Origin of the sequence: Pseudomonas sp. NMI760_13 (assembly GCF_021283245.1) — a bacterium.
GTDB lineage: Bacteria > Pseudomonadota > Gammaproteobacteria > Pseudomonadales > Pseudomonadaceae > Aquipseudomonas > Aquipseudomonas peradeniyensis.
In genome coordinates, this window is the sequence record NZ_JAJSRC010000017.1 from 1 (window position 1) to 54716 (window position 54716).

A 54716-nucleotide genomic window follows, 5' to 3' on the forward strand; every position below is an offset into this window, starting at 1 on the left:
GAAACTGGAGCGGGAAACGAGACTCGAACTCGCGACCCCGACCTTGGCAAGGTCGTGCTCTACCAACTGAGCTATTCCCGCAAATATGGCGTCCCCTAGGGGACTCGAACCCCTGTTACCGCCGTGAAAGGGCGGTGTCCTAGGCCACTAGACGAAGGGGACACGCTGCTCGCATTACCTATTAAAGTACTGCTTGCTTTCACTCCCTGTCGCGTTTCGCTGTGTGCTTTACGCTGCAAGTGGCGCGCATTCTATGGATGCCTTGGAAGGTCGTCAACCCCTTTGTAGAAATTTATTTAAATCAATGACTTCCCGTCGTCATGGGCGGTGGTGCAGGATGCGTCCGGGGATTGGCGTTGCTTTTCTGACGTTGGCTCGGCAAGCTCGTAGCGATGTGCCACTATCTGTAGGTTTTGGATGATGGGCCGATACATATAAGCAAGGCTTGAGGGCCTCATCGCGGGGCTAGCCCGCTCCCACGAATGCTTCACGGATTCAAGGGCGCGCAGGACTGTCCGCCAGGCTGCACTGTTCGCTTTCGGGCGGACTCACTACACTCTCGATAGATGCAAAACTTCTTCATGAGGCGTTAACGGTGACACCACTTCTGATCACCCTGCTTATCGTTGCGGGTATCGCGCTGCTGATCGTGATCGGCTACCTCAACAATGTGGTCGAGAACGGCAAGCTCGAGCGTGCACGGCTCAAGGTCGAGCTGGCCGACCGCCTGCGCCGCTGCGGCGAAATCACCGAGACCTTCCCCGGGCAGTTCATGACGCCTGCGCTCAAGCTGCTGTTGACCCGCCTCGAACTGAACCTCAACCAGCGCCAGCTGGCGCTGGACAAGCACAGTGGTGACCTCAAGGCACGTATCGCCGAGCTGGAGGGGCTGATCGGCCAGGGTGAGAGAATCCCGGTCAGCAACCCGCCCTCGCCGATCCAAACCGAGGTCAAGGCCAAGGATGTGCGCTTTTTGCTGGAGCTGCTGCACAACCAGATCGTGCGCGCCACCCAGGAAGGGTTCCTCGCGACCAACGAGGGCAAGTACTGGGTCAAGGAGATCCGCCATATCCTGGTGTTGCTGCATATCGAGTTCTTCAACAACCTCGGCCAGCAGGCCCTGCAGCAAAACCAGCCGGGGCAGGCGCGCCTGGCGTTCGAGCGTGGCGTGCAGTACCTGCGCAAGCAGCCTGAGCCCAAGCAGTATGAAGAGCAGCTGACTTACCTTGAGAAACTGCTGAACCGGGCCAACGCCCAGGTGCTGGACCAGATGGAGCCGGCGGAGAACGAACAGAATGCGCTGACCCAGGGGCTCAAGACTGATGAGGATGAGACCTGGAAGAAGAAGGTTATTTACGACTGACCGGGATTCTGGGGGGCGCTTTGCGCCCCTATCGCGGCACAAGGCCGCTCCTACAGAGGGTTGCGATTGCCTGTAGGAGCGGCCTTGTGCCGCGAAAGGGCTGCGAAGCAGCCCCCAGCGATCTTGATAAAGAAAGGGGCCTTCGCAGGCCCCTTCTTCATTTCAGCAATCGGTCAACTCGAGGAACACCTCGACCAACCGCTCCAGCCCCACCTGGTCGGCCTCGCTGAAGCGCGCCAGCTTCGGGCTGTCCAGGTCGAGCACGCCGATCAGCCTGCCGGCCTTGACCAACGGGATCACCAACTCGCTGTTGGACGCGCTGTCACAGGCGATATGCCCGGGGAACGCATGCACATCCTCGACCCGCTGGGTCGTGCGGGTAGCCGCCGCGGCACCGCACACGCCCCGGCCGAAGGGGATGCGCACGCAGGCCACCTGGCCCTGGAACGGGCCGAGCACCAGTTCTTCGTTGCGGTTGATATAGAAGCCCGCCCAGTTCAGGTCCTCTACCTGGTTGTACAAAAAGGCCGAGAACTGCGCGGCGTTGGCGATGAAGTCGCGCTCGTCGGCGAACAGCGCCTGCACTTGCGCGGCCAGCAGGTCGTAGCCATCGAGGCCTTGGCCACTGGCGTTGAGGTCGATCATTTATTTCTGCTCCAGCAATTGCAGCCCGACCCAGTAGCGGGCGAACTGATAGGCACAACGGCCATTACGGTTGCCGCGGCCGGTGGCCCAGCGTACGGCGAGGATGTCGAGCGCTTCGCTGCGCTGCCACTGCAGCCCGGCCGGGCGCGCCAGCTGGCCGATCCAGTGCTCGACCACGTTGAGGAAATGCTCCTGGCTGAACGGGTAGAACGACAGCCACAGGCCGAAACGGTCGGACAGGGCGATCTTGTCCTCCACCGCCTCGTTGGGGTGCAGCTCGCCGTCGACCATCTTCCAGTTCTCGTTGTCGCTCTGCTTCTCCGGCACCAGGTGGCGGCGGTTGGAGGTGGCGTACAGCAGCACGTTGTCCGGGGCTTGCTCCAGCGAGCCGTCGAGCACGCTCTTGAGCACCCGGTAGTCACCCTCCCCGGCTTCGAACGACAGGTCGTCGCAGAACAGGATGAAGCGTTGTTCAAGTTTTTGCAGTTGCTCGACCACCCGCGGCAGGTCGGCCAGGTGGTCGCGCTCGATTTCGATCAGGCGCAGGCCGGCGCCGGCATGCTCGGCCAACAGCGCACGCACCAGCGACGACTTGCCGGTGCCGCGCGAACCCCACAGCAGGGCGTGGTTGGCCGGCATGCCGTTGATGAACTGGTGGGTGTTGCGGCCCAGCTGCTCACGCTGCTGGTCAACGCCGATCAGGTCGGACAGGCGGATGTCGAGGCTGACTTCGAGGGGCATCAGGTAGCCGCTGCGGCCGTCGCGCTGCCAGCGGGCGGCCAGGGTGCGGGTCCAGTCGATGTCCGGGCGCGGGGCCGGCAGCAGGGGTTCGAGGCGGGCGAGGACGGATTCTGCGCGGTCAAGGAAAGCGGTAAGGCGGGGGTCCATGAGGGCTCCTGCAAATCAGGTTTCGGTACCGTGCCGGCCCCTTCGCGGGTAAACCCGCTCCCACAGCAGGCAGTGGACCCTGTGGGAGCGGGTTTACCCGCGAAGGGGCCGGCACGGACAAAAGCTGAATGTTCGACAGACCCGCCAGCAGCCAGGGCTGATCGGCTATGCTTGCGCAGCGCACGGAGCAAGTAACCGGCTTGGGACCCATGGATATCAAGTTCACCAATCGCCTGTCATACAAGCAAGCCCGGTTGACAGTCCTGGTCGGCTTCATCCTGGGAACATTGCTCAGTCTCATCCAGATCGGCATCGATTATGCCAGCGAAGACGCGTCCATCAACCGTGAAATTCAGGCACTGTTGAAGATCAGCCACGACACGGCCTCGCGCATCGCCTACAACATCGACACGGAGCTGGCCCAGGAGCTGACCGGCGGCCTGCTGAAATCGCCGGCGCTGATCCGCGCGCGGCTGATCGACAACAACGACACCGTGCTGGCCGACGTGCAGCGCCCCAGCACGGAGAGCCGCTACCGACCGCTGTCGGACTTCCTGTTCGGCGAGCAGCGCCAGTTCCAGGACCGACTGTTCCTCGCCCACATGCCCGACGAATACCTCGGCACCCTTTACCTGGATGTCGACACCTACACCTTCGGCGGGCGCTTCCTCGACCGCGCCGGGGTCACCCTGGTCAACGGCTTTGCCCGCAGCCTGGTGCTCACCGGCATTCTCCTGGGGCTGTTCTACCTGATGCTGACCAAGCCGCTGGTGACGGTGATCGGCGCGCTCAGCGGCAACGATGCGCGCACGCCCAGGCAGAACCGCGTGGACTGCCCCAAGGGCCACGAGAACGACGAGATCGGCGTGCTGGTGCGGGTCGCCAACCAGCAGTTCGTCAGCATGGCCACCGAGATCCAGCAGCGGCGCACCGCCGAGAACCGTCTGACCCAGTACCTCAACGAGCTGGAGGACATCGTCTCGGCGCGTACCACCGAGCTCAAGGCCAGCAACAGCCGCCTGAGCCTGTCCAACCAGGAGCTGGACGAGGCGCGCCAGCGCGCCCTGGACATGGCCCAGGCCCGCGCCGCCTTCCTGGCCAACATGAGCCACGAGATCCGCACCCCGCTCAACGGCATGCTGGGCATGATCGCCCTGGCCCTGGACAGTGGCCTGGCGCCCGAGCAGCGCCAGCAGCTGTCGATCGCCCACGACTCGGGCAAGGTACTGGTGGAGTTGCTCAACGATATCCTCGACCTGTCGAAGTTCGACGCTGGCCAGCTGGAGCTCGAGCGCATTCCGTTCGACCTCGGCGCCATGGTCGAGGACACCGCCAACCTGCTGTCGCAAAACGCCGCGCCCAGCGTCGAGCTGACCTGCCTGGTCGCCCCTGACTTCCCCAGCACGGTGCTGGGCGACCCGACCCGGGTGCGGCAGATCGTCAGCAACCTGTTGTCCAACGCCCTCAAGTTCACCCGCTTCGGCCGCGTCGACGTGCGCCTTGGCAGCATCGTCGGCGGTATCCGCCTCGAGGTGAGCGACACCGGCATCGGCATCCCCGAGGAGGCCCAGGCGCGGATCTTCCAGCCGTTCACCCAGGCCGGCGCCGGCATCACTCGCCAGTACGGCGGCACTGGCCTGGGCCTGGCCCTGACCCGCAACCTGTGCAAGGCCATGCAGGGGCATCTGCATATCCAGTCCGAAACCGGCTTCGGCAGCCGCTTCAGCGCCGACCTGCCGCTACCGGCGCACACCGAGGCGATCCCGCCGGCGCCATTGAACGGGCGGGTGGTGGCCCTGGGCAACCCCGGCAGTGGCCTGGCCGAGCTGCTGGAGGGGCTGTTGCCGCGCTGGGGGCTGGAATACGTGCGTTATGAGGATGCCAAGGACCTGGCCGGCACGGCTGTCGACCTGCTGATTACCGACGACCTGGACCACGTGCTCGACCTGCGCCCGGCCATCGAGGCACCGATCCTGCTGGTGACCGCCTACGGTAACTTCCTGCCCACCGAGCAGGCCGAGCAACTGGCGCCCTTGCAGCAACTGGCCCGCCCCCTGGCACGCAATGCCTTGTACCAGACCCTGCGCCGCACCTTGCAGGGCGAGCCCAACGCGCCACTGCCCCACGAGGTACCGGCCTCCAGGGAGCTGAGGGCGCGCATCCTGCTGGTGGAGGACAACCCGGTGAACCAGCTGGTGGCCAAGGGCATGCTGGGCAAGCTCGGCTGCCAGGTGCAGGTGGCTGCCCACGGCCAGGAGGCCCTGGACTGCCTGGAGCGGGACAGCTTCGACCTGGTGCTGATGGACTGCAACATGCCGGTGATGGATGGCTACGAGGCCAGCCGACGGATCCGCCAGAGCAGCCGCTGGCCGGAGCTGCCGATCGTCGCGCTGACCGCCAACGCCATGCCCGAGGAGCGCGAGCGCTGCCGCGCCGCAGGCATGAACGACTACCTGGCCAAGCCGTTCCGCCGCGAGGAACTGCTGGCGCTGATCGAGCACTGGGTGCCGGTCAGCGGTTGAGCAGCGGCTCGATCGCCGACTTCAGCGCCTCGGGCTTGGTGGTCGGGGCAAAGCGGCTGACCTTGCCGGTGCGCGGGTCGACCAGGAACTTGGTGAAGTTCCACTTGATCTTCTGCGTGCCCAGCACGCCCGGCGCCCGGCGCTTGAGCTCGGCGAACAGCGGGTGGGCACCGGGGCCGTTGACCTCGATCTTGCGAAACAGCGGGAAACTCACGCCGAAGTTGAGCTCGCAGAACTGCGCGATCTCCCGGGCGTCGCCCGGCTCCTGCTTGCCGAACTGGTTGCAGGGGAAGCCCAGCACCACCAGGCCCTGGTCGCGGTACTCCTGCCACAGGCGTTCGAGGCCCTTGTATTGCGGGGTGAAACCGCACTGGCTGGCGGTGTTGACCACCAGCAGCGCCTTGCCGGCGAAGTCGCCCAGCACTTTCTGTTCGCCACCGAGGGTGACGCAGGGGATGTCCAGCAGCGCATCGGCCATGTTCGCTCTCCGTCAATCGCGTGGCTTGAGGTCCAGGCACACCGAGTTGATGCAGTAGCGTAGCCCGGTCGGCGGCGGGCCGTCGGGAAATACATGGCCCAGGTGGGCATCACACTGCGCGCAGGTGACTTCGGTGCGGATCATGCCGTGGGAGGTGTCGCGGATCTCGATCATCGCGGCTTCTTCGATCGGCTCGTAGAAGCTCGGCCAGCCGCAGCCGGAATCGAACTTGGCCTTGGCGTCGAACAGCGCCAGGTCGCAGCAGATGCAGTGGTAGATACCGTCGCGGCGCTCGCTGTTGTACTTGCCGCTGAACGGCCGCTCGGTGCCCTTGAGCCGGCACACCTGGTACTGGGCCGGATCGAGCATGGCGCGCCATTCGTCCAGGGTTTTGTCGATCTTTTGCATGATGGGACCTCGGCAGGCTGAATTTCACCTCGCACCGGCTTTTCCCTGGCGCGGGTGGCACGTATATTAGTTGGCTTCGTGTGCAAGGCAGCCAGTCTGGCACCCGCTTCCCGCCCTTTCAAACCTTTCGAGCAAGGGCGGCGCGTATTCTCACTCGGGATCTCATCATGCAGTTCAGCAAATCGAACAAGCTCGCCAATGTCTGCTACGACATTCGCGGCCCAGTGCTCAAGCACGCCAAACGCCTGGAAGAGGAAGGCCACCGCATCCTCAAGCTGAACATCGGCAACCCGGCGCCGTTTGGTTTCGAGGCGCCGGACGAGATCCTCCAGGACGTGATCCGCAACCTGCCCACCGCCCAGGGCTACAGCGACTCCAAGGGTCTGTTCAGCGCGCGCAAGGCGGTGATGCAGTACTGCCAGCAGAAGGAAATCGAAGGCGTCACCATCGAGGACATCTACCTCGGCAACGGTGTGTCCGAGCTGATCGTGATGTCGATGCAGGCGCTGCTCAACAACGGCGACGAGGTGCTGATCCCGGCTCCCGACTACCCGCTGTGGACCGCCGCGGTGAGCCTGGCCGGCGGCAAGCCGGTGCACTACCTGTGCGACGAGCAGGCCGACTGGTTCCCCGACCTGGACGACATCAAGGCCAAGATCACCCCGAACACCAAGGCCCTGGTGATCATCAACCCGAACAACCCGACCGGCGCTGTGTATTCCAAGGAATTGCTGCTGGGCATGCTGGAGCTGGCGCGCCAGCACAACCTGGTGGTGTTCTCCGACGAGATCTACGACAAGATCCTCTACGACGAGGCCGTGCACATCAGCACCGCGTCGCTGGCCCCGGACCTGCTGTGCCTGACCTTCAACGGCCTGTCCAAGTCGTACCGGGTGGCGGGCTTCCGCTCCGGCTGGCTGATCATCTCCGGGCCCAAGCACCACGCCCAGAGCTACATCGAAGGCATCGACATGCTGGCCAACATGCGCCTGTGCGCCAACGTGCCGGCCCAGCACGCGATCCAGACCGCCCTGGGCGGCTACCAGAGCATCAACGACCTGGTGCTGCCGCCGGGCCGCCTGCTGGAGCAGCGCAACCGCACCTACGAGCTGCTCAATGCCATCCCCGGGGTGAGCTGCGTCAAGCCGATGGGCGCGCTGTACGCGTTTCCGAAGATCGACCCGAAGGTCTGCCCGATCTTCAACGACGAGAAGTTCGTGCTCGACCTGCTGCTGTCGGAGAAGCTGCTGATCGTCCAGGGCACGGCGTTCAACTGGCCGTGGCCGGACCACTTCCGCGTGGTGACGCTGCCGCGGGTGGATGACCTGGAACAGGCCATTGGCCGGATCGGTAATTTCCTGCGCACTTATTCGCAATGATTGATGGCCTTTTCGCGGGTAAACCCGCTCCCACAGGTTCGGCGCCGAACCTGTGGGAGCGGGTTTACCCGCGAAGGGGTTGACCCGATCCCTCTTACATCCTGCAACGCTCTCTCCCACAGCCCTCACGGCATCCTCTGCCATACTCCTCGCGTACACAGTTTGAAATAGTCGCCCGGTTGAATAGCCGCGCCCTCCCCCTTATATACCCCGCAGTACGCAACGAACTTATCCGTCAGGAGAACGTAACAACCATGATGCGCATTCTGTTGTTTGTAGCCACCAACCTCGCGGTGGTGCTGGTTGCAAGCATTACCCTGAGCCTGTTCGGCTTCAACGGGTTCATGGCGGCCAACGGGGTTGACCTCAACCTCGGCCAGCTGCTGGTCTTCTGCGCCGTGTTCGGTTTCGCTGGCTCGCTCGTCTCGCTGTTCATCTCCAAGTGGATGGCGAAGATGACCACCGGCACCCAGATCATCACCCAGCCCCGCACCCGTCACGAACAGTGGCTGCTGCAGACCGTCGAGGAACTGTCCCGCGAGGCCGGCATCAAGATGCCCGAGGTGGGTATCTTCCCGGCCTACGAGGCCAACGCCTTCGCCACCGGCTGGAACCGCAACGACGCGCTGGTCGCCGTCTCCCAGGGCCTGCTGGAGCGCTTCTCGCCCGATGAGGTGCGTGCGGTGCTGGCCCACGAGATCGGCCACGTGGCCAATGGCGACATGGTCACCATGGCGCTGGTGCAGGGCGTGGTGAACACCTTCGTGATGTTCTTCGCCCGCATCATCGGCAACTTCGTCGACCGGGTGATCTTCAAGAACGAAGAAGGCCACGGCATTGCCTACTTCATCGCGACCATCGTCGCCGAGCTGGTCCTGGGCATCCTCGCCAGCATCATCGTCATGTGGTACTCGCGTCGCCGCGAATTCCGCGCCGACGAAGCCGGCGCCCACCTGGCCGGTACCGGCGCGATGATCGGCGCACTGCAGCGCCTGCGCTCCGAACAAGGCCTGCCGGTGCACATGCCCGACACCATGAAGGCCTTCGGCATCAATGGCGGCCTCAAGCATGGCCTGGCCGGCCTGCTGATGAGCCACCCGCCGCTGGAAGACCGCATCGACGCGCTGCGCCGTCGCGGTTGATCCAGGCAGCAACAAGAAAGGGCGACTTCGGTCGCCCTTTTTCATTGCCAGTACCGACCACATCGCGGGGCAAGCCCGCTCCCACGCCTGCACCAAACGGGCTGGCGTGGGAGCGGGCTTGCCCCGCGATGGCTTCAACGCCGAACGCTGTAGACTCGCTCAACCAAACTTTCGACACCAGCTTTGAGAAACTTCGGACTCTCGTCGAGAATCTCCCGCGCCTCGACCTCCTCGACCCACCACCCGGAAAACCCTGCCCGCACTTCGGCGTCCGGCACCGAAAACGGCGGCCCGTCGATCAATCCCTGGTCGTAATCCAGGGTCACCAACAGCCCGCGACAGGCCGCCGGCAACTGCTCACCCAACAACGCCATGTAGCGCTCGCGCATCGCCAGCGGCAAGGCGATCAGCGCCGCCCGGTCATATACCCCCGCGCAGTCCGCCAGATCCTCGGCACGCAGGGCAAACACATCCCCGCACCACAGCTCCACCTCGTCGCTGCGCCACACCTCGAAGGCACCGTGCCGGACAATCTGCGCCACCAGGCCATGTTCGGTGAAGAAGTCCGCCACCGCCCTGCGCGACAGCTCCACCCCCAGCACCCGATAACCCTGGGCAGCCAGCCAGAGCAGGTCCAGGCTCTTGCCGCACAGCGGCACCAGCACCCGCGCGCCCGGGGCCAGCCCCAAGGTCGGCCAGTGCGCCTGCAGGTACGGGTTCACCTGGGGTTGGTGAAAGCCGATCTGGTTGTCCGCCCACCGCTTGTGCCAGAACGCTGGCTCCATGATTCCTCCCGGTTTTTCGATAAAAGCCTGTGAAAACTTATATTGGATCTCGATCGAAGGCTGATCGAAGATGGCAGCATCTTACCTGCCAGGACCCCGCCATGCTGCCCAGCCTGTTCATCTCCCACGGATCGCCCATGCTCGCCCTGCAACCCGGTGCCAGTGGCCCGGCCCTGGCCGCGCTGGCCCGTGCCCTGCCCCGGCCGAAGGCGATCGTGGTGGTGTCGGCGCACTGGGAAAGCCGCGAGCTGCTGGTGATGGGCAACGCTCAGCCGCAGACCTGGCATGACTTCCATGGTTTTCCGCCGGCGCTGTATGCCGTGCAATACCCCGCGCCCGGCGCGCCGGAACTGGCCCAGCGGATCGCCGAGCGCCTGGGCGCGCAGCTGGACTCGCAGCGGCCCTTCGACCATGGTGCCTGGGTGCCGCTTTCACTGATGTATCCCGAGGCGGATATTCCGGTGGTTCAGGTGTCGCTGCCCAGCCAGGCCGGCCCTGATCTGCAACTGAAGGTTGGCCGGGCGCTGTCGGCACTGCGCGAGGAAGGCATCCTGCTGGTCGGCTCGGGCAGCATCACCCACAACCTGGGCGAGCTGGACTGGCATGCCGGGCCGGACGCGGTCGAGCCCTGGGCGCTGGCGTTTCGTGACTGGGTGGTGGAGCGGTTGAACGCTGGGGATGAGGCGGCGCTGGTGGATTATCGGCGGCAGGCGCCGTTTGCGCTGCGTAACCATCCCAGTGATGAGCATCTGTTGCCGTTGTTCTTCGCCATGGGGGCTGGTGGGCGGTGTGGGGTCGTGCACCAGGGGTTTACGCTGGGGGCGCTGGGGATGGATATCTATCGGTTCGACTGACGGGCCTCTTCGCGGGTAAACCCGCTCCCACAGGTACAGCGCGATACCTGTGGGAGCGGGCTTACCCGCGAAGAGGCCGGGACAGGCAAAAAAAATCCCCGACCAAAAGGCCGGGGATTTTTTATTGCAGCGCCAGGATCAGTCTTCGCGGTAACGGCGCAGCTTCAGCTGCTTGCCGGCCACGCGGGTGTCCTTGAGCTTGGTCAGCAGGCGCTCGAGGCCGTCTTCCGGCAGCTCGACCAGGCTGAAGCTGTCACGCACCTGGATACGACCGATGGCGTCACGCGCCAGGCCACCCTCGTTGAGGATCGCGCCCAGCAGGTTCTTGGCGGCGATGCCGTCACGGGCACCCAGGGCGGTACGGCAACGCACGCGGCCTTCGGCCAGCGGCATCGGCGCGCGGCGCTCGCGGTCACCACGGTCCGGACGCTCGCCACGCTCGGTACGCTCAGTGCGCTCACGCGGGCTGTAGGTCGGTACCAGCGGCTGCTCGCGCTCCACCGAAGCCAGGTCCAGCGCCTGACCGTTGGTGGCCTTGCGCAGCAGGGCCGAGGCCAGGGCACGGGCACTGCAACCCAGGTCGGCGGTCAGGCGGTCGAACAGCTCGCCGTGGCTGGCTTCGGACTCGGCCACCAGCGGCGCCAGGCTCTTGGTCAGCTTCTTGATGCGCGCATCCAGCACGGCTTGCGGGTTAGGCAGGCGGGCTTCGGCGACTTTCTGACCGGTGACACGCTCGATCACCTGCAGCATGCGGCGCTCACGCGGGGTGACCAGCAGCAGCGCACGACCATCGCGACCGGCACGGCCGGTACGGCCGATACGGTGCACGTAGGACTCCGGATCGTACGGCATGTCGACGTTGAACACGTGGGTGATGCGCGGTACGTCCAGACCACGGGCAGCGACGTCGGTGGCGACGACGATGTCCAGGCGGCCGTCCTTGAGCGAGTCGATCACGCGCTCACGCTGGTTCTGGGCGATATCGCCGTTCAGCGCAGCAGCCTTGTAGCCTTTGGCTTCCAGGGCGGCGGCCAGGTCCAGGGTGGCTTGCTTGGTGCGCACGAAGGCGATCAGCGCGTCGAACTCTTCCACTTCCAGCAGGCGCAGCACGGCCGGGATCTTCTGGTCGGCGTGGACCATCAGGTGGGCCTGCTCGATCGCGGTCACGGTCTGGGTCTTGCTCTGGATCTTGACGTGCTTCGGCTCGCGCAGGTGGCGCTCGGCGATGGCACGGATCGAGGCCGGCAGGGTGGCGGAGAACAGCACGGTCTGGCGGGTGGCAGGGATGGCGTCGAAGATCACTTCGAGGTCATCCATGAAGCCCAGCTTGAGCATCTCGTCAGCTTCGTCGAGTACCAGGTACTGGACGGTGGACAGGACTTTCTCGTCGCGGCGCAGGTGGTCGCACAGGCGGCCCGGGGTGGCGACGACGATCTGTGCGCCATTGCGAATGGCACGCAGCTGTGGGCCCATCGGGGCACCACCGTACACGGCCACCACGTTAACGCCCGGCATCTGCTTGGCGTAGGTTTCGAAAGCGGTGGCTACTTGCAGCGCCAACTCACGGGTTGGCGCCAGGATCAGGGCTTGCGGTTCGCGCTTGCTCACGTCGATCTTGTTGAGGATCGGCAGGGCGAAGGCAGCGGTCTTGCCGGTGCCAGTCTGCGCCTGGCCGATCATGTCGTGACCGGCGAGGATGATCGGGATCGACTGTTGCTGGATGGCCGACGGCTCTTCATAGCCGGTGGCCAGGACGGCAGCAACGATGTTCGGATTGAGTTCGAGAGCGGCGAATCCGCCGGTTTCCTGGGTCATGGGTCTGCCTCTAGGTGCATCCGCAAAGACCCATGCTCCAAAGCTGCACATGCCTTGAAAGACCAGTCGGTCACCCAGGCAGCTTTGGCGGCGGGGATTTGCGAAAACGATTGAAATAGGAACGTCTTGGGAAGGTCCGCCTAGCGGACGCGCAGCCGAAGCTGGATTCGGAGGATTTGCACCACCTGATTTTGAGGTCCGCTAAAAGACCGGCGCGTACTATACCCGAAATAGCCGTGAATTGTGAGAAATATTTCGAAGATCAAGGGCCATATTGGATCCAGGCTGAATCGTTTCCCTTTGCCGGATAACTTAACCATTCAGGCGCGGTATCGCCAGGGAGTGATGCTACAAGCAAAACCAGCGTGGGAGCGGGCTTGCCCCGCGATCACCGGCATAGACCGCATCGCGGGGCAAGCCCGCTCCCACGCAGCACCCGTTCAATCAAAGAATTACGCATCGTTCCATAAAAAGCGCGTTGGGCGACTGCATCAGGTCGCCGGGCGGATGGCCTTGATCAGGTATTCCAGCGAATAGCCCAGACGCGGCGCCAACGCTTCGGCCCGCGCCCGCACGGCATCGATATCCAGCGTCTGCTCCAGGTCCGCCGGCACCAGCACGATCACGTTGCCCTCCTTCACCGGCAGCTCCCAGTAATGGCGGTGGTACAAACCACGCAACAAGGCTGCGCCCAGCGGCTTGCCGTCGTCCCCGGCCCACTGGTTGATCACCAGCCAGCCATCGGGGTTCAGCTGCTTCTGGCAGTTCTCCAGGAAGCCCCAGGCCAGGTGGCCGACACCGGGACCATAGTCGGTATAAAGGTCGACGAACAGCAGGTCGGCCTTCTCGGCGCTGGGCAAAAGCTCGAGGGCGTCGCCCACCCGCACATACAGCCGCGGGTCGTCGTCCAGGCCCATGTACTCCATGGCCAGGCGCGGCACGTCGGGGCGCAGCTCGATGGCCTCGACATCCTCCAGCGGCAGGAACTTCAGGCACGCCTGGGTCAGGGTGCCGGCGCCAAGGCCGAGGAACAGCGCGCTCTCCGGCTGCCCGTGGCACAGCGCGCCGACCAGCATGGCGCGGGTGTAGTCGTACTCCAGCCAGCTCGGGTCGGCGGTGAAGGTGCAGCTCTGCTCGATGGCGTCGCCGAACTCGAGGAAGCGATAGTCATCCACCTCGTACACGCTGATGACGCCAAAGGCGTCCTCGACCCGTGCCAGCAGCCGCTCTTCCCGCTCCGTCGCCATCCTTACCACCTGCCCGCGCAAAACGTGCATTGTCCGCCAATGCCGGTGGTGCAACAAGCACACCCGGGCGTACCATGGCTGGCAGGCCTTAACGACACTTATGGATAGAGCTTGCGATGACCCGACAATGGACCCCTGACAGCTGGCGCGCCCTGCCGATCCAGCAGCAACCGATCTACCCCGACGCCGCGCACCTGCTGAAGGTGGAGCAGACCCTGGCCAGCTACCCGCCACTGGTGTTCGCCGGCGAGGCACGCGAGCTGCGCCGGCAGTTCGCCGAAGTGACCCAGGGCCGGGCGTTCCTGCTGCAGGGCGGCGACTGCGCCGAGAGCTTCGCCGAATTCTCCGCGGCGAAGATCCGCGACACCTTCAAGGTGCTGCTGCAGATGGCCATTGTCATGACCTTCGCCGCCGGCTGCCCGGTGGTCAAGGTCGGGCGCATGGCCGGCCAGTTCGCCAAGCCGCGCTCGGCCAATGACGAGACCATCGGCGACATCACCCTGCCCGCCTACCGTGGCGACATCGTCAACGGCATCGGCTTCGACGAAAAGAGCCGCGTTCCCGACCCCGAGCGCCTGCTGCAGGCCTACCACCAGGCCACCGCCAGCCTCAACCTGCTGCGCGCCTTCGCCCAGGGCGGCTTCGCCGACCTGCACCAGGTGCACAAGTGGAACCTGGACTTCATCGCCAACTCGGCGCTGGCCGACAAGTACCACCAGTTGGCCAACCGCATCGACGAGACCCTGGCCTTCATGCGCGCCTGCGGCCTGGACACCGCGCCGCAACTGCGCGAGACCAGCTTCTTCACCGCCCACGAAGCGTTGCTGCTCAACTACGAGGAAGCCTTCGTGCGCAGCGACAGCCTGACCGGCGACTACTACGACTGCTCGGCGCACATGCTGTGGATCGGCGACCGCACCCGCCAGCTCGACGGCGCCCATGTCGAGTTCCTGCGCGGCGTGCACAACCCGATCGGGGTCAAGGTCGGCCCGAGCATGAACCCCGAGGAGCTGATCCGCCTGATCGATGTGCTCAACCCGGACAACGACCCGGGCCGCCTGAACCTGATCGTGCGCATGGGCGCCGGCAAGGTCGGCGACCACCTGCCGGGGCTGATCCGCACCGTGCAGCGCGAAGGGCGCCAGGTGCTGTGGAGCTCCGACCCGATGCACGGCAACACCATCAAGGCCAGCAGCGGCTACAAGACCCGCGATTTCGCGCAGATCCTCGATGAGGTCAAGCAGTTCTTCCAGGTGCACCAGGCCGAGGGCAGCCACGCTGGCGGCATTCATATCGAGATGACCGGGCAGAACGTCACCGAGTGCATCGGCGGCGCCCGGCCGATCACCGAAGATGCCCTGTCAGACCGCTACCACACCCACTGCGACCCGCGGATGAACGCCGATCAGTCGCTGGAGCTGGCGTTCCTGATCGCCGAAACCCTCAAGCAGGTACGCCGCTGAGCAATGCCTGACGCAGCCGGCTGCCCTCGGCGCGGGGGCAGTTGAGCTGCACCTGCGCCAGGCCCAGCCAGTTGGCCAGCTGCCGCAGGCTGAGCGCCAGCGCCTGGTAGCCCGCCTCGTCCAGCCCCAACGCCTCTTCGTGCACCGCATGCACCGCCAGGCGCCCGTGGGCGCGCTCGGCACGCAGGTCCAGGCGGGCGGCGATGCGCCCGTCGTGCAGGAATGGCAGCACGTAGTAGCCGTACACCCGCTTATGCGCCGGCGTGTAGATCTCCAGGCGGTAGCGGAAATCGAACAGGCGCTCGGTACGCTCGCGCGCCCAGACCAGCGAATCGAACGGCGAGAGCAAGGCGCTGGCTTCGATGCGCCTGGGAATCCGTGGCCCCCCCGCGACATAGGCCGGTTGTTTCCAGCCCTGCACGGTGCAGGCCTGCAGGTGCCCGGCCTCGACCAATACGGCCAGGGCGGCCTTGCTCTGCTGCGGCGAGAGGCGAAAGTAGTCGCGCAGGTCCTGTTCGGTGGCCACGCCCAGGGCGCCGGCGGCATGCAGCAGCAAGCCCTGGTGCGCTTCGGCCTCGCTGGGCCGGGCCTGATCGAGGATGGCCGCCGGCAGCACCCGCTCGGGCAGGTCGTACAGGCGCTCGAAACCGCGACGCCCGGCCACGGTGACCTCGCCGGCGGCGAACAGCCATTCCAGCGCGTGCTTCTCTTCGCTCCAGTCCCACCAGGGGCCGGCGCGCTCTTCGCGGGTGGACAGGCTGCCCGCGCCCAGCGCGCCCTGGTCGCGCACCGCCGCCAGCACCCGCTCGATCACCTCGCGCCGCTCGCGGCCGAACGCGGCCAGTTGCCGGTAGATGCCCTTGCCGTCGGCGGCGTGGGCCATGCGCCAGCGCATCAGCGGGTACAGCGCCAGCGGCAGCAGCGATGCTTCATGGCCCCAATACTCGAACAATCGGCGCTGGCGGCGCTGGCCCCAGGCGAGCTGGTCGAGCAGGTCGTGCGGGTAGTCGCCCAGGCGCGAAAACAGCGGCAGGTAGTGGGAGCGCACCAGGGCATTGACCGAGTCGATTTGCACCACGCCCAGGCGCTGGAACATGCGCGTGAGACTGCCAAGGGTCGGCGGGCTGCCGGGCGACTTGCCGAAGCCCTGAGCGGACAGGGCCAGACGGCGGGCCTGGTGGATAGACAGTTCGAGGGGCAATGGAGGTACCTCACAGTGGCTCTGCAACTCATTCTGTGTCTGCACCATAGCATTCGCGGGTAAACCCGCTCCCACAGGGTTACCGTTGACCAGGGAACAACAGCGAACCTGTGGGAGCGGGTTTACCCGCGAAGAGGCCAGCAAAGCCTTCACGGCCTATTTACGCAACGGATCCTCCCAGAAATGCCGGTCGGCCTCCTGCTGGATATCCGCCCGCGACAACCCCAGGTCGTGCAGCGTGGCATCGCTCAGGCGCGCCAGTTCGTCGCGTTGGCGGTGCAGCTCGTACCAGCGCAGCAGCCGCCCGCCGGCATCGTGCAGCAGGTGGCCGAGGGTAGACCCAGGCTGGTGAGCAACGTTGAAATGACCTTTCATCTTGACGCCCTCCTTGTGGATGGCTCCAGTCTCTGCCCAGGCCTAAGATCAATCCAACGAATGTTTCTGATGTCATGCATCTCGGAGATTGATGCCATGTCCCAGTATCAGAGTCTCGACGCGGACGTGCTGCGCACCTTCGTCGCCATCGCCGAGCAAGGTGGCTTCACCCGCGCCGGCGAGGTGGTCAACCGCACCCAGTCGGCGGTGAGCATGCAGATGAAGCGCCTGGAAGAGGACATCCTGCAGCGCCAGCTGTTCGAGCGCGACGGCCGCCAGGTGCGCCTCACCGCCGAGGGCCAGGTCCTGCTGGGCTATGCCCGGCGCATCCTCAAGCTGCACGGCGAGGTGTTCAACACCCTGCGCATGCCGCACATGGTTGGCGTGGTGCGCATCGGTACCCCGGACGACTACGCCATGCGCTACCTGCCGGGCATCCTCACCCGCTTCGCCCAGGCGTACCCGTTGATCCATGTCGAGGTGCACTGCGACTCGTCCAAGCAGCTGATGCTGCGCCAGGACCTGGACCTGACCATCGTCACCCGCGAGCCGGGCAACGAGGTCGGCCAGCTGCTGCGCCAGGAGCGCCTGGTGTGGGCCGCGGCCAAGGGCTTCTGCCCCCACGAGCAGCGGCCGATGCCGCTGGCACTGTTCAACACCGACTGTTTCTGCCGCGCCTGGACCTGCAACGCCCTGGAGCGCCAGGGCATCGAGTACCGCATCGCCTACACCAGCCCGAGCCTGGCGGCGATCTTCGCCATCGTGCATGCCGGCCTGGCGGTGACCGCGCAGCTACAGAGCCTGATCGGCGGCGACCTGCGCATCCTCGGCGCGGACGACGGCCTGCCGCAGTTGCACATGGCCAATGTGATGCTGCTGCGCAACGACCAGCAGCATTCGCCGATCACCGACTGCATGGCCGAGTACATCGTCGAAGGGTTCAAATAAGCATCCCGCCCGCCCCCTGTAGGAGCGGGCTTGTCCCGCGATGGGCCGCAACGCGGCCCCGGCTATCTAGAGCTCGAACCCAAGCATCACCGCACACACCACCAAAAACCCGCAGAACAGCGTGCGTAACACCCTCTCCGGCAACGCATGGGCCAGCTTCACCCCCCAGCTGATGCTCAGCAACCCACCCACAGCCAGCGGAACCCCGATGCTCCAGTCGACACTCTGGTGCAGCCCATAGGTCAGCAAGGTCACCATGGTGCTAGGCGCCGCCAACGCCAGCGATAACCCCTGGGCCACCACTTGGGTGGTGCCGAACACCGAGGTCAAGATCGGTGTGGCCACCACCGCCCCGCCCACGCCGAACAGCCCGCCCATGGTCCCGGCGAAGCTGCCCAGCACGCCCAGCCAGGGCCACGGATAACGCAGTTGGTTGCTCGGCGGCCTGACCGGCAGAAACATCCGCGCCACGTTCCAGATCGCCAGCGCCACCAGGAAACCGACGAAGTACAGGCGCATCGACTGGGCATCGATGCCCACCGCCCAGATCGACCCCAGCCAGGCGAACACAAAGCTGCACAGCGACAACGGCACCGCGTGGCGCAGCTCGATGCGGTTACGCTGGTGATAGCGCCACAGCGCCAGCAACACGTTGGGCACCACCATCACCAGGGCGGTGCCCTGGGCCAGCTGTTGGTCAAGGCCGAACAGCACGCCCAGCGCCGGAATGGCGATCAACCCGCCGCCGATGCCGAACAGCCCACCCAGGGTGCCGAGCGCGGCACCCAGCACGATATACATCACCCACTCGATCATCAGCGCCTCTTCCGCCTGCTTTCAGAGAATGAGGGCATGCTAGTCAGTCACGGCTGGCGGGGAAACGCACAGCAGCGCACAATGGCTTTGCGTATTTCGCACAAGCACCGAGCCGCCATGAGCCCCGACATCCTTACCGAACAACTCAGCCTGTTCCTCGACGTGCTGGAAACCGGCAGTTTCTCCGCCGCCGCCCGGCGCCACCCGTTGACGCCCTCCGCCGTGGCGCGGCGCATCGACAACCTGGAAAGCGCGGTGGGCAGCCGCCTGTTTTCGCGCAGCACCCACGCCGTGCGCCCGACGCCGGCCGGCAACGCCTTCGCCGAGCGAGCCCGGCGCATCATCGAAGAGCTGCGCCTGGCGCGCGCCGAGGCGGTGTCGTTGAGCAACGCCCCGGAAGGCTTGATCCGCATCGACGCACCGGCCGCCTTCGGCCGTCGTCACCTGGCCCCGGCCATCGCTGACTTCCTGGTGGCCTACCCCGGGCTCGACGTGCAGTTGCGTCTGATCGACAGCTTCGTCGACCTGCATGGCAGCCACCTGGGCGAAGTGGACCTGGTGCTGCGCGCCGGCCCCCTGGCCGATACCCGCCTGGTGGCCACGCCCCTGGCCTACATGGTGCGCATCGCCTGTGCCAGCCCTGCGTACCTGGCCAGCCGCGGGGTGCCGGCCTGCCCCAGCGAACTGCCCGGGCACGACGGCCTCGACTGGGACGGGCTGGCCCCGCCGTTCGCCTGGCGTTTCGCGGTCGACGGCCAGACCCGCCTGTACCGTCCGGCGCGCATGCGCATGGCCGCCAACAACGCCGAGACCCTGCTGTTCGGCGCCCTGGCCGGCCTGGGCATCGCCCACCTGCCGACCTGGCTGATCAGCGACTACCTGCTGCGCGGCGAACTGGTCCCGCTGTTCTGCGACAACGGCCTGCCGCAACCTGAGACCAGCGGCATCTATGCCCTGCGCCTGGAACATGAAACGAACTCTCGCAGCCGCTTGCTGCTCGAATTTCTCAAGAGCCGTTTCAGCCCGGTGCCGCCCTGGGACCTGGCGCTGAGAAGCGAGCTGCGCTGGCAATGAGCGCACCAAGCTTTGGCGTGCTAGATTTTAACCCTTACCGATTCCAAGGACCTGCATGAACGCCGACACCCAAGCCCCCTGCAACGCGCTGCTGCTGGACAACCAGGTCTGCTTCGCCCTGCACTCGACCTCGTTGCTGATGACCAAGGTCTACAAGCCCCTGCTGCAGGCGCTGGGCCTGACCTACCCGCAGTACCTGGCCATGCTGGTCCTGTGGGAACAGGACGGCCTGACCGTGGGCGAGATCAGCCAGCGCCTGCTCACCGACCCCGGTTCGCTGACGCCGCTGCTCAAGCGCCTTGAGAGCGAAGGCCTGCTCAAGCGCAGCCGCAGCCGCGAGGATGAACGGGTGGTGCTGGTGCAACTGACCGACAAAGGCCGCGCCCTGCAGGTCGAGGCCCAGCGCGTGCCACAGTGCATTCTGCAGGCCAGCGGCCATAGCGCCGAGCAACTGCGCAAGCTGCAGGCCGACCTGCTCGCCCTGCGTGCGCAGCTGCAAGAAAACCTCTAACGTCTAAGCTGTGAGATGGCTGTTCGGATGAATGGTCGAATATTTAACTTGCGCACTAAATAATTGCGCGCTAAGTTAAGCCCATACCCACTCAGCGCCGACGGCGCACAGCACCCAAGCGAGGCTCAAGATGCAAAAGGTCACTCCGCTGTACATCGCAGAAGCCACTTCCACCGGTGGTCGTGATGGCAAATCCCGCTCCAGCGACGGCAAGCTGGAAGTCAAGCTGAGCACCCCCAAGGAACTGGGCGGCGCGGGTGGTGACGGCACCAACCCCGAGCAGATGTTCGCCGCCGGCTACTCGGCCTGCTTCATCGGCGCGCTGAAATTCGTCGCCGGCCAGGAGAAAAAGGCCCTGCCGGCGGATGCGTCGATCACCGCCAAGGTCGGCATCGGCCAGATCCCGGGCGGTTTCGGCCTGGACATCGACCTGCACATCAACCTGCCTGGCCTGGCCCAGGCCGACGCCGAAGGGCTGGTGGAGAAGGCGCACAAGGTCTGCCCTTACTCCAACGCCACCCGCGGCAATGTGGATGTGCGGTTGCATGTGACGGTGTGATACACGATCGATGTGTAGGAGCGGCCTCGTGCCGCGAAAGGACCGCAGAGCGGTCCCGGAATGCACGAGGGCAGCTTCTTCGGTTTGCCTGAATCATGGTCGGGGGCGCTTCGCGCCCCTTTCGCGGCGCAAGGCCGCTCCTACAGGGGCCAGACAACCCGCCATAAAAAAACCCGGCCGAGGCCGGGTTTTTTTGTGCTTATCGCAAGAAGGATTACTTCTTGGAACGGCCCTTGAAGCTGTTGTCGCGAGTGTCGATGTCGATCCACTCGTCGATCTGGATGAAGTCGGCAACCGAGATCTCGGTACCGTTCTTCAGCTTGGCAGGCTTCATGACCTTGCCCGAGGTGTCGCCACGTGCGGCGTTCTCGGTGTAGACGACCTGACGGCTGATGGTGGTCGGCAGTTCTACCGAGACCAGGCGGCCTTCGAAGAACACGGCTTCGCAGATGTCTTCCATGCCTTCTTCGATGTACGGCAGAACGGCGTCGATGTCTTCGGCGTTCAGTTCGTACATGGTGTAGTCGGTGGTGTCCATGAAGGTGTACGAGTCACCGCTGATGAACGACAGGGTCGCTTCTTTGCGATCCAGGATCACGTCGTCCAGCTTGTCGTCCGCACCGTATACGGTTTCGGTCTTGTAGCCGGTCAGCAGGTTCTTCAGCTTGGTCTTCATGATCGCGCTGTTACGGCCCGACTTGGTGAACTCAGCTTTCTGAACCAGCCACGGGTCGTTGTCGATCCGCAGTACGGTACCGGGTTTCAGTTCTTTACCAGTTTTCATTACGAAGTATCCGAATCTGGATGGATTTATAAAAATCGAGGCCGCGTATCATAGCGAATTTCGGTAAAACTGTACCAGCCTCGTAGCAAGGTCCGGCCGAGCGGCCTGCGCGGCCTGCCACTGGCGGGCATGTTCGCGCACTTCGTCCCAGTGCGGCTGCAGCGCCTGCCAGGCCTGGCCCATCGGGCGATCCATGTTCCAGGCGCGCCACAGTTCGGTCAGCGCCTGCCCGGCGGCGGCCGACAAGCCTTGGCGATAAAGGGCGAGGAATGCCTCGAGCTTTTCCCAGTGGGCGTTCTCTTCCTGGATGTAGATGTGCCAGAGCATCGGCACGCCAGCCCATTGCGCGCGCACGAACGAGTCTTCGCCGCGCACGGCGTTGAAATCGCAGCTCCACAGCAGCCGGTCGTAGTCCTCCTGGCTGACGAAAGGCAGCACCTGCACGGTCAAGGCTCCGCGCCGATGCAGCGCGCCCACGGGCAGGTCAGCCACGCCCAGCCAGCTGCCGAGGTCTCCCAGGATGCGCCCCTGCGGTACCAGCAGATGGGTGGGATGCACATCGGCGGCCAGCACATCGAGCCAGTTGCCCAGCTGCGGGTTCTCGTAGGCGAACAGCGAGATCAGCCGGGCCCCTTCCTGGGGATGCACAGCCAATCCTGCCAGGAACTTCGCCCGCTCGCCGGGCGACTGCCGGAACGCCTGGCAACGCGGTAGCAAGGTGGCTTCACGCAGCAACCCACCGGTGTTCTCGGTGAAGCCCGGGAAGAAGAAGAACTTGCGCAGCCCATTGGCCTGGGGCGAGGGCAAGCCATGGCAGCCCTCCACCCAGTCTTCGGCACTGAGGTAGTCCAGGTTCAGCCACAAAGGCGGCGTGGGCTGACGGGCCATGGCCTCGACGTAGCCGTCCGGCAGTTGGCAAGCAAAGGCGCCTACCACCACCTGGGCTGGCTCCGCCCCTTGCCACGTGACAGGCCAGTGGCGTACCTCGACCCCTTGCCGCCACTGCTGCCCGGCCTGGCTGTCGGCGTCCGGACACAGGCGCGCGAAAGCCTGCAGGTCGTCCACCCACAGGCGCACCGCCAGGTCGTGCTCGGCCGCCAGCTGGCGCGCCAGGCGCCAGGTGACGCCGATGTCGCCATAGTTGTCGACGACCGTGCAGAAGATGTCCCAGGTGGTTTTCATCGCCACGTTCCGTTACCTGCGAAAAAAGACCGCGGATTTTGCGGATATTTGCCCGTCAGCAAAAGCGCGGCGCTGAAAAAACCTCTCGCGCCATGCGAGAATGGTCCCTCGAACCGCCTGCCAGGAGGCCGCCATGCCCCGCCCCCGCGAATTGAAGATCACCCTCAGACCCGTGCAACTGGTGCTGTGCGTCGCCCTGGGTCTGTGGCTCGGCGCCGTGGCCATCGCCCTGAGCTTGTGGCTGGCCCTGCGCCTGTGGCCGGCACAGGTGCAGCCACTGGTCGAGGCCGCCGTCCCCGCCGTGGTCCAGCCTGCGCCTGCCGCCGCGCCAGCACAACCGGCCGACGCCCAGGCGCAGATGTTCGAGCACTACAAGGACATCCTGCACAAGCAGGAACTGCAACAGGCCGCCGAGGCCGCCCAGGGCAATCCGCGCAACCTCAACAGCCCCAAATGCCAGTTCTGGCTGCAGCAGAACCGCACCGCGCCGACCGACAAGAGCCAGGCCAACGTGCTGGAGTTCTGCTACTGACCATGGACAAGGCCTGCCTGCTGCAATGCATCATCGCCACCCTCGAGCTCGACATGGAGGTGCTGCGCCGTGCCGCCCAGACCGCCTACGAGGCCGCCACCGCCGAAGAGAACATCGCCGAGAACAAGTACGACACCCTGGGGCTGGAGGCGTCGTACCTGGCCACCGGGCAGGCGCGGCGCACCGCCGAGATCCGCCAGGCGTTGCTGACCTACCAGCAGTTGGCGCTGCGCGATTACGACCCGGCGCGGGGGATCCAGATCGGCTGCCTGGTGACCCTGGAAGATGAAGCGGGCCAGCGGCGCCGGCTGTTCCTCGGGCCGGAAGGGGCTGGGCTGAAGGTTGGTGAGGGGGATGGGCTGGTGACAGTGATCACGCCGCGCGCCCCACTGGGGCAGCAGTTGCTGGGCAAACGGCTGGATGACGAAGTGAGCCTGGTGGTGGCTGGAGTGGCGCAGGTGCAGTTCATCATCGATATCGCCTGATAGAGCGCCATCGCGGGGCAAGCCCGCTCCCACGCAGCCCACAGGAGCCTGAGTCATCATGCAAGACCGTGACTCCTGAGCTCGATGCAGTGCCGTCGTGGGAGCGGGCTTGCCCCGCGATAGGCCATCAATGGCTCTGCAACGCATCGAACCGCCCCGCCAGCCCCTGCTCGGCGAACTGCTCCACCACGAAATCGATGAAGGCCCGGGTCTTACCCGGCAACAGCTTGCGCTCGGCGTAGTACAGGCTGATGTGCCCATCGTCGACGTACCAGTCCGGCAACACCCGGCTCAGGCGCCCGGCAGTCAGATAGGGCAAGGCGAACGGCAGGCTGACCAGGGCGATGCCCAGGCCTTGCTCGGCCACCGCGCAGGCGGCGTCTGAATCGCTCATGGTCAGGCGCTGGGGCAGTTGCAGCGGCTGTTGCTCCTGCCAGCGACTGGTCAGCGGCCAACTGCGCACCCGGCCGGTCTGCGGCGAGCGGATAAGGATGCCGGCGCACGCCTGCAACTGCTCCGGGCGGCTCAGTGGTCCGTGCTGTTGCAGGTAGCCCGGCGAAGCGACCAGCACTCGGTGTGCCGGGGTCAGCTTGCGCGCCACCACCCCCGGCGGCAGTTCGAAGCCGCCACCGATGGCGGCGTCGAAGCCCTGGCCGATCAGGTCGACCTGGCGATTGTCGAAGTGCCAGTCCGCCGTCACCGCCGGAAAACGGGCCAGGAACTCGCCCAGCAGCGGCAACACGTACAGGCGCCCGAATACCGTGCCCATGCTGACCCGCAACACGCCCGAGGGATGCCCTTCGCAGTTGGCGAGGTTGGCCACCGCGTACTGGATGGTGCGAAAGCTCTCGCTCACTTCGGCCAGAAAGCGCTGACCGGCCTCGGTCAGGGTCAACTTGCGCGTGCTGCGCAGGAACAACCGTACACCGAGCCGCGCCTCCAGCTGGGCGACGTTCTTGCCGACCGCCGCCGGGGTGAGCGACAGGCGCCTGGCCGCCTCGGCAAAGCTGCCGACTTCGGCGCTGCGAATAAAGCATTCCAGGCTGCTGAAGGATTCCATCACGGCCATTATCAACTCCTGGTTTATTCTGAGTAACTCGATTGCCATCTTATCAACAGGTAATCGAGCGCCGATACTGCGTCCATCCCAAGGCATCCGGCCTTGCTTCACTGCAGGAGATCAGCATGTCCCAAGCACTTCCCCTCACCGGTAAGGTGGCCCTGGTCCAGGGCGGTTCCCGCGGTATCGGCGCGGCCATCGTCCGCCGCCTGGCCCGCGACGGCGCCAAGGTCGCCTTCACCTATGTCAGTTCCAGCGCCAGCGCCGAAGCCCTGGCGGGTGAAATCAACAACGCCGGCGGCCAGGCCCTGGCCCTGCGCGCCGACAGCGCCGACATCCAGGCCGTGCAACAGGCCGTGGCCGACACCGCCAAGGCCTTCGGCGGTCTCGATATCCTGGTCAACAACGCCGGCGTGCTGGCGGTGGCGCCAGTGGCCGAATTCGACCTGGCCGACTTCGACCGCCTGCTGGCGATCAACGTGCGCAGCGTGTTCGTGGCCACCCAGGCAGCGGTGAAGCACATGGGCAAGGGTGGACGGATCATCAACATCGGCAGTACCAACGCCGAGCGCATGCCGTTCGCCGGCGGCGCACCCTATGCCATGAGCAAGTCGGCGCTGGTGGGCCTGACCAAGGGCCTGGCCCGGGACCTGGGGCCGCAGGGGATCACCGTCAACAATGTGCAGCCGGGGCCGGTGGACACCGACATGAACCCGGCCAGCGGCGAGTTCGCCGAGAGCCTGATTCCGTTGATGGCCATCGGGCGCTACGGGCAGGCGGATGAAATCGCCAGCTTTGTTGCCTACCTGGCGGGGCCTGAAGCAGGGTACATCACCGGGGCGAGCCTGCTGGCCGATGGTGGGTTTGCGGCCTGAGGTGCCATTCCCCTGTAGGAGCGGCCTTGTGCCGCGAAAGGGCCGCGCAGCGACCCCTGCGATCCATGCGTCGACGCTGAGATCCTGGGGCTGCCTTGCAGCCCTTTCGCGGCGCAAGGCCGCTCCTACAGGGGAGCATCAGGTCGGCGGGAGGCTCTGTTCCATGACGTCGAGGAACGCCCGCGCCGCGGGCGTGGGGCTCGGCGACCAGACCGCATACAAATGCCGCACCGGCGCATCCACCAGCGGCACCATGGCCACCCCCTGAAAACCCCGGGCGACACGCTCGGGCACCAACCCCAGCGCCATCGCGCGCTGGACGAACTTTTCCACCAGGCGAATATGGCCAATCTCGAACTGCACCCGATGCTGCAACCCCGCCGCCTGGAACGCCTCATCGGTCTGCCGGCGCGCCCCGGTGCCCTCGGGAAAGTCCACCAGCACCTCGTCGGCCAGATCGGCCAGGGCCAGCCGCGCCCTGCCCGCCAGCCGATGGCCGGGCGGCAACACCGCCACCAGTTCCTCCCGCGCCAGCAGGCGATGCTGCACGCCATGCAGCGCCTCGCCCTGCCACAGGCCGATGAAACCCACGTCCAGGCGCCGTTCGCAGACGTCCGCCATCAGCAACTCGCTCTTGGCGGTCAACCAGCGCACGTCCACATCCGGATAACGCTCATGGAACACCGCCAGCAGATCGACCAGGTCGAGCGCTGTGAGCGAGCTGATCTCGCCGATCGACAGGCGTCCACGCACCTGTCCGCAGGCGGCGGCGACATCCTCGGCCACCCGCCGCGCCGCCGCCACCGCCGGCCGGGCGCTGAGCACGAAGGCCTCGCCGGCCGGAGTCAGGCGCACGCGCCGCGAACTGCGCTCGAACAGGCTCACCCCCAACTGTGCCTCCAGCCGCGCCACCTGGTGGCTGAGGGCCGACTGCACCACATGGCAGCGCTCGGCGGCGCGGGTGAAACTGCCGGTGTCGGCCACGGCCAGGGCGTATTCGAGCTGCTTGAGGTTCATCAATCTATCTGCTTTCAAGATGGATAAATTGAAAACTATACATTGGCGTCATGCAAGACACTTCCTGATACTTGTCGCCACACAACCTTGCCTGCAACGAGACAACCCATGAACACCCCGACTCTCGGCCGCGCCCTGATCCTGCTGATGGCCACCGCCACCGGCCTGGCCGTGGCCAGCAACTACTACGCCCAACCGCTGCTGCACAGCATCGCCCAACAGTTCGGCCTGAGCACCGCCAGCGCCGGCACCATCGTCATCGCCGCCCAGCTCAGCTACGGCGCCGGGCTGCTGTTGCTGGCGCCGCTGGGTGACCTGTTCGAGCAGCGCCGGCTGATCGTCACCATGGTGCTGATCGCCACCGCCGGGCTGCTGATCAGCGCCTGCGCGCCAAGCCTGCCGTGGCTGCTGTTCGGCACCGCGCTGACCGGGCTGTTCTCGGTGGTGGCCCAGGTATTGGTGCCCATGGCCGCCGCCCTGAGCGCCCCGGAGCAACGCGGCCGCGCCGTGGGCACGCTGATGAGCGGGCTGTTGCTGGGCATCCTGCTGGCGCGCACCGCCGCCGGCTTCATGGCCGAGCTGGGTGGCTGGCGCAGCATCTACGTGCTGGCGGCGGTGCTGATGGCAATCAGCGCCCTCGCTCTTTACCGCAGCCTGCCGCGGCACCACAGCCACGCAGGGCTCAAGTACCCGGCGCTGATCGGCTCGGTGTTTCGCCTGTTCGCCGAGGAACCGGTACTGCGTCTGCGCTCGCTGCTGGGGTTGCTGGCGTTCAGCCTGTTCGCGCTGTTCTGGACGCCGCTGGCGTTCCTGCTGAGCGATGCGCCCTATCACTATTCCGACGCGGTGATCGGCCTGTTTGGCCTGGCCGGGGCGGTCGGTGCGCTGGCAGCCAACTGGGCCGGGCGCCTGGCTGATCGAGGCAAGGGGCCGCTGGGCACCACCGTGGGGCTGGTGGCGCTGCTGCTGTCGTGGGTACCGCTGGGGTTCGCGCAGAGCTCGCTGGTGGCGTTGCTGGTGGGGGTGCTGCTGCTCGACCTGGCAGTGCAGCTGGTGCACGTGAGCAACCAGAACGCGGTGATCGTGCTGCGGCCGGAGGCGCGTACGCGGCTCAATGCCGGGTATATCACCTGTTACTTCATTGGTGGGGCGCTGGGGTCGTTGCTGGGGACGCAGCTGTTCGAGGTGCATGGCTGGGACGGGATCGTGGTGGCCGGGCTGGTGATCGGCGCGCTGGCGCTGGTGGTGTGGGGGTTGGCTGAGCGCAAGCGGGGGAAACGCCTGAGCGCCGGGATGTCCCCCCTGTAGGAGCGGCCTCGTGCCGCGAAAGGGCCGCGTAGCGACCCCGGCAGTATCAGCTTGATGCTCGAATCCTGGGGGCGCTTCGCACCCCTTTCGCGGCACGAGGCCGCTCCTACAGGGATTTGCGCATGGTCTGGTCAGCCTGACGTGCCCTCGATGAACGCTTCATCCACCCGCGCCAGCTGCGTCTCGCTCAACACCCCGGCCTGGTAATGCAGTTTGATCCAAGCCAGCAGGTAGTCGTAGCGCGCCTGGGCCAGGTCGCGGCGGGTAGTGGCCAACTGCTGCTCGGCGTTGAGCACGTCCAGGTTGACCCGCTCGCCGCCCTGCACGCTCTTGCGCGTGGAGACCACCAGCGCTTCGGCCGCCACCAGCGCCCGTTCGTAGGCGCGCAGGCGGCTGGCGCCGGACTCGCAAGCGTTGTACTGCCTGCGCAGCTCGATCAGCGCGCTGCGGGTGTTGCCATCAAGCTCGTACTCGGCCTGCTCCAGGTGCCGGCTGGCCTGGCGGGTCGAGGCCAGCACGCCGCCCCCGGCGAAGATCGGCACGCTGACTTCGATACCCACGGTGTTGGTGTCGTAGCGCTGGTTGTAGGTGTTGCCGCTGTCCGACTCCTGGCGCCGCGAGGTGGCGAACGCGGTGACCTTGGGCAGGTGCCCGGCACGGTTGCGCTCGACTTCGTAACGCGCCACTTCCAGCGCCTGGCGTGACGAGGCCAGTTGTGGGTTGTTGGCCAGGGCCCGCTCCTGCCACGCCTCGTAGCCGCTGGGGTCGACCACCGGCAGGGCGAAGCCCAGGCGCAGCGGCGCCAGGTCCTCGACCCGCACCGCCGGCTCGCCGATCAACGCGCCCAGCTCGCGCAGCGCGGCATCCTGCTCGTTGCGCGCCTTGATCTCCTCGGCGTCGGCCAGCTCGTAGCGGGCCTGGGCTTCGAGGATGTCGGTGCGGGTGCCTTCACCGGCGTCGAACAGACGCTGGTTCTGCTGGAACTGCTGGCGGTAGGCCTGCTTGCTGGCCACGCTGATGGCAATCTGGTCCTGGGCGAACAACGCCTGGGTGTAGTTGGTCATCACCCGCACCAGCAACTGCTGGCTCTGGTCACGGAAGCTTTCGTCGGCGAACAACGCCTGGGCCACACCCTTGCGGTAGCTCGAATACGCCTCGTAGTCGAACAGCGGCTGCTGGAGGATGAAGGTCGAACCCATGCTGTTGTAGTTGCGGTCTTCCTTTTGCCGCCGCGAATCCCCCAGGTAGCGCACCTCGGAATCGTTGCGCCCCTTGTTGTAGCTGTACGAGATGTTCGGCAGCAGGCCAGCGCGGCCGATGGCCCGGTATTCCTGACCAGCCTCGCGGGCCTTGAAGGCGGCGAGGTAGGTCGGGTCGCGGCGCAGGGCCTGCTCGTACACCTGGAACGGCCCCATGCCGGCCAGGGCGATGGTCGGCAGCCAGGCGCAGGCCAGCAGCAGCCCGGTCAGTGGGAACTTCTTCACTGGGCGGTCCTTATTGTTCGGTCAAGGCGGTACCTGCACGGTCGAGCAGGGGTTTGAACAGGTAGTTGAGCAGCGAGCGCTCACCGGTACGCACGAACAGCTCGGCAGGCATGCCCGGACGGATTGCCAACCCCTCGAGACGCGCCAGCGCTTCTTCGCTGACGGTGCTGCGCAGCACGTAGTACGGCTGGCCGCTGCGCTCGTCGATCAACTGGTCGGCCGACACCAGCGCCACCTCCCCGGTCACCCGTGGCGTGCGGTTCTGGTTGAAGGCGGTGAACAGGATGTCCACCGGCAGTTGCGGCGCCACCTTGTCCACCAGGTTCACCGGCAGGCGCCCTTCCACTTCCAGCGCGGTGCCCTGGGGCACGATTTCCAGCAGGGTGTCGCCAGCTCGCACCACGGCGCCTTCGGTATGTACGCCGAGGTTGACCGCCACGCCGTCGGCCGGCGCCAGGATCTCGCTGTGCTGCAACTCGAAGTGCGCGGAGTTGAGCTGCTGTTCCAGGGTCGCGGCCTTGACCTGAGCGTCGGCCAGTTGCGTGCGCACCTCCTTCTGGTACTCCTCGCGGCGCTGTTGCAGGTTGAGCCGGGACTCGACGATCACCTGCTCCAGGCGCGCGCTCTCGCCGGCGTTCTGCGCCAGGTCGCGCTGCACCTGCGACAACTGGCGCTGGTACTCGAGCACGCGGTTGCGCGGGATGTAGCCGTCGCCGGCCAGCGGGCGCAGGCTGTCGAGCTGCTCGCGCAGCGAATCGGCCTGAGCCTGCAGGTCGCTGCGCGCGCGGCGCATGCCGGTCAGCTGGGCCTGGGAGCCGTCGATGCTGGCGGCCAGGGCGCCCTGCTCGCGAGCCTGGGCCTGGCGGCGGCTGTCGAACAGCTGGCGCTGGCCTTCGACAATCAGTGCCAGGCGGGCGTCGGAATCTTCCAGCAGCTCTGCGGGAAACTGCACCTGCCCCAGGTTGTCGCGCTCGCTCTGCCAGCGCGCCAGGGCGGCGCGGGTCATGCGGTACTGGGCCTGCAGCGCGTCGACATCGGCCTGCACCTGGGTGCGGTCGAGGCGGAACAGCGGCTCGCCCTGGCGTACCTGCTGGCCTTCGCTGACCAGAATGCGACTGACCACGCCGGCGGCCATCGACTGCACCGCCTTGCGCTTGCCCGACACCACCACGGTGCCCTGCACCGGCACGCCCTGGTCGAGCGGGGCGAGGCTGGCCCAGGCCATGAAACCGCCGAAACCGACCAGGGTCAGCAACCACCCCAGGCGAACATGGAAACGTGCATCACGGGTGTGCTGGCTCATGCGCCACCTCCGGCTTGCAGCGGGCGTTGCGCCGGGGCCTGGCCCATGGCGTGGAGGATGTCGCGGGCCGGGCCGAAGCCCTGCATGCGCCCTTCGTTCATCACCAGCAGCTTGTCGGCCTGGGCAAGCGCCGCGCTGCGGTGGGTCACCAGCACCACGGTGCGGCCCTGAGCCTTGAGCTGGACGATGGCGTTGGCCAGCGCGGCCTCGCCGTGGCTGTCGAGGTTGGAGTTGGGTTCGTCGAGCACGATCAGCCGGGCATCGCCGTACAGGGCGCGGGCCAGGGCGATGCGCTGCTTCTGGCCACCGGAGAGGTCGACGCCCTCCTCGCCCAGGCGCGTGTCGTAGCCCTGGGGCAGGCGCAGGATCAAATCATGCACGCCGGCCAGGCGGGCCGCCTCGACCACCTTGATGCCGTCCAGCTCGCCGAAGCGGGCAATGTTCTCGGCGATGCTGCCGCGCAGCAGCTCGATGTTCTGCGGCAGGTAGCCGATGTGCGGGCCCAGGGCATCGCGATCCCACTGACTGAGCTCGGCGCCGTCGAGGCGCACATGGCCGCTCATCGTCGGCCACACGCCGACCAGCACCTTGGCCAGGGTCGACTTGCCCGAGCCCGAAGCGCCCAGCACGCCGAGCAGTTCACCCGGTGCCAGGGCGAAGTTCACCTGCTGCAGGGTGGCCAGGTTGCGCCCGGGCGGGCCGGCGCTGACCTGCTCCACCGCCAGTTGTCCGGTAGGCACCGGCAGCGGCATCGGCGTCGGCGGCTCGGGGTGCTCGCGCAGCAGGACATCCAGGCGCTGGTAGGCCAGCTGCGCGCCGCTCCACTGCTTCCATACCGCGATCAGCTGGTCGATCGGGGCGAGTACCCGGCCCATCAGGATGGAGCCGGCGATCATCATGCCCGGGGTCATCTGCCCCTCGATCACCAACAGTGCGCCCAGCCCCAGCACCAGCGATTGCAGGCACAGGCGCAGGCCCTTGCTGGTGGCAGTGATCACCGCCGAGGTGTCGCTGGCCTTGTTCTGCAGGTCGAGGAAGCGCCCGTGCAGGGTGTACCAGCGCTGGCGCAGGGCACCGAGCATGCCCATGGCCTGGATGCTCTCGGCGCTTTGCAGCTGGCTGCCGGCCAGTTGCGTCGACTGCTGCTGGAAGCCACTGGCCTCGGCCAGGGTGGCATGGGTGAGGCGTTCGTTGAGGATCGCCAGGGCGATCAGCAATAGCGCGCCGACCGTGGCCATCACCCCCAGCCAGACGTTGAAGGCGAAGATCACCGCCAGGTAGATGGGGAACCAGGGCGCATCGAAGAAGGCGAACAGCGCGGGGCCGGTGATGAACTGGCGCAGCTGGGTCAGATCGCCCAGGGCCTGCCCGGCGGCGCCGTCGCGCTGGCGCAAGTTGCGCTCGAAGGCGGCGCGGTAGACCTTCAAGTTGAAACTTTTCTCCAACTGGTTGCCCACGCGGATGACAATGAAACTGCGGACTGCTTCAAGCCCGCCTATATAAACGAAGAAGCCGACCACCATCAACGTCAACACCCACAAAGTTGTGGTGCTCTGCGAACTCAGTACACGGTCGTACACTTGAAGCATATAAATCGACGGCACCAGCATGAGCAAGTTGATCAATGCCGTGAAACAGCCCACGCTGATCAAGGTTGACTTATGTTCGCCGAGTGCCGCCCACAAAGGCGCCCCGGGCTTTTGGCTCGGTAGTTTCATGTTTCGCCCTGGCTCGCCTGGAACTTTTTAGTTCCAGGTGGGAATTATTTGTCGAGGCGCTCGAGCACCAGTTGCTTGCCGTCCGGGGTGGTCCAGGCGTAGCGCTGGGCACCTTCGCGGCTGAAATGCACCACGCTGCTGCCGTCACCGCCCACCAGGGCCAGGGTGTCGGGGGTCACCAGCCAGCTGCCGGGGCGCAGGCCTATCAGCCCCTTGGCGCACTCCAGGTCACCTTCGATTTCGCCTTCCGTGGCGCCAAGACGCAGGTCGCAGGCCTGCGTCTGCTGCTGTTCGGGGTAAAGCTGCCAACGGCCGGCCAGTTGCGCGGCGTTGGGGAGTAACAGGCTGCTCGCCATGACTACCTCGGTCATCGACACCATGGGGATCGCGGCCAGCGCGATCGTTTTCAGGTTTGCTTTCATTGGTTCGCCTCACCGGCAAAAGGGGCGACGCGCGAGCGCCGCCCCCTGTTGCATCAGACCACGATGTCGGTGACAGCGGCCTGGCCAACGGTGGTCACCAGGAAGTCAGCCGAGCTGTTTCCGGTGAAGTCGATGGACAGGCTGCCCAGGTTGGTGGCCTGGTCGTAGGTCAGCAGCGCCTCGCCGGCATGACCGGTAAAGGCGTTGACGAACTGCAGCGGCAGCTTGTTCACGGCGAACGCGGAGATGGCCGACAGGTCGATCTTGTCCACGCCCGAGGTGAAGTCCATGATGCGATCCGGCGCCGCCTTGGTCGAGTCGCTGACAGCCGCGAACACGAAGGTGTCCGAGCCGCTGCCGCCCCACAGTTGGTCGGCACCGCCGCCGCCGTAGATGATGTCGTTGCCGGCACCACCCTTGAGCACGTTGGCCAGCGCGTTGCCGATCAGCAGGTCGTTGCCCGAGCCACCGAAGGCGTTTTCAATGGTCACGCCCTTGGCGATGGAGACGTTGCCGACCATGCCGCCGACGTCGGAGAACGACGCTTCGTTGAGGTTGATCTTCTGGTTCTGGGTGAACCCGGAGAAGTCGAAGGTGTCGTTGCCGCCACCGTCCCACACCGAGAACACCAGCTTCGACGAGGCCGAGGTGGCCGAGTAGAAGTCGCGATCAGCGGTGGAGTTGAAGCCGTAGGTGGTGTCATTGGCACGGGTGGCGTAGTTGGCGCCGTAGAGCTTCTGGATCGCCAGGATGTCGTCCATCAGCGGGGCCGAGGCGTAGTACTGACCGCCACCCTTGATGAAGTTCTGGCCGTTGTTGCTCTCGCTCCAGTAGCTCATGATGCTGTAGCCACGGGTGTCCTGGGCGTAGTCGGCATCACGGTAGGTCGGGTTGCCCTCGCCGGCGTTGTAGTCGCCAGGGTGGGACAGGCCCAGTACGTGACCGATCTCGTGGGTCAGGGTCTGACGACCGTAGTTGCCGGTGCCCGGGTTGATGTTGACCTGGTAGCCGCTGTTGATCAGGTACCAGGATTCACCCTTGTGCGAGCCCGGGCCGTCGAACGGCAGGTAGGCGAATGCCGCGCCGCCGTTGCTGGCGCTGAAGTTGCCGTAGGTCATGTGGCCATCGCCACCCGATGCCGCCTCGGTGAAGGTGACCTTGGCCACGTCCGCCCAGGACTGCATGGACAGCTTGGCTTGTTGCTTCTGCAGGTCGCTGAACTGGCTGAAGGTGCCCAGTCCGCGGCTGTAGAAGTCCGCCGGTGCCTTGGTCAGGAAGGTGTAGGTGAGGCTGATCGTGCCGTCCTTGTTCAGGTCTTTCCAGGAAGCGCCGTCACGCAGGATGTGATCGGCGGCCTGGTCGGCCGTGAAGGACTTCTTGCCATTGATGTTCGCGCCGCCGCGGTCGTACTGGTGGGCAAAGCTGTCGATCAGGCCGAAGGAAGAACTTGGGCCCTTCGGTTGCAGTGCGGAAACGGCGGAAACAATGGCGTTTTCTTTGACTTTCGACATGCAGATTACTTCCTTGTGTACAAAAAAGCAGTTGATGTCCGACAGGGTTCTCCCACCGGGCGAGAACTTCCTGTCACTCGCCTTTATGAGGCGCAAAAAAACTGACACACATTGAAACTTGATGTCCAGCGTTTTTTGACGTCATTTTTTCGTTTTCGAAAATTAAACTGCGCCGTACTAATTTGCGCAAACTGCGATGGATCAACGGCGCCAGCGATAAGCATTAGTTACAGTCATGCCCCATGACAGTTATAGACAACGGTTCGAAGTTTACTTTCGAAAATGCGACTTTCACTTGTTGAGCGCCACCGCTCGCTCGTCTATGCGCTTTACTGCGCGACAACCCGCCACACGACCCTCCGTCGCCTGCTCGTTGACTTGCCGGCGTGGCAAGCGCTCAGTAGGCGTTGGTCAACGACCCCTTCCTGACAGGACGACGCAATGACAAGACTCACGGTGCAATCCGGCGATTTCTTGCAAGGTGAAGGCGAGTATCGCAATGGAGCGCTCACTCTCAAGACCCCGCGCAGCCCCTCGCCCGGCGAGCGCATTTCGCTGGCGCGGATCAAGGACCTGAAGCTGGCCAACCTCGAATCGACCCGCAGCCTCGGTGGCGCCCTGGGCTGGGGCGTGGCCGGCGCCCTGGTGGCCGGCCCGGTCGGCCTGCTGGCTGGCCTGCTGCTGGGCGGCAAGGAGGAGGAAGTCACCTTCCTCGCCACCTTCAAGGATGGCCGCAAGCTGCTGGCCATCACCGACGGCAAGACCTGGTCGAAGATCGACGACAACTGGCGCCGGCACCAGCGGCCGGCGGCGGCCTGAATCAACGGCCGCTTCGTTCGTTCTGACATTACAAGCCCGATTACCGGCAAGCCGGCTCCAACAGGGGCAGATGCATCTGTAGGAGATCACACAGCCTTCCGGGCTGCGCTGTCGCGCAGGGAACAAGGTTCCAGCGTGGGAGCGGCGGTGCGCCGATGCGACTTGCCCCGCGATCACCGGCGAAGCCGGTGCCAAACGCCGCATCGCGGGGCAAGCCCGCTCCCACGCTGCCCCAGTCAAATCAAAGAATTATGTTTTGTTCCATGAGAGCGGGCTTGCATCAGCCATACGAACGTTTCCCCTGAAACCTCGAATCCCTCCCCTGGCAGCCTGCTACCATGGCGCCCTTTTGCCTGCCCGACAGCTGCCGAGCGATAACGGCGCGTCCACTTTTCAAGGAGCCTTGCATGACCCCGCTTCGCCCCCGCCTGCCCCTTGGCCTGCTCGGCCTGGGCCTTGCCCTGCACACTGGCCAGGGCCTGGCCGAGGACAGCGTGACCCTGGCCCCGGTGCGCATCTCCGAAGTTCAGGACAACAGCGGCTACCAGGCACGCGAAGCCCAGGTCGGCGGCCTGCACAGCGCGCCGCTGCTCGACACCCCGGCCTCGGTCAGCGTGTTCAGCCGCCAGCTGCTGGACGACCGCCAGGTGCGCAAGCTGAGCGAAGTGCTGCAAAGCGATGCCTCGGTGGGCGAAAGCTACGCGCCGATCGGCTACTACGAGAACTTCAACGTGCGCGGCTTCGAGCTCAATGCCGCCAGCAGCTACCGGATCAACGGCCAGACCATCGCCGGCGAGCAGAACGTGGCGCTGGAGAACAAGCAGCAGGTGGAGCTGCTCAAGGGGCTGTCGGGGCTGCAGAGCGGCGTGTCGGAGCCCGGCGGGCTGGTCAACTATGTGACCAAGCGTGCCGAGGACGTGCGCTCGGTCACGGTTTCGAGCAACGAGCAGGGCGAACGCTACCTGGCCACCGACCTGGGCGGCTGGTTCGGCGCCGAGCGCCAGTTCGGTCTGCGGGTCAACCTGGCCCACGAGGACATCCGCTCCTATGTCGACCACGCCGACGGCAAGCGGGATTTCGCCTCCCTGGCGCTCGACTGGCAGATCAACCCGAATGCCGTGCTGGAGCTGGACGCTGAATACCAGCACCGTGAGCAATATTCGGTACCAGGTTACCAACTGCTCGGCGGCAAGCAGTTGCCCCACAACGTCGACCCCAAGGATCACCTGGCCTGGCAGTCCTGGGCCAAGCCGGTGCAGAACGACTCGCTGAACCTGGGCGGGCGCTTCAAGTATCAGTTCAACGACAACTGGAACGGCACCTTGAGCGCTTCGCGCAGCAAGGTGGTGATCGACGACTACAGTGCCTTTGCCTGGGGTTCGAGCGAAGGTGCCTTCTTCGGCAGCAACGGCGACTACGACATCTACGATTTCCGCAGTCCCGACGACACCCGGCGGATCGACGAGGCACAGGCCACACTCGATGGACGCTTCGACGCCCTGGGCGTGAGCCATGAGCTGACCGTGGGTACCAGCGCGCAACGCCGCACGCTCGATCAGCGCCCGTACTACAACGAATGGATCGGCAGCGGCAATATCAACACCAATGCGCCAGCCTACGCACCTTCCGGCAAACCGATCGGCGCCAGCGAGCGCCGCCTCGACAGCCGCCAGTACGGCCTGTTCTTCAGCGACCGCATCACCTTCAACGAGCACTGGCAGACGGTGATCGGTGCCCGGGAGGTCCGGTTGGACGAGAAGACCTGGAACGAGAATGGTGTCGCCGGACGGCATACCCAGCAGTACCAGTTGCTGCCCAATGCGGCACTGATCTACAAGCCGCAGTCCGATACCACGCTCTACGCCAGTTACTCGAAAGGCCTTTCCGCAGGCGGCACTGCGCCCTGGTTCGCCAGCAACGCCGCCGAGATCCTCGCTCCGACCCTGTCGCGCCAGCTCGAAGTCGGCATCAAGCGCGATTGGCAGGGTATGAGCTTCAGCGCGGCGCTGTTCCAGATCCGCCAGGCCTATCAATATGCCCGCCCCGACGGAACCCCAGCGCCGACCTACGTGCAATCGGGCCAGCAGAAAAATACCGGTCTCGAACTCGGCGCCAGCGGCTGGGTGACCTCCAACCTGCAGATCCAGGCCAGCGCCGCAGCGATCCGCGCCCGCGTGCAGAACAGCGACACCGACGCCTACGAAGGTCACCAGGCAATCAACGTCCCGCGCCTGCGCGCGGCGCTGCAGGCCGACTACGCCCTGCCCGTCCCTGGCCTGGCCCTGCTCGGCGGCGCCCGCTACAGCGCCAGTAAGTACGCCAGCCACACTGGCGACGCAGAAGTCGGCGGTTATACCGTGTTCGACGTCGGCAGCCGCTACCGCACGACCATCGGCGGCTACGACACCGTGCTGCGCCTGACCGTGGACAACGTCTTCGACAAGCGCTACTGGCGCGACGTGGGCGACTACCTGGGCGACAACTACCTGTTCCAGGGGGCGCCGCGCACGGCACGGCTGTCGGCTTCCGTCAGTTTCTGACAGCGCCATCGCGGGGCAAGCCCGCTCTCATGGAAAAAACCGTAACTCATTGATTTAGCTAGGCCCTGTAGGAGCGGCTTTAGCCGCGAAGAATCCAACACGGTGCCTGGCACCGGCTCTGCCGGTGTTCGCGGCGGTGCGGCGGTCCGATAAACCCGCTCCCACAGGGAGCGCGGGCTACCCGCGAACTCAGCTCCCTGCGCGACAGCGCAGCCCCAAAGGGCTGGGCAATCTCTCATGGAACAAAACATAATTCTTTGATTTGACTGGGGCAGCGCGGGAGCGGGCTTGCCCCGCGATCAGGGCTTCAACAAAAACGCGAGACAAACAAAAAGCCCCCGAACCTTTCGATTCGGGGGCTTCTCGTAGAATGTGGCGGTGAAGAAGGGATTTGAACCCTTGATACGATTTCTCGTATACACACTTTCCAGGCGTGCTCCTTCGACCACTCGGACACTTCACCGTTTTCTCTTCAAGCTATTCAGCCTGTCGAGGCGCGCTAATTTAGTAGAAGCCTTTTCCTTTGGCAAGCATTTTTTTCAGAATTTTCATGCGCTTAAGCCAATCGACCGAAATACCGGGGCAATCAGGGCAATGCTGCCATTGTGCCCAGCGCTTTTCCCGCCCCTCGCGCCGCTGCCCCGATGGCACAAGGCACAAGCTCCCGCCGCTGACTGACCAGTCAGTCTTGGCGCTTTACCTGGCCGGTGCCGCTGGGTAACGTCACCGCCACGCCCTCCAAAGGACTCTGCCATGAGCGAGCTGATTACCTACCACGCCGAAGACGGCATCGCCACCCTGACCCTGAACAACGGCAAGGTCAACGCCATCTCCCCGGATGTCATCAAAGCCTTTAATGCCGCGCTCGACCGCGCCGTCGAGGAGCGCGCGGTGGTGATCATCACCGGCCAGCCGGGCATTCTCTCTGGCGGCTACGACCTCAAGGTGATGACCGCCGGCCCCAAGGAGGCCGTCGGCCTGGTCACCGCCGGCTCCACCCTGGCCCGTCGCCTGCTGTCGCACCCCTTCCCGGTGATCGTCGCCTGCCCCGGCAATGCCGTGGCCAAGGGCGCCTTCCTGCTGCTGTCGGGTGACTACCGCATCGGGGTCGAAGGCCCCTACAAGATCTGCCTGAACGAAGTGCAGATCGGCATGACCATGCACCATGCCGGTATCGAACTGGCCCGTGACCGCCTGGGCCGTGCGGCCTTCCAGCGCTCGGTGAACAATGCCGAGGTATTCGATCCGCAGGGCGCCCGTGAAGCCGGCTTCCTCGACAAGGTGGTGCCTGCCGAGCAGTTGCTGGAAACCGCCCTGGCCGCGGCCCGCGAAATGAAGAAACTGAACATGCTGGCGCACAAGAACACCAAGCTCAAAGTGCGCAAGGCGCTGCTGGAGGCGCTGGACGAGGCGATCCTGGCGGATCAGAACCACCTGGGCTGATTGCCGAGTCTACTTCTCTGTAGGAGCGGGCTTGTCCCGCGAACACCGGCGAAGCCGGTGGCACGCACCGCGTCTCTTGTGTTCGCGGGACAAGCCCGCTCCTACAAGGGCCTGCCTGACATTTGTCGAGCATTTGCCCCTGACAGTGCACATCCGTACACTGCGCCGCGACTGTCCGGTGTGAGTCGTACCATGCTTTATATGCTTCGCATGCTCCTGTTGGCGCTGCACTTCCTGCTCGTGGGTGTCGTCGGTCTGGTGATCGGCCTGCTGCGTCCGTTCAACCCCGATAACAGCCGCCTGTTCGCCCGCCTGTACAGCGTGCCGGCCGCCTGGCTCATGCGCATCAAGGTCAAGGCCGAGGTCGGCCCGCTGTGGGACCAGCCCCCTGGCTGCGTGATCATCGCCAACCACCAATCCAACTACGACCTGTTCATCATCGGCCAGGTGGTGCCGCGCCGCACCGTGGCCATCGGCAAGAAGAGCCTGGGCTGGGTCCCGCTGTTCGGCCAGCTGTTCTGGCTGGGCGGCAATGTGCTGATCGACCGCAAGAACGCCTACCAGGCGCGCAAGGCCATGCAGACCACCACCCGGACCCTGCGCGACGACACCTCGATCTGGATCTTCCCCGAAGGCACGCGCAACCCCGGCGAGCAGTTGCTGGCATTCAAGAAGGGCGCTTTCCACATGGCCATCGAGGCCGGCGTGCCGATCGTGCCGGTGTGCGTCAGCCGCTACACCCAGCGCCTGGGCCTGAACAGCTGGCGCCAGCGCACCGTGGTGATTCGCTCGCTGGCCCCCATCGCCACCGCGGGCCTGACCCAGCAGGACCTGCCCGCGCTGATCGAGCAATGCCGCAGCCAGATGCAGCATTGCATCGACCATATGGAAAGCGAGCTCACCGCGCCCTGATCGGCGTGCGGACTTGCCCCGTGCCGCGACACAGCCCAAGCTGTGTAGCGTGTTCAATCGGATAAGCGGACAACCATGGGTCGAGTCGTCGCATCGGCGGTGTACAGCGCCGGCAGGAAGGTCACCAACATCAGCCTCGACGAGGGCGCCGAATGGGCGCGCAAGCCCGGGCACTTTGTCTGGATCGGCCTGGAAGAGCCCAACGCCGAGGAACTGGCCAACCTGCAGCGCCAGTTCGGCCTGCACGAGCTGGCCATCGAGGACGCCCTGGAGAAACACAGCCGGCCCAAGCTTGAGACCTTCGGCGACGCGCTGTTCATCGTCACCTACTCGCCGGTGCGCCACGAGGGAAAGCTCGAGTTCATCGAGACCCATATCTTCGCCGGCAACGGCTACATCATCACCTGCCGCAACGGTCACTCGAAGTCCTATGCCCTGGTGCGCCAGCGCTGCGAGGCGCGTCCGCTGCTGCTCGAGCACGGCGAGGACTTCGTGCTCTACGCCCTGCTGGATTTCGTCACCGAGAACTACCAGCCGGTGAGCGAGGCGATCCACGGCGAGATCGAGGAGCTGGAACAGAGCGTGCTGAGCAATTCGCTCAAGGAAGAGGACATCCAGCGCCTGCACAGCCTGCGCCGCGACATCCTGCGCCTGCGCCGCTACGTGGCGCCGATGGTGGAGATCAGCGAGGAACTGCAGCGCCTGAGCTTCCCGTTCATCGACAAGAACATGCGCCCGTACTTTCGCGACGTGCAAATCCATGTCACGCGGCAGATGGAAGACCTGGCCGGGATCCGCGACATCGCCAGCCAGACCATCGAGATCGGCATGCTGCTGGAGTCGTCACGGCAAAGCATCACCCAGCGCAAGTTCGCCGCCTGGGCGGCGATCCTGGCGTTTCCCACGGCGGTCGCCGGGATCTACGGGATGAACTTCGAGAACATGCCGGAGCTGGCATGGCGCTACGGTTACTTCGGCGTCCTGGGGGTGATCGCCCTGGGCTGTTCGGGGCTGTATTACAGCTTCAAGCGTTCGGGCTGGCTGTAACGCCAATCGCGGGCGAGCCAGTTCTCATGGAGTAACGGTAACGCGCAGATTTAACTGAAACAGCGTGGGAGCGGGCTTGTCCCGCGATCACCGGCGAAGCCGGTGCCATACATCGCATCGCGGGGCAAGCCCGCTCCCACGCGGCCTCAGTCAAATCCATACGGGGCTTGCCGCGAGTAGCTTCGAAGCGGATCTCAGATCGCGCGGCTGCCGGGCTGCTGGACGAAACGCAGCATCCACTCGCCCACCAGATCCCCCTGGTGCTCGGTGGCCAGGCTGGCCACCGCCTTCTCATAGACTTCATTACCCAGCGACGCCTGTCGCGCGTCGAGCAATGCCCGGGAGTAGTCATGGACGAACTCCGGGTGCCCCTGGAAGCACAGCACCTGGTCACGGATGTGGTAGGCGGCGTTCGGGCAGAAGTCACTGGAGGCGATCACCGTGGCCCCTTCGGGCAGCTCGGTGACCTGGTCCTGGTGGCTGATCAACAAGGTCAGCTCGGACACCTGCGGGTCCATCCACGGCGCATGGGCCGCCAGGCTGTAGCGGTGAACGCCCACGCCCCAGCCTTTGTCGGCGCGCTCGGCCTTGCCGCCGAGGGTCAGCGCCAGCAGCTGGTGACCGAAACACACGCCCAACAGCTTCTCGCCACGTTCGTAGAGCTTGAGCAGGTAGGCCTTGAGCGTCTGGATCCACGGATCGTCGCCGAACGAGTCGGCCTTGCTGCCGGTCACCAGGTACGCATCGAAGCGTTCGCCGTCCGGGGGATAGTCGCCGTTCATCACGTTGTACACATCGAATTCGGCCGCGATCGGCTGGCGCGAGAACAGCTGCTCGAACATCCTGCCGTAGCCCTGGTACTGCGCGATCAACTCCGCTCGCAGGACATCGGTCTCAAGGATGCAGATGCGTAACGACATAGGGGTAGTCCTGAACGACATGTGGGTGGGATTTGCTGTAGAGACTGACGCGAAAGGGCCGTACAAGCAAGTAGGATGTCCGGACGAACGGTAGGCCCTGTAACCCTTGGTAACCCCTGCCGCGCACTCGTCTAGCCTGAGCGTGCCAGCGGGGTGGCCAGTGGCCTTAATGCCATGAGGAATCGACATGAAAATTGTTAGAACAAAGGGTTCTGAAACAGGGATGACGCGGGCCCTACTGTTGGTTGTATATCCAGATATACGCGGCAAGCAGGAACGGCGTGCCATCACGCCGCTGCGATCGACCCGACGCTAGACAAGGAAGCCAAGGGTTATTCAGGAATAACAACAAGAAGGCGGTCCGCCATGTTCAGACAATCCAAGGTACGCCAAGCCGGCCTCATACTCTTCGCCACGACGCTGTTGCTGATCCTGCCGAACCTCACCCGGCTGTTCGGCTGAACGCGGCGGTGGCCTTTTCCGAGCACGCGTGGGTAATCTGCCGACCTTGATGGTTGGAGATCGTCCATGCGCCTGTGTCTTGCCCTGCTCTGCCTACTGCTCGCCCCGACATTGTCGGCGGCGCAGTTGAACCTCGAACTGGGCGGCGACAGCCGGCGCTGGAGCAGTGAACAGCTACTTGCCCATCCGCAGGCGCGAAACATCACCATCGAACAGGACGTGGCCTACAAGCGCACCTTGCATTACCGCGCCGTGCCCCTGGCGGTGCTGCTGCAGGGCGTGAACCCGAGCGATCACCTGCAGGCCGTGGCCCTCGATGGCTTCGCCGCCGAGATGCCCGCCGGGCCGCTGTTGCAGGCGGGCCCCGCGCAGGCCTGGCTGGCCATCGAAGACCCCAGCCACCCTTGGCCCGCGCTGAGCAAGGGCAAGCCAGGCGCCGGGCCGTTCTACCTGGTATGGACCCAACCCCAGGCCAGCGGTATTCGCCCGGAACAATGGCCGTATCAGATCGCCAGCATCCGCCGCCTGCCCCCGGTCGAGACGCGCTTCCCCGCCCTGCTGCCCGACCCGGCCGTGGCCGAGAACGACCCGGTGCGCCAGGGTTTTGCCCTGTTCCAGCAGAACTGCCTGGCCTGTCATCGCCTCAATGGCGCCGGCGACGCGCACCTGGGCCCAGACCTGAACCTGCCGCACAACCCCACCGAGTACTTTCAACCGGCCTACCTGCGCCAGTACATTCGCGACCCGCAGAGCCTGCGGCAGTGGCCGCAGGCGAAGATGCCCGGGTTTTCCACCCAGGTGCTGGATGAGCCGGCGCTCGATGCCGTGCTGGCGTACCTGAAGCATATGGCGGGGCGCAAAGCGCACTGATGCCCTTGCGGGCCTAGGCGATCGGCCTTTCCTGCTTGACGCCCCAACCCTCGACTTCGCCGCCGTAGGGCGAGACGACCTGTTCAAAGGCCTGTTCGAAGGCGCCGATACCGCCATGGGTGGCGTACATCACCTTGCTCAACTCCAGGTGCCAGGCGCCGTCGTCGCGTTCGCTTACCTGGGCGTTGAGCGATTCGCCACGAAACTGCCCCGCCGCCCGGCGGGCACCTGCCTCGCTGGGAAACACGGCGTAGAACTCGATGGGATGGATGCGGGTGAAATCGAAACCGCCAGCTTTCATCTGGCGCAGGACACTGCTGCTGATGTCGTCGTTCTGGCTGCTCATGAAACGTCCTCCGGCAAAGCAATGGATAGACTTTCCGTGCACAACGCACCTGCCTGGCACACAAGGAATGCCTGACAATACGAGCGGATTGCAAGACGCGATGAAAACGGCAGCGGCCCGCAGAGAAGGCCGGCGCCTGACTTGAGCGTAGCGCCTGAGACAGCGCTACGCCAGAGACACCCGGTTCAGGGCGCTTCGCGAATGGTGGTGATGGTCACGCCGCTCTGTTCCTTGAGCCAGCGCGCCGTGGGGGAAAAGCTGCGGTCCTGGAAGTCGTTGAGGTCCAGTTCGTCCATGAGCGGGAACAGGCGCGAACGGATGGCGCGTGCGGCATCTTCCTCGCTGGGGCGCTGCTCGGCATTGAGCAACAGCGTTTGCGGCTCGCCTTTCTGGTCTGCAAAGCTGACTTCCCATGCTTTCATCGATCAGCCCTCGCTGGCGCAACGGTGAATGGAACGGCGTACTCACTTGACCATGGTGCAGGGATGAATGTTCAGCCGCATACATGAAACCGCATGAAAAAAGCCCGCCGGTTCAGGGCGGGCTTCATGGGGCAGGCGGCGGCCTTACTTCGGCGTGCCGTGGACGACACCGGCGGTGTTGTCCAGCAGGCTCTTGGTCGCGGTCTGGATATAGGCCTCGAGTTTCTTGAGCATTTCCGGCTGGTCGGGGCTTTCGATCAGTTCGGCCTTGAACTCACGGCCCAACTGGTAGCGGTACATCCGCGGGGTCATGTCCTTGGACTCGATGAGGATGCGATCGCCCTGCACCAGGCCGACGATCTGCTCGCTGCCCGACGGCTTGATCATGCCCACGCCCTGGTCGCCCTCAGGCAGGTTGAGCAGGTCGCGGCCCCAGCACTGGTGGCGGGCCTGGCCGCCGAGACGGCCCATGATGGTCGGCACGATGTCCACCTGGGTACCCACGGTGTGGTTGACCGCGCCGAACTTCTCCTGGATGCCCGGGGCAATCAGCAACAGCGGCACGTTGAAGCGGCCCAGGTCCAGCTCGGTGACCTGCTGGTGGTTGCCGAAGCCATGGTCGCCGACGATGACGAACAGGGTGTCCTTGAAGTACGGCTCCTTGCGGGCCTTCTCGAAGAACTGGCCCAGCGCCCAGTCGGAATAGCGCATGGCGGTCAGGTGCTCGTCCAGGCGCCCTTGGCCGGTGACCTTCTCCACCGGCAGGTCCTTGGGCAAGGCATACGGCGTGTGGTTGGAGAGGGTCTGCAGCAGCGCGTAGATCGGCTTCTTGCCGTCATGCTTGGCCAGCTCTTCGTTGCCGCGATTGAACATGTCCTGGTCGGACACGCCCCAGGTCGGGTCGGAGAACACCGGGTCGACGAAATCGTTGCGGCCGATGAAGGTGGTCATGCCCTGGTTGCCGAAGAACCCGGACTGGTTGTCCCAGGCGAAGTCGCCGTTGTAGACGTAGACATCGTCATAGTCGCGGGCACTGAGCAGTGCCGGCAGGCCGGACAGCTTGTGGCCGCCTTCCGGGGTCTGCATCAGGTACTCGAAGCCCGGCAGGTTGGGGAAGCAGGCCATGGTGGCGAACATGCCCTGGTGGGTGTGGGTGCCGTTGGAGAAGAAGCGGTCGAACAGCAGACCTTCCTTGGCCAGCTTGTCGAAGTACGGGGTGATGTTATTCGGACTGCCCAGGGCGCCCACCGAGTGGCCGGCGAAGCTTTCCATGAGGATGACCACCACGTTCTTGACCGGCAGCGTGTTCGCCACGGGCGGCACGAAGTCGCGACGGATCGCGGCCTCGTCGGCATCGACCAGGGTGTCGTTGGCGGTCAGCAGCTGCTCGCGCACGGTCTGGGTGGCCAGCGGCTGCTCGAGTACCGGCTTCCAGATGTTGGCGCGGTCCTCGCCGAAGCGGCTCTTGGCGGCGTCGATCAGGGTCAGCGTGCCGTTCAGGCCCAGCTGGTTGACGAAGTTCGAATCGGTGGTGAAGGCGTCGCCCCAGCGCATCGGCGGGCCCTGGCGCAGGGTGCCACGGGCGGCGACCACGGCCACCAGCAGCACGACCATGAACACGGCCAGGCGGCCATACCACGGCGCGAACTTGCGGCTGCCGGCAGGCTGGAGGCTTTGCTCGCCACGGGTCAGGCGATCGATGCCCTTGAACAGCAGGCTCAGCAGCCAGGTGCCGACCAGCCAGGCCAGCAGGTAGCGGACCACCGGGAAACCGTACCAGAGCATGCTCATGACGGTCTTGGGGTCTTCCTTGATGTACTGGAACACCAGGCCATTCAGGCGCTGGTGGAACTCGCGGTAGAAGTCCATCTCCATCAGGCCGAGGAACATCACCACGCTCGAGGCAATGGTCAGCCAGAAGCGGAAGAAGCCACGGCGGGCCATCAGCCAGGGGCTGAGCAGCGCCAGCAGCAACGGAATGCTGATGTACACCACCACCCGCAGGTCGAAGCGCAGGCCGTTGAGGAAGCCCTCGGCGACGGTCGAGTTCGGCGTGTCGCCGATCATGTCGCTGTTGTAGACCAGCAGCGCCAGGCGCACCAGGCTGAGCATCAGCATGATCACCAGGCCACTGAGCAACGTGTAGGCCAGGTGGGATTTCAGGGTCGGCGAGAACGAGCCTCGCACGCCCTGTTGCTTCAAGGCGTCCGTGTTAGCCATGAATGGAGAGGTCCTAGGATTGCGGTTTGCGGGAAGGCGAAGTCGCCAACAGCCTGGTGGTCGGGCCCTCGAGGGCGAGGTGAGACCAAGGCCGCATTGTGCGGCGCGGATTTTCAAAAATCGAGTGTGAAAATTTTGTCGAGAGCAACTATCGCTTACATAACCTGTAGGAGCGGGCTTGCCCCGCGATCACCGGCGAAGCCGGTGCCCAACACCGCATCGCGGGGCAAGCCCGCTCCCACGCCGTTCCGGTTGACTCAACTGAATCAACAGGCAAAGCCGGTGCCATGTCCCCATAGTCAGATCCGCACATTGCCCCGCGGCCCGGCGATTGCCCAGATGATCAGCCCCAGCACCGGCAGCAGCAGGATCAGCAGGATCCACAGCACCTTGCTGCCGACCTCGGCGCCGCTCTTGAGCACATTGAGAATGGCCCAGATATCCAGGGCCAGGATGATCAGACCGACCAGGCTGTTGAAGGTGGACCCCATGGCGCCGCTCCCGCACGGTAAATGTGTTCAAGAGCATAGCTGGCTATGGCCCCGATAGAAGGGAATCCTTGGCCGGGCGTACGGGTCAGTGGATAGACTGCTGTCATTCACTGCCCCGAGGTTCGCATGCCCCCTGCCCACACCCAAAGTGCCGTCCCCGACTCAATGTTCAGCGCCTGGCGGCAACAGGCCCTGGCCACGCCCTGGCTCAGCGCCGGCCTGGCCCTGAGCCTGCTGGCCGTCGCCGCGCTGTTGCTGGCGAGCCTGTGGAACGCGGTCAACGGTGACCACGCCGACAACCTGCACCTGGCCCTGCTCGGTGGACTGTCGGGCTTCGGCGCCACCGCCCTGGGCGCGGTGCTCGCGGTGATCCTGCGCGACGTCAACGCCCGCACCCAGGATGTGATGCTGGGCTTTGCCGCCGGCATGATGCTCGCCGCCAGTTCGTTCTCGCTGATCCTGCCGGGCCTGGACGCCGCCCGCGAAATCACCGGCAACGGCCCGGCGGCGGCCTTCACCGTGGTCCTGGGCATGGGCCTCGGGGTGCTACTGATGCTCGGCCTGGACCGCTTCACCCCGCACGAGCATGAAAGCACCGGCCCTTGTGGCCCGCAGGCCGAGCGGGTCAGCCGGGTGTGGCTGTTCGTGCTGGCCATCACCCTGCACAACCTGCCCGAGGGCATGGCCATCGGTGTGAGCTTCGCCAACGGCGACATGAACATCGGCCTGCCGCTGACCAGCGCCATCGCCATCCAGGACATCCCCGAAGGCCTGGCCGTGGCCCTGGCCCTGCGCGCCACGGGGCTGTCGAACTTCAAGGCGATGATGGTGGCGATCGGTTCGGGCCTGATGGAGCCGCTGGGCGCGGTGATCGGCCTGGGCATTTCCACCGGCTTCGCCCTGGCCTACCCGATCAGCATGGGCCTGGCGGCGGGAGCGATGATCTTCGTGGTATCCCACGAGGTAATTCCGGAGACCCATCGCAATGGGCACCAGACCGCGGCGACGCTGGGGCTGATGGGCGGGTTCGCGGTGATGATGTTTCTTGATACCGCGTTGGGCTGAAAGGCCAATGCGCAATCCCTGTAGGAGCGGCCTTGTGCCGCGAAAGGGCCGCAAAGCGGCCCCGCGATCATTGTATTGACGCTGAAATCCCGGGGCTGCTTCGCAGCCCTTTCGCGGCTCAAGGCCGCTCCTACAGGGGGAATCGTTGCTTAGACGTGCACCGCCACCTTCAGCGCCTCCAGCGCCGGCTCCACCTTGATGCCTACGGCCTCGCCCAACTCCAGCACACGGGCCAGGTCATTCTGCCCCACCATCACCATCTGCAGCTCGTCATCGAGCAGCTGGCTGAAGTTCAGCAGCACGTAGCCCCCGGCTTCCTTGTTCAGCGCGCCCATCTGCACCTGGATGCGGTTGAGCGCGGTCAGCGCCTCGGTACGCGCCAGCTGCTTGGACTTGAGGGTGAACGGCACGCTCTTGTCGAACGAGTCGCTGATCTGCTGGAACAGGTCCTGGTAGCTGTCGGCCTGGAACAGCACGGTATCGGGCAGGCTGCCGACCACCACCCATTCGCCCAGCGGGAACGGGAAGCTGTCGTCGTAGTTGATGTCCGGGTTGGCGGCGAGGAAGGCGGCGGGGTCGGCGTAGGCCTGGGCGGCCTCGGCGGCGATGCGCTCGATCTCCTCATCGCGCATGCAGCCGGCGCCGATGAGGCGGATGAGTTCGAGCAACTGGTCTTTCATGGGGGGCCCTGCGGGTTGGCGTGAAAGGCGCCAAGGATAGCCGCAAACGCCCCCGAAGGGTTAGCCGGCCTTCGCCTCCAGGCGTGCGGCGGCATCCACCGCGCCCATGGTCCGCGCGGCCGCCAGCGCGGTGGCGCCGGCCGCGTCACGCCGTGCCGGATCGGCCCCCTGGGCCAGCAGGTAGTCGATGATCTCCAGGCGGTTGAACATCGCCGCCAGCATCAGCGCGGTGCGGCCGTCCGCGGCGGCGGCATCCACCGGCACGCCGTGCTCGAGCAGCAGGCGGATCATCGCCAGGTCGCCCTTGAAAGCGGCGCCGGCCATGGGCAACTGGCCGTTGTCATTGGCGATCAGTGCGTCGGCGCCATGGGCCAGCAGCACTCGCACGGCGTCGTGGTGGCCGTGGTAACTGGCCAGCATCAGCAAGGTGTCGCCCTTGTGGTTGCGCAGGTCGGCGGGCAGGCCACCGTCGAGCAGGCGACCGAGCATGTTCGCGTCGCCGCGGCGGGCGCGCTCGAAGACCTCCTCGGCGAAGGCCGCGGTTTCTTCGGCGGTCATGGTGGCGGGCTGGTGATCGGACATCGGGAACCTCCTGGCATCTGGCAATGGCCCAAGTGTCCATCAGGCAGCGGCGAGCGGTCCAAGGTTCAGATTCTATCGGAGGCAGAGAGCCAGGCTATGACCGTGCAAAATGCACTGTGCAAAATGCACGGGCGTGCAGATTGCAATGCGCAACCTTATAAAAACAAATTTAAGTAATTGATTTTAAAGGTTTTTTACTTGAGCAAAGGCTGGCACGGTCGCTGCAATCATCAACTCAAGTCTGCCAGTACAACAGTCAGGAGTTGATATGGACCTCATCCAGGAAAAATTCGCCTCGGTCTTCGCCGCCTACCAGGTCACCACCCAGCCGCGTCCGGACGGCGGTGTCCTGCTGACCCTGCGCGCCAGAGACGGCATCGTCACCCGCCGCGTGCTGACCTATGCGCAGCTACACAGCGCCGAGCAACTGTCCTGGGCGATCAGCGCCATCCGCCGCGACCTGGCCGGGCAGCCGAGCGAGCTGCCGGTGATCTCGATGCTGCAGAGCCAGCAACGCTTCGCCCTGCCGACCTACCGCTGATTGCGCGACCCGACCCTTTCAGAGTTCGTCGAGCCCGGCAAATTGCCGGGCTGTTCCATCACCGGTGAACCGCGGCTGCACCGCCTGCTCGCTGGCGAACAGGCGCAGGGCCAGGCAGAACGGGGTGTCGCCCAGGTCCAGCCAGCGCCGTGTACCGGCGGGCACCACCAGCACATCGTCCTTCTCGCACAACACGGCGTACACCGCGTCTCCCAAACGCAGGCTGACCTGCCCGCGCCCGCTGATCAGCGCGAACACTTCCTCGCCCTCATGCACATGCTCGTCGCGCAGGTCGACCTGGCTTGGGTCGACGCCATCGCGGCTGAGCACGCCGAACACCACACTGCCATGGGCGGTCATCAGCTGGTCGAGCGGCTCACCGCACGCCGCGACCACTTCTTCCTGGCTGCTGCCCGGACGCAGGCGCGCACCGGACTGCCAGCGGCCGAAGCGCACGCCCTGCTCGGCCAGGGTCGCGGCAATGTCGTCGTGGTGGGTCAACACCTTGTGCGGCAGTTCCGGGCTGGACGGGTCGAATACGCTGAGGATGCTCATCAGGGGTGGTTCCTGCTGTCTTTGAGTCGGAAGGCTATGATAACGGCTGCCGCGAGTGCCGCGACGCTGGCCATACCAAAGGTGAAGTGCGGGCCCAGCAGTTTCCAGCTGTAACCCGAGTACAAGGCGCCCAGCGCGCCGCCGGTGCCCGAGAGCGCCGCGTACAGCGCCTGGCCCTGGCCCTGCTGACGGGCGCCGAAACTGGCCCCGACAAAGGCAATGGCCGCGGCGTGGAAACAGCCGAACGTGGCCGCGTGCAGCACCTGGGCGAACACCAGCGCCGCCGGGATATCGGCCAGGTTGCCCAGCAACAGCCAGCGCACGGCGGCCAGCAGGAAACTCGCCAGCAGCACCTTGCGCACGGAAAAACGGGCGAAAATCCGGCTCATGCCCATGAACACCAGCACCTCGGCCACCACCCCCAGCGCCCACAGCAGACCGATGGCACCACGGCTGTAGCCCAGGTGCTCCAGGTGCAGGGTGAGGAAGGTGTAGTACGGCCCGTGGCTGAGCTGCATGAGGGCCACGCACACATAGAAGGCCAGCACGCCGGGCGCCCGCACCTGCGCGAGAAAGCCCCCTGCCCCGCGCCGCTCGGCCTGTTCCACCGGTTGCGCGTTGGGCACCCAGAGGCTGGCGGCGACGATCCCGGCCATGATCGCCACCAGTGCCACCGGGTAGATGTCCAGGCTCAGCCATTCGAACAGGCGCCCAAGACCGACCACGGCGAGGATGAAGCCGATCGAGCCCCACAGTCGCACCTGGCTGTAGCGCGCGGTCTGGCCATGCAGGTGGGCCAGGGTGATCACCTCGAACTGCGGCAGCACCGCGTGCCAGAAGAACGCGTGCAGGGCCATGACCATCGCCAGCCAGGCATAGCTGTTGCCGAAGAAGATCAGCGAAAAGGTCGCCAGGGTCGACAGCGCGCCCAGACGCACGATCAGCAGGCGCTGGCCACTGCGGTCGCCCAGCCAGCCCCACAGGTTGGGTGCGACGCAGCGCATCAGCATGGGGATGGCCACCAGCTCGCCGATGCGTGCCGGGGAGAAGCCCAGGTGGTCGAAGTACAGGGCCAGGAACGGCGCGGTGGAGCCGAGCAGGGCGAAGTAGAAGAGGTAGAAGCTGGAGAGGCGCCAGTAAGGGATCGGGGGCATGGGATGGGCCTTGTGTGAGCCTGCACCGGCCTCTTCGCGGGTTTACCCGCGAAGAGGCCGACCCTGGCTAAGTCAGAGCTGGCCCAGTACCGGGGTGCCCACTTTCACGTCGGCATTCTGCGCCCGGTGGCGCAGCAGGTGGTCCATCAAGGCGATGGCCATCATCGCCTCGGCGATCGGCGTGGCGCGGATGCCGACGCACGGGTCGTGACGGCCCTTGGTGATCACCTCGACCGGGTTGCCGTCGACGTCGATCGAACGGCCCGGGGTGGTGATGCTTGAGGTCGGCTTGAGCGCCAGGTGAGCGACGATCGGCTGGCCCGAGGAGATACCGCCGAGGATGCCGCCGGCATTGTTGCTGAGGAAGCCCTCGGGGGTCAGTTCGTCACGGTGCTCGGTGCCACGCTGGGCGACGCTGGCAAAGCCGGCGCCGATTTCCACGCCCTTGACCGCGTTGATGCTCATCAGCGCATGGGCAAGCTCGGCGTCGAGGCGGTCGAAGATCGGCTCGCCCAGGCCCGGCATCACGCCTTCGGCGACCACGGTGATCTTCGCCCCCACCGAGTCCTGGTCGCGGCGCAGCTGGTCCATGTAGGCCTCGAGCTCCGGCACCTTGTCCGGGTCGGGGCTGAAGAAGGCGTTGTGCTCGACCGAGTCCCAGGTCTTGAACGGGATCTCGATCGGGCCGAGCTGGCTCATGTAGCCGCGCACGCGGATGCCCTGGGTGGCCAGGTACTTCTTGGCGATGGCGCCGGCCGCCACGCGCATGGCGGTCTCGCGCGCCGAGCTGCGGCCACCGCCGCGGTAGTCGCGGATGCCGTACTTGTGGTGGTAGGTGTAGTCGGCGTGGGCCGGGCGGAACAGGTCCTTGATCGCCGAATAGTCCTTGGACTTCTGGTCGGTGTTGCGGATCAAGAGGCCGATCGAGCAGCCGGTGGTACGCCCTTCGAACACGCCGGAGAGGATCTCCACTTCATCCGGCTCCTGGCGCTGGGTGGTGTGCCGGCTGGTGCCGGGCTTGCGCCGATCGAGGTCGTGCTGCAGGTCGGCGAGGGAGATTTCCAGGCCTGGCGGGCAGCCGTCGACAATGGCGACCAACGCCGGGCCATGGCTCTCGCCAGCGGTGGTGACAGTGAACAGCTTGCCGTAGGTATTGCCGGACATGGACGCTCCGCGAATCTGCCTGAGGTGATCGAAAGCGGCAGTATACGGAAAACGCTACAGGATGGGTTGCCCATGCCGGCCTCTTCGCGGGTAAACCCGCTCCCACAGGGATCGCGCCAGATTCTAAAAATTGAGCAAGACAGTTGCTCCCACAGGCCGGCCCATCTCACTGTGGGAGCGGGTTTACCCGCGAAGAGGCCGGCACGGCAAGCGAGCCATGCGAACCTTCATCGCGCTGCAATGTCTCAATGACACCTAGCCATGTAGTACCCCTCCATGAAGTCGCGCCTCGCCGCCCTGCTCCTGATGTTCTGCGCCAGCCTCGCCCAGGCCGCGCCCACCGTACTGCAACGCCCCATCGACCTGGACACTGGCCAGGGCGTGCTGCACGGCAGCCTGCTGCTACCCCAGCAAACCACCCCGCCACCGGTGGTGCTGATCATCGCCGGCTCCGGCCCTACCGACCGCGATGGCAACAACCCTGCCTCCGGACGCATCGACAACCTCAAGCGCCTGGCCCTGCTGCTGGCCGGCGAGCACATCGCCAGCGTGCGCTTCGACAAGCGCGGCGTGGCCGCCAGCCAGCCGGCCACCCCCGACGAACGCGACCTCAGCGTCGAACGCTATGTCGCCGACGTGGTGGCCTGGGGGCGCGCGTTGCGCCAGGACCCGCGCTTCGGTCCGCTGATCCTGGTCGGCCACAGCGAAGGCGCGCTGATCGCCAGCCTGGCCGCCGAGCAGGCCGGCGCCAGCGCGGTGATCACCCTGGCCGGCAGCGGCCGGCCGGTGGCCGACGTGCTGCGTGAACAACTGGCCCAGCGCCTGCCTCCGGCGCAACTGGCCGGTGGCGTGGCACTGATCGACCGGTTGCAGGCCGGGCAGACCAGCCTCGACGTGCCCGCCCCGCTGCGCCAGGTATTTCGCCCCAGCGTGCAGCCGTACCTGATCACCCTGCTGCACCAGGACCCGGCGGCCGCATTCGCCCGGCTCACGGTGCCCGCGCTGATCGTCCAGGGCCGCAACGACATCCAGGTGGAGGTGGCCGACGCCGAGCGCCTCAAGGCCGCCAAGCCCGACGCCCAGCTGGCGCTGATCGACGGCATGAACCACATGCTGCGCATCAGCCCCCGGGAGATGGGCCAGCAGCGTGAGAGCTACCGCAATCCCGAACTACCGCTGGCCCGTGAGTTGGGGGAGCGCATCGTCCTGTTCATCCACGGGCTGCCGCAGGCCTGAAAGCGCCCTCAGGTATTGGCCCGGCCTGCCGATAACGCGGCTAAGAAGGCAGTGATCCAGGGGCATGCGCGCCCCGATCGCGGGCAAGCCCACATCTGCGATGTCCTTGCAGGTACCGGCACCCGGCCGCCGTGCACCTGAGGATTCCCTGATGACCGATGCCCCCGCCGCCGAGGCGACCGAAGAACAAGCCCCGGAAAGCGCCCCGCTGCCCTGGGCAGACCTTGCCGCCGAGCATTTCCAGTTGCTGCGCCTGGCGCCGCTGCCGACCGACCGCAACAGCGGCGCCCGCCCGCTGCGTTTCGTCCAGTTCGGCTACGCCGAGCGCCACGACAAGGCCCACAGCCTGCTGCGCATGGAAATCCGCCTGCCGGGGCAGAAGGTGCGCAAGGAACAGAACCAGCTGGATATCCGCGTCGACCACGAAGCGCGCACGGTGCGTATCGGCGACCCGGCCGGTCTGCAGCTGGAACCGCTGAACCGTGGCCTTGGCCGCTACCTGCTGGCGCAGGCGGTGCAGTGGCTGCAGCAGCGTTGCTCGCACTACCGGGTCGAGGGCATGAGCCTGCCGAACAAGGACGCCCTGAACGAAGACACCCGCCTGCGCCGCGACCATGTGTTGGGCAGCGTTGGCCTGTCGGTAGAGTACACCGACGGCCAGTTGCTCAAGGGGCGCGTGGTGGAGACGCCGGTGGGCCAGCTCAAGGGCGGCTGGAACACCGAGAAGGTGCAGCGCGTGGACAACCTCGAGGCCGCCGGCATGCTGCAGCAGGCCGAGCAGAACCTGATGGAGAAGGAAGCCCAGCTGCGCGAGCGTGACGAGCGGGTGGCCAAGTACCGTCGCGAGGACAGCGGCCTGCGCTTCACCATCACCTGCCTGGTGGCGTTCGCGGTGTTCCAGGCCGGGTTGCTGATCTGGATCGCCACCCGCTGACCTGCCCTGCGCGATCCGTGTAGGAGCGGCCTCGTGCCGCGAAAGGGTCGCAAAGCGGCCCCGGCGATCTTTGCATCAACACTGATATCCTGGGGCCGCTACGCAGCCCTTTCCGGCCGGTCCGACGCCTCGGCAAGGCCGCTCCTACAGCAGGGGGCG

General features: G+C 65.5%; 52 protein-coding genes, 3 tRNA genes and 1 pseudogene. 24 read left to right on the forward strand and 32 right to left on the reverse strand.

The window, feature by feature from the left end; genetic code table 11:
* Window positions 1-5 precede the first annotated feature (5 nt).
* A tRNA-Gly gene (locus LU671_RS17620) sits at window positions 6-81 on the reverse strand.
* Window positions 82-86: 5 nt separating this feature from the next.
* Window positions 87-162: transfer RNA gene (locus tag LU671_RS17625), tRNA-Glu, on the reverse strand.
* Window positions 163-595: 433 nt separating this feature from the next.
* Here LU671_RS17625 and LU671_RS17630 point away from each other — a divergent pair.
* Entirely contained in the window at window positions 596-1363 is a 768-nt protein-coding gene (locus LU671_RS17630) for a hypothetical protein (protein WP_050704683.1), read from the forward strand.
* Window positions 1364-1525: 162 nt separating this feature from the next.
* Here LU671_RS17630 and LU671_RS17635 read toward each other — a convergent pair whose 3' ends face one another.
* Window positions 1526-2008, reverse strand: a complete 483-nt coding sequence (locus LU671_RS17635) for a GAF domain-containing protein (protein WP_232856389.1) — start codon at window positions 2006-2008, stop codon at window positions 1526-1528.
* Window positions 2009-2896, reverse strand: a complete 888-nt coding sequence (locus tag LU671_RS17640) for an ATP-binding protein (RefSeq protein ID WP_232856390.1) — start codon at window positions 2894-2896, stop codon at window positions 2009-2011.
* Window positions 2897-3063: 167 nt separating this feature from the next.
* On the opposite strand from LU671_RS17640, the gene LU671_RS17645 reads away from it, so the two are divergent.
* Window positions 3064-5418, forward strand: a complete 2355-nt coding sequence (locus LU671_RS17645; RefSeq protein WP_232856391.1) for a response regulator — start codon at window positions 3064-3066, stop codon at window positions 5416-5418.
* On the opposite strand, the gene LU671_RS17650 is transcribed toward LU671_RS17645, so the two are convergent.
* A complete protein-coding gene (locus tag LU671_RS17650) occupies window positions 5408-5896 on the reverse strand; it encodes a glutathione peroxidase (RefSeq protein ID WP_232856392.1) in 489 nt (162 codons plus the stop codon). The genes LU671_RS17645 and LU671_RS17650 overlap by 11 nt on opposite strands.
* A 12-nt stretch (window positions 5897-5908) precedes the next feature.
* A complete protein-coding gene (gene msrB, locus LU671_RS17655; protein WP_232856393.1) occupies window positions 5909-6304 on the reverse strand; it encodes a peptide-methionine (R)-S-oxide reductase MsrB in 396 nt (131 codons plus the stop codon).
* Window positions 6305-6471: 167 nt separating this feature from the next.
* Here msrB and LU671_RS17660 point away from each other — a divergent pair, with 167 nt between their 5' ends.
* Together LU671_RS17660 and htpX are read left to right on the forward strand one after the other, a co-directional pair.
* Window positions 6472-7683 (forward strand): pyridoxal phosphate-dependent aminotransferase, encoded by a 1212-nt coding sequence (locus tag LU671_RS17660; protein WP_050704677.1) that lies wholly within the window; start codon window positions 6472-6474, stop codon window positions 7681-7683.
* 254 nt (window positions 7684-7937) lie between these two features.
* Entirely contained in the window at window positions 7938-8825 is an 888-nt protein-coding gene (gene htpX, locus LU671_RS17665; protein ID WP_038705666.1) for a protease HtpX, read from the forward strand.
* 134 nt (window positions 8826-8959) lie between these two features.
* Here the strand turns inward: htpX and LU671_RS17670 are convergent, their stop codons facing one another.
* The gene (locus tag LU671_RS17670) at window positions 8960-9610 is read right to left on the reverse strand and encodes a thiopurine S-methyltransferase (RefSeq protein ID WP_232856394.1); all 651 of its coding nucleotides are present in this window, start codon (window positions 9608-9610) and stop codon (window positions 8960-8962) included.
* 101 nt (window positions 9611-9711) lie between these two features.
* On the opposite strand from LU671_RS17670, the gene LU671_RS17675 reads away from it, so the two are divergent.
* Window positions 9712-10464: a DODA-type extradiol aromatic ring-opening family dioxygenase gene (locus tag LU671_RS17675; RefSeq protein ID WP_232856395.1), complete on the forward strand. Its 753-nt coding sequence runs from the start codon at window positions 9712-9714 to the stop codon at window positions 10462-10464.
* Window positions 10465-10602: 138 nt separating this feature from the next.
* Here LU671_RS17675 and LU671_RS17680 read toward each other — a convergent pair.
* Both LU671_RS17680 and LU671_RS17685 read right to left on the reverse strand, forming a co-directional pair.
* A pseudogene (locus LU671_RS17680) lies at window positions 10603-12313 on the reverse strand (DEAD/DEAH box helicase).
* 457 nt (window positions 12314-12770) lie between these two features.
* On the reverse strand, window positions 12771-13526 hold the full coding sequence (locus LU671_RS17685; RefSeq protein WP_232856396.1) for a spermidine synthase: 756 nt from the start codon (window positions 13524-13526) through the stop codon (window positions 12771-12773).
* Window positions 13527-13642: 116 nt separating this feature from the next.
* On the opposite strand from LU671_RS17685, the gene LU671_RS17690 reads away from it, so the two are divergent.
* Window positions 13643-14989 (forward strand): class II 3-deoxy-7-phosphoheptulonate synthase, encoded by a 1347-nt coding sequence (locus LU671_RS17690; protein WP_028691729.1) that lies wholly within the window; start codon window positions 13643-13645, stop codon window positions 14987-14989.
* Here the strand turns inward: LU671_RS17690 and LU671_RS17695 are convergent.
* Together LU671_RS17695 and LU671_RS17700 are read right to left on the reverse strand one after the other, a co-directional pair.
* Window positions 14970-16238, reverse strand: coding sequence for a winged helix-turn-helix domain-containing protein (locus LU671_RS17695; protein ID WP_442964136.1), 1269 nt, complete (start codon window positions 16236-16238; stop codon window positions 14970-14972). The genes LU671_RS17690 and LU671_RS17695 overlap by 20 nt on opposite strands.
* 108 nt (window positions 16239-16346) lie before the next feature.
* A complete protein-coding gene (locus tag LU671_RS17700) occupies window positions 16347-16565 on the reverse strand; it encodes a DUF1127 domain-containing protein (protein ID WP_028691731.1) in 219 nt (72 codons plus the stop codon).
* 96 nt (window positions 16566-16661) lie between these two features.
* Here LU671_RS17700 and LU671_RS17705 point away from each other — a divergent pair, with 96 nt between their 5' ends.
* Window positions 16662-17513, forward strand: a complete 852-nt coding sequence (locus LU671_RS17705) for a LysR substrate-binding domain-containing protein (RefSeq protein ID WP_028691732.1) — start codon at window positions 16662-16664, stop codon at window positions 17511-17513.
* A 66-nt stretch (window positions 17514-17579) separates the two neighbouring features.
* Here LU671_RS17705 and LU671_RS17710 read toward each other — a convergent pair whose 3' ends face one another.
* Window positions 17580-18329: a sulfite exporter TauE/SafE family protein gene (locus LU671_RS17710; protein WP_203647577.1), complete on the reverse strand. Its 750-nt coding sequence runs from the start codon at window positions 18327-18329 to the stop codon at window positions 17580-17582.
* 117 nt (window positions 18330-18446) lie between these two features.
* Between LU671_RS17710 and LU671_RS17715 the strand changes: the two genes are divergently transcribed.
* The 3 genes from LU671_RS17715 to LU671_RS17725 all read left to right on the forward strand — a co-directional run bounded on the left by LU671_RS17715 (window position 18447) and on the right by LU671_RS17725 (window position 20473).
* Window positions 18447-19403 (forward strand): LysR family transcriptional regulator, encoded by a 957-nt coding sequence (locus tag LU671_RS17715; protein WP_232856398.1) that lies wholly within the window; start codon window positions 18447-18449, stop codon window positions 19401-19403.
* A gap of 55 nt (window positions 19404-19458) precedes the next feature.
* A complete protein-coding gene (locus LU671_RS17720) occupies window positions 19459-19914 on the forward strand; it encodes a MarR family winged helix-turn-helix transcriptional regulator (protein ID WP_203647579.1) in 456 nt (151 codons plus the stop codon).
* A 130-nt stretch (window positions 19915-20044) separates the two neighbouring features.
* Complete coding sequence (locus tag LU671_RS17725) at window positions 20045-20473, forward strand: organic hydroperoxide resistance protein (protein WP_023632623.1); 429 nt, start codon at window positions 20045-20047, stop codon at window positions 20471-20473.
* Window positions 20474-20687: 214 nt separating this feature from the next.
* Here the strand turns inward: LU671_RS17725 and efp are convergent, their stop codons facing one another.
* Both efp and earP read right to left on the reverse strand, forming a co-directional pair.
* Entirely contained in the window at window positions 20688-21257 is a 570-nt protein-coding gene (efp, locus tag LU671_RS17730; protein WP_060483780.1) for an elongation factor P, read from the reverse strand.
* A gap of 48 nt (window positions 21258-21305) precedes the next feature.
* Window positions 21306-22439: an elongation factor P maturation arginine rhamnosyltransferase EarP gene (gene earP / locus LU671_RS17735; RefSeq protein ID WP_232856399.1), complete on the reverse strand. Its 1134-nt coding sequence runs from the start codon at window positions 22437-22439 to the stop codon at window positions 21306-21308.
* 133 nt (window positions 22440-22572) lie between these two features.
* Here earP and LU671_RS17740 point away from each other — a divergent pair, with 133 nt between their 5' ends.
* Together LU671_RS17740 and LU671_RS17745 are read left to right on the forward strand one after the other, a co-directional pair.
* Window positions 22573-22971: a hypothetical protein gene (locus tag LU671_RS17740; protein ID WP_110736656.1), complete on the forward strand. Its 399-nt coding sequence runs from the start codon at window positions 22573-22575 to the stop codon at window positions 22969-22971.
* Between the two features lie 2 nt (window positions 22972-22973).
* Complete coding sequence (locus LU671_RS17745) at window positions 22974-23456, forward strand: GreA/GreB family elongation factor (protein ID WP_232856400.1); 483 nt, start codon at window positions 22974-22976, stop codon at window positions 23454-23456.
* A 127-nt stretch (window positions 23457-23583) separates the two neighbouring features.
* Here the strand turns inward: LU671_RS17745 and LU671_RS17750 are convergent, their stop codons facing one another.
* Window positions 23584-24516: a LysR family transcriptional regulator gene (locus LU671_RS17750; protein WP_232856448.1), complete on the reverse strand. Its 933-nt coding sequence runs from the start codon at window positions 24514-24516 to the stop codon at window positions 23584-23586.
* Window positions 24517-24641: 125 nt separating this feature from the next.
* Here LU671_RS17750 and LU671_RS17755 point away from each other — a divergent pair, with 125 nt between their 5' ends.
* A complete protein-coding gene (locus LU671_RS17755; protein ID WP_110736651.1) occupies window positions 24642-25391 on the forward strand; it encodes a 3-oxoacyl-ACP reductase family protein in 750 nt (249 codons plus the stop codon).
* Between the two features lie 138 nt (window positions 25392-25529).
* On the opposite strand, the gene LU671_RS17760 is transcribed toward LU671_RS17755, so the two are convergent.
* Window positions 25530-26408, reverse strand: coding sequence for a LysR family transcriptional regulator (locus LU671_RS17760; protein ID WP_203647582.1), 879 nt, complete (start codon window positions 26406-26408; stop codon window positions 25530-25532).
* A gap of 108 nt (window positions 26409-26516) precedes the next feature.
* On the opposite strand from LU671_RS17760, the gene LU671_RS17765 reads away from it, so the two are divergent.
* Window positions 26517-27716 carry an MFS transporter gene (locus LU671_RS17765; protein ID WP_232856401.1) on the forward strand — a complete coding sequence of 400 codons (1200 nt, stop codon included), beginning with the start codon at window positions 26517-26519 and terminating at the stop codon, window positions 27714-27716.
* Between the two features lie 131 nt (window positions 27717-27847).
* Here the strand turns inward: LU671_RS17765 and LU671_RS17770 are convergent, their stop codons facing one another.
* From LU671_RS17770 to LU671_RS17790, 5 genes are read right to left on the reverse strand one after another with little or no spacing between them, the layout of a single operon-like run.
* Window positions 27848-29200, reverse strand: a complete 1353-nt coding sequence (locus tag LU671_RS17770; RefSeq protein ID WP_442964137.1) for a TolC family outer membrane protein — start codon at window positions 29198-29200, stop codon at window positions 27848-27850.
* Window positions 29201-29210: 10 nt separating this feature from the next.
* Window positions 29211-30503 carry an HlyD family type I secretion periplasmic adaptor subunit gene (locus LU671_RS17775; RefSeq protein WP_203647584.1) on the reverse strand — a complete coding sequence of 431 codons (1293 nt, stop codon included), beginning with the start codon at window positions 30501-30503 and terminating at the stop codon, window positions 29211-29213.
* Window positions 30500-32221: a type I secretion system permease/ATPase gene (locus LU671_RS17780; protein ID WP_232856402.1), complete on the reverse strand. Its 1722-nt coding sequence runs from the start codon at window positions 32219-32221 to the stop codon at window positions 30500-30502. Before LU671_RS17780 ends, LU671_RS17775 begins: the two co-directional genes overlap by 4 nt.
* A gap of 44 nt (window positions 32222-32265) precedes the next feature.
* Window positions 32266-32643 carry an AprI/Inh family metalloprotease inhibitor gene (locus LU671_RS17785; RefSeq protein WP_232856403.1) on the reverse strand — a complete coding sequence of 126 codons (378 nt, stop codon included), beginning with the start codon at window positions 32641-32643 and terminating at the stop codon, window positions 32266-32268.
* 53 nt (window positions 32644-32696) lie between these two features.
* Window positions 32697-34154, reverse strand: coding sequence for a serralysin family metalloprotease (locus tag LU671_RS17790; RefSeq protein WP_203647587.1), 1458 nt, complete (start codon window positions 34152-34154; stop codon window positions 32697-32699).
* 441 nt (window positions 34155-34595) lie between these two features.
* Between LU671_RS17790 and LU671_RS17795 the strand changes: the two genes are divergently transcribed.
* Both LU671_RS17795 and LU671_RS17800 read left to right on the forward strand, forming a co-directional pair.
* Window positions 34596-34973: a hypothetical protein gene (locus LU671_RS17795; RefSeq protein ID WP_186712839.1), complete on the forward strand. Its 378-nt coding sequence runs from the start codon at window positions 34596-34598 to the stop codon at window positions 34971-34973.
* Window positions 34974-35380: 407 nt separating this feature from the next.
* On the forward strand, window positions 35381-37513 hold the full coding sequence (locus LU671_RS17800; protein WP_203647588.1) for a TonB-dependent siderophore receptor: 2133 nt from the start codon (window positions 35381-35383) through the stop codon (window positions 37511-37513).
* Between the two features lie 373 nt (window positions 37514-37886).
* Here the strand turns inward: LU671_RS17800 and LU671_RS17805 are convergent.
* Window positions 37887-37976 (reverse strand) — tRNA-Ser (locus tag LU671_RS17805).
* A gap of 290 nt (window positions 37977-38266) precedes the next feature.
* On the opposite strand from LU671_RS17805, the gene LU671_RS17810 reads away from it, so the two are divergent.
* From LU671_RS17810 to LU671_RS17820, 3 genes are all read left to right on the forward strand, one after another.
* Window positions 38267-38956 carry a crotonase/enoyl-CoA hydratase family protein gene (locus LU671_RS17810; protein WP_203647589.1) on the forward strand — a complete coding sequence of 230 codons (690 nt, stop codon included), beginning with the start codon at window positions 38267-38269 and terminating at the stop codon, window positions 38954-38956.
* 192 nt (window positions 38957-39148) lie between these two features.
* Window positions 39149-39868: a lysophospholipid acyltransferase family protein gene (locus LU671_RS17815; RefSeq protein ID WP_203647590.1), complete on the forward strand. Its 720-nt coding sequence runs from the start codon at window positions 39149-39151 to the stop codon at window positions 39866-39868.
* A gap of 75 nt (window positions 39869-39943) precedes the next feature.
* A complete protein-coding gene (locus LU671_RS17820) occupies window positions 39944-40915 on the forward strand; it encodes a magnesium and cobalt transport protein CorA (RefSeq protein WP_050704649.1) in 972 nt (323 codons plus the stop codon).
* A gap of 194 nt (window positions 40916-41109) precedes the next feature.
* Here the strand turns inward: LU671_RS17820 and LU671_RS17825 are convergent, their stop codons facing one another.
* Window positions 41110-41835 (reverse strand): amidotransferase, encoded by a 726-nt coding sequence (locus LU671_RS17825; RefSeq protein WP_232856404.1) that lies wholly within the window; start codon window positions 41833-41835, stop codon window positions 41110-41112.
* Between the two features lie 528 nt (window positions 41836-42363).
* On the opposite strand from LU671_RS17825, the gene LU671_RS17830 reads away from it, so the two are divergent.
* Window positions 42364-43167 (forward strand): c-type cytochrome, encoded by an 804-nt coding sequence (locus LU671_RS17830; RefSeq protein WP_203647591.1) that lies wholly within the window; start codon window positions 42364-42366, stop codon window positions 43165-43167.
* Window positions 43168-43180: 13 nt separating this feature from the next.
* Here LU671_RS17830 and LU671_RS17835 read toward each other — a convergent pair whose 3' ends face one another.
* The 4 genes from LU671_RS17835 to LU671_RS17850 all read right to left on the reverse strand — a co-directional run bounded on the left by LU671_RS17835 (window position 43181) and on the right by LU671_RS17850 (window position 46646).
* Window positions 43181-43513 (reverse strand): ribonuclease E inhibitor RraB, encoded by a 333-nt coding sequence (locus LU671_RS17835; RefSeq protein ID WP_186712832.1) that lies wholly within the window; start codon window positions 43511-43513, stop codon window positions 43181-43183.
* Between the two features lie 185 nt (window positions 43514-43698).
* Window positions 43699-43935, reverse strand: a complete 237-nt coding sequence (locus tag LU671_RS17840) for a hypothetical protein (protein WP_110736624.1) — start codon at window positions 43933-43935, stop codon at window positions 43699-43701.
* Between the two features lie 144 nt (window positions 43936-44079).
* Entirely contained in the window at window positions 44080-46155 is a 2076-nt protein-coding gene (locus tag LU671_RS17845) for an LTA synthase family protein (protein WP_232856405.1), read from the reverse strand.
* Window positions 46156-46454: 299 nt separating this feature from the next.
* Window positions 46455-46646, reverse strand: coding sequence for a PLDc N-terminal domain-containing protein (locus LU671_RS17850; RefSeq protein WP_203647593.1), 192 nt, complete (start codon window positions 46644-46646; stop codon window positions 46455-46457).
* A 126-nt stretch (window positions 46647-46772) separates the two neighbouring features.
* Here LU671_RS17850 and LU671_RS17855 point away from each other — a divergent pair, with 126 nt between their 5' ends.
* On the forward strand, window positions 46773-47711 hold the full coding sequence (locus LU671_RS17855; RefSeq protein ID WP_203647594.1) for a ZIP family metal transporter: 939 nt from the start codon (window positions 46773-46775) through the stop codon (window positions 47709-47711).
* A gap of 149 nt (window positions 47712-47860) precedes the next feature.
* Here the strand turns inward: LU671_RS17855 and LU671_RS17860 are convergent, their stop codons facing one another.
* Both LU671_RS17860 and LU671_RS17865 read right to left on the reverse strand, forming a co-directional pair.
* Window positions 47861-48391, reverse strand: a complete 531-nt coding sequence (locus LU671_RS17860) for a hypothetical protein (protein WP_232856406.1) — start codon at window positions 48389-48391, stop codon at window positions 47861-47863.
* A 60-nt stretch (window positions 48392-48451) separates the two neighbouring features.
* Window positions 48452-48973, reverse strand: coding sequence for an ankyrin repeat domain-containing protein (locus tag LU671_RS17865; RefSeq protein WP_232856407.1), 522 nt, complete (start codon window positions 48971-48973; stop codon window positions 48452-48454).
* A 268-nt stretch (window positions 48974-49241) separates the two neighbouring features.
* On the opposite strand from LU671_RS17865, the gene LU671_RS17870 reads away from it, so the two are divergent.
* Window positions 49242-49514, forward strand: a complete 273-nt coding sequence (locus tag LU671_RS17870; protein WP_232856408.1) for a DUF3509 domain-containing protein — start codon at window positions 49242-49244, stop codon at window positions 49512-49514.
* 18 nt (window positions 49515-49532) lie between these two features.
* Here the strand turns inward: LU671_RS17870 and LU671_RS17875 are convergent, their stop codons facing one another.
* The 3 genes from LU671_RS17875 to aroC all read right to left on the reverse strand — a co-directional run bounded on the left by LU671_RS17875 (window position 49533) and on the right by aroC (window position 52387).
* A complete protein-coding gene (locus LU671_RS17875; RefSeq protein WP_232856409.1) occupies window positions 49533-50069 on the reverse strand; it encodes an oxidase in 537 nt (178 codons plus the stop codon).
* Complete coding sequence (locus LU671_RS17880; RefSeq protein ID WP_232856410.1) at window positions 50069-51223, reverse strand: MFS transporter; 1155 nt, start codon at window positions 51221-51223, stop codon at window positions 50069-50071. The genes LU671_RS17875 and LU671_RS17880 overlap by 1 nt, the downstream gene beginning before the upstream one ends.
* A gap of 72 nt (window positions 51224-51295) precedes the next feature.
* Window positions 51296-52387 carry a chorismate synthase gene (gene aroC, locus LU671_RS17885; protein WP_203647600.1) on the reverse strand — a complete coding sequence of 364 codons (1092 nt, stop codon included), beginning with the start codon at window positions 52385-52387 and terminating at the stop codon, window positions 51296-51298.
* Window positions 52388-52663: 276 nt separating this feature from the next.
* Between aroC and LU671_RS17890 the strand changes: the two genes are divergently transcribed.
* On the forward strand, window positions 52664-53623 hold the full coding sequence (locus LU671_RS17890) for an alpha/beta hydrolase (RefSeq protein ID WP_232856411.1): 960 nt from the start codon (window positions 52664-52666) through the stop codon (window positions 53621-53623).
* Between the two features lie 151 nt (window positions 53624-53774).
* A complete protein-coding gene (locus tag LU671_RS17895; RefSeq protein ID WP_203647602.1) occupies window positions 53775-54557 on the forward strand; it encodes a hypothetical protein in 783 nt (260 codons plus the stop codon).
* Window positions 54558-54716 lie beyond the last annotated feature (159 nt).

Excerpts from the sequence above, each read along its gene's own strand:
- LU671_RS17635 (WP_232856389.1), bottom strand. The coding sequence starts at position 2,008 with ATGATCGACCTCAACGCCAGTGGCCAAGGCCTCGATGGCTACGACCTG.
- LU671_RS17640 (WP_232856390.1), bottom strand. The coding sequence starts at position 2,896 with ATGGACCCCCGCCTTACCGCTTTCCTTGACCGCGCAGAATCCGTCCTC.
- LU671_RS17645 (WP_232856391.1), top strand. The coding sequence starts at position 3,064 with ATGCTTGCGCAGCGCACGGAGCAAGTAACCGGCTTGGGACCCATGGAT.
- LU671_RS17650 (WP_232856392.1), bottom strand. The coding sequence starts at position 5,896 with ATGGCCGATGCGCTGCTGGACATCCCCTGCGTCACCCTCGGTGGCGAA.
- msrB (WP_232856393.1), bottom strand. The coding sequence starts at position 6,304 with ATGCAAAAGATCGACAAAACCCTGGACGAATGGCGCGCCATGCTCGAT.
- LU671_RS17660 (WP_050704677.1), top strand. The coding sequence starts at position 6,472 with ATGCAGTTCAGCAAATCGAACAAGCTCGCCAATGTCTGCTACGACATT.
- htpX (WP_038705666.1), top strand. The coding sequence starts at position 7,938 with ATGATGCGCATTCTGTTGTTTGTAGCCACCAACCTCGCGGTGGTGCTG.
- LU671_RS17670 (WP_232856394.1), bottom strand. The coding sequence starts at position 9,610 with ATGGAGCCAGCGTTCTGGCACAAGCGGTGGGCGGACAACCAGATCGGC.
- LU671_RS17675 (WP_232856395.1), top strand. The coding sequence starts at position 9,712 with ATGCTGCCCAGCCTGTTCATCTCCCACGGATCGCCCATGCTCGCCCTG.
- LU671_RS17685 (WP_232856396.1), bottom strand. The coding sequence starts at position 13,526 with ATGGCGACGGAGCGGGAAGAGCGGCTGCTGGCACGGGTCGAGGACGCC.
- LU671_RS17690 (WP_028691729.1), top strand. The coding sequence starts at position 13,643 with ATGACCCGACAATGGACCCCTGACAGCTGGCGCGCCCTGCCGATCCAG.
- LU671_RS17695 (WP_442964136.1), bottom strand. The coding sequence starts at position 16,238 with ATGGTGCAGACACAGAATGAGTTGCAGAGCCACTGTGAGGTACCTCCA.
- LU671_RS17700 (WP_028691731.1), bottom strand. The coding sequence starts at position 16,565 with ATGAAAGGTCATTTCAACGTTGCTCACCAGCCTGGGTCTACCCTCGGC.
- LU671_RS17705 (WP_028691732.1), top strand. The coding sequence starts at position 16,662 with ATGTCCCAGTATCAGAGTCTCGACGCGGACGTGCTGCGCACCTTCGTC.
- LU671_RS17710 (WP_203647577.1), bottom strand. The coding sequence starts at position 18,329 with ATGATCGAGTGGGTGATGTATATCGTGCTGGGTGCCGCGCTCGGCACC.
- LU671_RS17715 (WP_232856398.1), top strand. The coding sequence starts at position 18,447 with ATGAGCCCCGACATCCTTACCGAACAACTCAGCCTGTTCCTCGACGTG.
- LU671_RS17720 (WP_203647579.1), top strand. The coding sequence starts at position 19,459 with ATGAACGCCGACACCCAAGCCCCCTGCAACGCGCTGCTGCTGGACAAC.
- LU671_RS17725 (WP_023632623.1), top strand. The coding sequence starts at position 20,045 with ATGCAAAAGGTCACTCCGCTGTACATCGCAGAAGCCACTTCCACCGGT.
- efp (WP_060483780.1), bottom strand. The coding sequence starts at position 21,257 with ATGAAAACTGGTAAAGAACTGAAACCCGGTACCGTACTGCGGATCGAC.
- earP (WP_232856399.1), bottom strand. The coding sequence starts at position 22,439 with ATGAAAACCACCTGGGACATCTTCTGCACGGTCGTCGACAACTATGGC.
- LU671_RS17740 (WP_110736656.1), top strand. The coding sequence starts at position 22,573 with ATGCCCCGCCCCCGCGAATTGAAGATCACCCTCAGACCCGTGCAACTG.
- LU671_RS17745 (WP_232856400.1), top strand. The coding sequence starts at position 22,974 with ATGGACAAGGCCTGCCTGCTGCAATGCATCATCGCCACCCTCGAGCTC.
- LU671_RS17750 (WP_232856448.1), bottom strand. The coding sequence starts at position 24,516 with ATGGAATCCTTCAGCAGCCTGGAATGCTTTATTCGCAGCGCCGAAGTC.
- LU671_RS17755 (WP_110736651.1), top strand. The coding sequence starts at position 24,642 with ATGTCCCAAGCACTTCCCCTCACCGGTAAGGTGGCCCTGGTCCAGGGC.
- LU671_RS17760 (WP_203647582.1), bottom strand. The coding sequence starts at position 26,408 with ATGAACCTCAAGCAGCTCGAATACGCCCTGGCCGTGGCCGACACCGGC.
- LU671_RS17765 (WP_232856401.1), top strand. The coding sequence starts at position 26,517 with ATGAACACCCCGACTCTCGGCCGCGCCCTGATCCTGCTGATGGCCACC.
- LU671_RS17775 (WP_203647584.1), bottom strand. The coding sequence starts at position 30,503 with ATGAGCCAGCACACCCGTGATGCACGTTTCCATGTTCGCCTGGGGTGG.
- LU671_RS17780 (WP_232856402.1), bottom strand. The coding sequence starts at position 32,221 with ATGAAACTACCGAGCCAAAAGCCCGGGGCGCCTTTGTGGGCGGCACTC.
- LU671_RS17785 (WP_232856403.1), bottom strand. The coding sequence starts at position 32,643 with ATGAAAGCAAACCTGAAAACGATCGCGCTGGCCGCGATCCCCATGGTG.
- LU671_RS17790 (WP_203647587.1), bottom strand. The coding sequence starts at position 34,154 with ATGTCGAAAGTCAAAGAAAACGCCATTGTTTCCGCCGTTTCCGCACTG.
- LU671_RS17795 (WP_186712839.1), top strand. The coding sequence starts at position 34,596 with ATGACAAGACTCACGGTGCAATCCGGCGATTTCTTGCAAGGTGAAGGC.
- LU671_RS17800 (WP_203647588.1), top strand. The coding sequence starts at position 35,381 with ATGACCCCGCTTCGCCCCCGCCTGCCCCTTGGCCTGCTCGGCCTGGGC.
- LU671_RS17810 (WP_203647589.1), top strand. The coding sequence starts at position 38,267 with ATGAGCGAGCTGATTACCTACCACGCCGAAGACGGCATCGCCACCCTG.
- LU671_RS17815 (WP_203647590.1), top strand. The coding sequence starts at position 39,149 with ATGCTTTATATGCTTCGCATGCTCCTGTTGGCGCTGCACTTCCTGCTC.
- LU671_RS17820 (WP_050704649.1), top strand. The coding sequence starts at position 39,944 with ATGGGTCGAGTCGTCGCATCGGCGGTGTACAGCGCCGGCAGGAAGGTC.
- LU671_RS17825 (WP_232856404.1), bottom strand. The coding sequence starts at position 41,835 with ATGTCGTTACGCATCTGCATCCTTGAGACCGATGTCCTGCGAGCGGAG.
- LU671_RS17830 (WP_203647591.1), top strand. The coding sequence starts at position 42,364 with ATGCGCCTGTGTCTTGCCCTGCTCTGCCTACTGCTCGCCCCGACATTG.
- LU671_RS17835 (WP_186712832.1), bottom strand. The coding sequence starts at position 43,513 with ATGAGCAGCCAGAACGACGACATCAGCAGCAGTGTCCTGCGCCAGATG.
- LU671_RS17840 (WP_110736624.1), bottom strand. The coding sequence starts at position 43,935 with ATGAAAGCATGGGAAGTCAGCTTTGCAGACCAGAAAGGCGAGCCGCAA.
- LU671_RS17845 (WP_232856405.1), bottom strand. The coding sequence starts at position 46,155 with ATGGCTAACACGGACGCCTTGAAGCAACAGGGCGTGCGAGGCTCGTTC.
- LU671_RS17850 (WP_203647593.1), bottom strand. The coding sequence starts at position 46,646 with ATGGGGTCCACCTTCAACAGCCTGGTCGGTCTGATCATCCTGGCCCTG.
- LU671_RS17855 (WP_203647594.1), top strand. The coding sequence starts at position 46,773 with ATGCCCCCTGCCCACACCCAAAGTGCCGTCCCCGACTCAATGTTCAGC.
- LU671_RS17860 (WP_232856406.1), bottom strand. The coding sequence starts at position 48,391 with ATGAAAGACCAGTTGCTCGAACTCATCCGCCTCATCGGCGCCGGCTGC.
- LU671_RS17865 (WP_232856407.1), bottom strand. The coding sequence starts at position 48,973 with ATGTCCGATCACCAGCCCGCCACCATGACCGCCGAAGAAACCGCGGCC.
- LU671_RS17870 (WP_232856408.1), top strand. The coding sequence starts at position 49,242 with ATGGACCTCATCCAGGAAAAATTCGCCTCGGTCTTCGCCGCCTACCAG.
- LU671_RS17875 (WP_232856409.1), bottom strand. The coding sequence starts at position 50,069 with ATGAGCATCCTCAGCGTATTCGACCCGTCCAGCCCGGAACTGCCGCAC.
- LU671_RS17880 (WP_232856410.1), bottom strand. The coding sequence starts at position 51,223 with ATGCCCCCGATCCCTTACTGGCGCCTCTCCAGCTTCTACCTCTTCTAC.
- aroC (WP_203647600.1), bottom strand. The coding sequence starts at position 52,387 with ATGTCCGGCAATACCTACGGCAAGCTGTTCACTGTCACCACCGCTGGC.
- LU671_RS17890 (WP_232856411.1), top strand. The coding sequence starts at position 52,664 with ATGAAGTCGCGCCTCGCCGCCCTGCTCCTGATGTTCTGCGCCAGCCTC.
- LU671_RS17895 (WP_203647602.1), top strand. The coding sequence starts at position 53,775 with ATGACCGATGCCCCCGCCGCCGAGGCGACCGAAGAACAAGCCCCGGAA.